We start from the raw sequence: 56783 nt of genomic DNA, 5'->3' as shown, positions 1-56783 counted from the left end.
CCGCCCACGCGGTCAGCAGCCGTCCGTGGATCGCCCCCACCTGGAAGGTCCCGAACAGGTCCCGCAGGTACGCCGGCACGGTGGCGAAGCCGCCCCCGTAGAAGGAGATGATCACCGCGGCGAACAGCACGAACAGCGCCGTCGCGCCGGAGCCCGCGAGCGCGAGCAGCAGGTAGAGACCCATCCCGACGCCCAGGTAGACCATGTAGATCGGCTTGCGCCCGATCGCGTCCGAGGTCGAGGACCACACGAACCGCCCGGCCATGTTCGCGATCGACAGCAGGCCCACGAAGCCGCCGGCGGCCGCGGCCGACACCGACGACGAGCCGCCCTCGCGGAAGAAGTCCTGGATCATGGGCGCCGCCTGCTCGAGGATCCCGATGCCCGCGGTGACGTTGCAGAACAGCACCACCCACAGCAGCCAGAACTGCGGCGTCCGGATGGCGCTGTCGGCCGAGACGCTGGCGGTGGTCACCATCCGCTTCTCCTCGACCTGGTGCGGGTCCCAGCCCTCCGGCGACCAGCCCTCGGCCGGCACCCGAACCGTGAACGCGCCGAACATCATGAACGCGAGGTAGACCAGCCCCAGCGTCACGAACAACATCATCACGGCGTCGCCACCGGCCACCGAGGACGGGTCCGAGGAGTCGTAGGCCGAGTCGTAGAGGCCGAGCAGCTTGCCACTCACCGGGCTCGCCACCAGGGCACCGCCTCCGAAGCCCATGATCGCCATGCCGGTCGCCAGCCCGGGCCGGTCGGGGAACCACTTGATCAGCGTCGACACCGGCGAGATGTAGCCGATGCCGAGTCCGATGCCGCCGATGCCGCCGTACCCGAGGTAGACCAGCCACAGCTGACCGGTGCCGATGCCCAGCGCCGCCACCAGGAAGCCGGCCGACCAGAACAGCGCCGCCACGAACATCGCCGCCCGGGGGCCGTTGGTGTCCACCCAGGTGCCGAACAGCGCCGCGGAGAGGCCGAGCATCACGATCGCGATCGAGAAGATCACGCCGACCGCGGTCAGGCTGGAGTCGAAGTGCTGCACGAGGGCGGTCTTGTAGACGCTGGTCGCGTAGACCTGGCCGATGCAGAGGTGGACGGCGAGCGCCGCGGGCGGGATCAGCCAACGGCTGTATCCCTCCGGGGCGACCGTCCTCTCCCGGGCGAGGAACGAGGGGAGCACTGGGGACCTCCGAAACATGTGGATGCTGGACCGGGTGTGAGGGTGCCCACATGCGCCCCGGATCATGCGCCCGGCGCTCGCTCCGCAACCACCGGGAGGCGTCGGGCGCGACAGCCCCTAGACTCCCGACCAGCCCCCATCGACCGGAGCGAGGAGAGTCACGGTGCCGGAAGTCAAGCCCCTGCAGAAGGTCCTGGTCGCCAACCGCGGCGAGATCGCGGTGCGGGTGATCCGCGCCTGCAAGGACGCCGGCATCGGCAGTGTGGCCGTCTACGCCGAGCCGGACCGGGACGCGGTCTTCGTGCGGATCGCCGACGAGGCGCACTCGCTCGAGGGGGCCACGCCGGCCGACTCCTACCTCGACATCGAGAAGATCCTCGCGGTCGCTGAGAGGTCCGGCGCCGACTCGGTCCACCCCGGCTACGGCTTCCTCGCCGAGAACGCCGACTTCGCCCGCGCCGTCATCGACGCCGGGCTGGTCTGGATCGGCCCGCCGCCCAGCGCCATCGAGAGCCTCGGCGACAAGGTCAAGGCCCGGCACATCGCCGAGAAGGTCGGGGCGCCCCTGGTCTCCGGCACCAAGGACCCGGTGAAGGACGCCGACGAGGTGGTCGCCTTCGCCAAGGAGAACGGCCTCCCGATCGCGATCAAGGCGGCTTTCGGCGGCGGTGGCCGCGGGCTCAAGGTGGCCCGCAAGGAGGAGGAGGTCGCCGAGATGTTCGAGTCGGCGACCCGCGAGGCCATCGGTGCCTTCGGCCGCGGCGAGTGCTTCGTCGAGCGCTACCTCGACCAGCCCCGGCACGTCGAGACCCAGTGCCTGGCCGACCAGCACGGCAACGTGGTCGTGGTCTCCACCCGCGACTGCTCCCTGCAGCGCCGGCACCAGAAGCTGGTCGAGGAGGCCCCCGCGCCGTTCCTCACCGACGACCAGGTCCAGCGGCTCTACGACTCCTCCAAGGCGATCCTCAAGGAGGCCGGCTACGTCGGCGCCGGGACCTGCGAGTTCCTCGTCGGCCAGGACGGCACGATCTCGTTCCTCGAGGTCAACACCCGGCTCCAGGTCGAGCACCCGGTCACCGAGGAGGTCACCGGCATCGACCTGGTCCGCGAGATGTTCCGGGTCGCCGCGGGCGAGGAGCTCGGCTACGACGACCCCGCCATCCGGGGCCACTCGATCGAGTTCCGGATCAACGCCGAGGACGGCGGCCGCAACTTCATGCCCGCCCCCGGCACGCTGTCCGCCTGGAGCCCCCCGTCGGGCCCGGGCGTCCGGGTCGACGGCGGCTACGAGAACGGCCAGACGATCCCCGGGGCGTTCGACTCGCTCATCGCCAAGCTCATCGTCACCGGCCGGGACCGCACCCAGGCGCTGGAGCGCTCCCGCCGGGCGCTGGCCGAGTTCGTCGTCGACGGCATGCCGACCGTGATCCCGTTCCATGCCGCGGTCGTCGAGGACCCGGCGTACGTCGGGGACGGCGAGACGTTCTCGGTCTACACCTCCTGGATCGAGACCGAGTTCGACAACCGGATCGAGCCCTACGCCGGCGACGCCGAGGACGCCGAGGGCGGCGAGCGCGAGCGGGTCACCGTCGAGGTCGGCGGCAAGCGGATCGAGGTGGTCCTCCCGGCCGGGCTCGGTGGCCTCGGGGGCGGCGGTGCCGCCGCGGGCGGCGCGAAGAAGCCCAAGCGGGCCCGCGGCAAGAAGGGCGGCGGCGCCGTCTCCGGCGACGCCGTGGCCAGCCCGATGCAGGGCACGATCGTCAAGGTGGCCGTCGAGGAGGGCTCGACCGTCGCCGAGGGGGACGTGATCGTGGTCCTGGAGGCCATGAAGATGGAGCAGCCCCTCAAGGCACACAAGGCAGGCACCGTCAGCAGCCTGGACGCCGAGGTCGGCGCCACGGTCACCAACGGTGCCGTGATCTGCGAGCTCAAGGACTGATCCGATGTTCTCCAAGGTCCTGGTGGCCAACCGCGGTGAGATCGCGATCCGCGCCCTGCGCGCGGCGTACGAGATCGGCGCGCAGACGGTCGCGGTCTTCGCGCACGAGGACCGGGGGTCCGAGCACCGGCTGAAGGCCGACGAGGCCTACGAGATCGGCGAGCGCGGGCACCCGGTGCGGGCCTACCTCGACCCGGACGGGATCGTCGCGGTCGCCGTCCGGGCCGGCGCCGACGCGATCTACCCCGGCTACGGGTTCCTCTCCGAGAACCCGGCCCTCGCCGAGGCCTGCGCGAACGCCGGCATCACCTTCATCGGCCCGACCGCCGACGTGCTCACGCTCACCGGCAACAAGGCCCGCGCGATCGCCGCCGCGAAGGCCGCCGGGGTGCCGACGCTGGCCTCCGTCGAGCCCTCCACCGACGTCGAGGCGCTGGTCTCCTCGGCGAGCGAGATGCCGTTCCCGCTGTTCGTCAAGGCCGTCGCCGGGGGCGGCGGGCGGGGGATGCGGCGCGTCGACGACCCCGACTCCCTGCGCGAGGCCGTCGAGACCTGCATGCGCGAGGCCGAGGGCGCCTTCGGCGACCCGACCGTGTTCATCGAGCAAGCCGTCGTCGAGCCGCGGCACATCGAGGTGCAGATCCTCAGCGACGGGACCGGGGCCGAGGACGGGGTGATCCACCTCTTCGAGCGCGACTGCTCGGTCCAGCGCCGGCACCAGAAGGTCGTCGAGATCGCCCCGGCGCCGAACCTCGACCCGGACCTGCGGGACCGGATGTGCGCCGACGCGGTCCGCTTCGCCCGGGAGATCGGCTACCGCAACGCCGGGACGGTCGAGTTCCTGCTCTCCCCCGACGGCTCCTACGTGTTCATCGAGATGAACCCGCGGATCCAGGTCGAGCACACGGTGACCGAGGAGGTCACCGACGTCGACCTGGTCCAGTCGCAGATGCGGATCGCGGCCGGAGCCACGCTCGCCGACCTCGGCCTGGCCCAGGACGGCATCTCCGTCCGCGGCGCCGCCCTGCAGTGCCGGATCACCACCGAGGACCCCGCCAACGGGTTCCGCCCGGACACCGGCAAGATCACCACCTACCGCTCCCCCGGCGGCCCCGGCGTCCGCCTCGACGGCGGCACGACCTACACCGGCGCCGAGGTCTCGGCCCACTTCGACTCGATGCTGGCCAAGCTGACCTGCCGGGGCCGGACGTTCGAGCTGGCCGTCGACAAGGCCCGCCGCGCGGTCGCCGAGTTCCGGATCCGCGGCGTGTCCACGAACATCGCCTTCCTCGAGGCCGTCCTCACCGACCCCGACTTCCAGGCCGGCCGGGTCACCACCTCGTTCATCGAGGACCACCCGCAGCTGCTCACCGCCCGCGCCAGCGGGGACCGCGGCACCAAGCTGCTCACCTACCTCGCCGACGTCACCGTCAACCAGCCGCACGGCCCGGCGCCGACCCGGCTGGACCCGGCCCTGAAGCTGCCGACGTTGGACCTCGACGTGCCCGCCCCGGACGGCTCCCGCCAGGAGCTGGTCCGGCTCGGCCCGGACGGCTTCGCCGCCGCCCTGCGCGAGCGTCCGGGCGTGGCGGTCACCGACACCACGTTCCGCGACGCCCACCAGAGCCTGCTCGCCACCCGGGTCCGGACCCGCGACCTGCTCGGCGTAGCCGGCCACGTCGCCCGGCTGACCCCCGAGCTCTGGTCCCTGGAGGCGTGGGGCGGGGCGACGTACGACGTGTCGCTGCGGTTCCTCGCCGAGGACCCGTGGGAGCGGCTCGCCTCGCTGCGCCAGGCGGTTCCGAACATCTGCCTGCAGATGCTGCTCCGCGGGCGGAACACGGTCGGCTACACGCCGTACCCCACCGAGGTCACCGACGCCTTCGTCGAGGAGGCCGCGGCCACCGGGATCGACGTGTTCCGGATCTTCGACGCGCTCAACGACACCGAGCAGATGCGCCCGGCGATCGAGGCGGTGCGCGGCACCGGCACCGCGGTCGCGGAGGTGGCGCTCTGCTACACCGGCGACCTCTCCGACCCCGGCGAGCGGCTGTACACGCTCGACTACTACCTGAAGCTGGCCGAGCGGATCGTCGACGCCGGCGCGCACGTGCTCGCCATCAAGGACATGGCCGGCCTGCTGCGGGCGCCGGCCGCGCGGACGCTGGTCACGGCGCTGCGGCGCGAGTTCGACCTGCCCGTGCACCTGCACACGCACGACACCCCCGGGGGGCAGCTCGGCACGCTGCTGACCGCGATCGACGCCGGGGTGGACGCGGTCGACGCCGCCACCGCCTCGATGGCCGGCACCACCTCGCAGCCGCCGCTCTCGGCCCTGGTCAGCGCCACCGACCACTCCGACCGGGAGACCGGCCTGTCGCTGGAGGCGGTCTGCTCGCTCGAGCCCTACTGGGAGGCCACCCGCCGGGTCTACGCGCCGTTCGAGTCCGGCCTGCCCTCCCCGACCGGCCGGGTCTACACCCACGAGATCCCCGGCGGCCAGCTCTCGAACCTGCGCCAGCAGGCGATCGCGCTCGGGCTCGGCGAGAAGTTCGAGCAGATCGAGGACATGTACGCCGCCGCCAACGACATCCTCGGCAACATCGTGAAGGTGACGCCGTCCTCCAAGGTGGTCGGCGACCTGGCCCTGCACCTGGTCGCGGCCGGGGCCGACCCGCAGGAGTTCGCCGAGGACCCGGGCAGCTACGACATCCCCGACTCGGTGATCGGCTTCCTCTCCGGCGAGCTCGGCGACCCGCCCGGCGGCTGGCCCGAGCCGTTCCGGACCAAGGCGCTCGAGGGCCGCACCGTCCGGCACGCCCAGGAGGAGCTCAGCGACGCGCAGCGCCAGGGCCTGGCGGAGCACCGGCAGTCCACGCTGAACGAGCTGCTGTTCCCCGGGCCCACCCGGGAGTTCGCGGAGTCCCGGGAGCGGTACGGCGACACCTCGGTGCTCCCGACCATCGACTACCTCTACGGTCTCGACGCCGGCGAGGAGCACGAGGTCGACCTCGCCCGAGGCAAGCGGCTGCTGGTCGGCCTGCAGGCGATCGGCGAGCCGGACGAGCGCGGCTACCGCAGCGTGATGTGCACGCTGAACGGGCAGCTCCGCCCGATCAGCATCCGGGACCGGAACGTCGCCGCCGAGGTGCCGGCGACCGAGAAGGCCGACCCGTCGGACCACGGCCAGGTGGCCGCGCCGTTCCAGGGCGTGGTGACGGTCTCGGTCGCCGAGGGCGACCAGGTCGAGGCCGGAGCCGTGCTCGCCACGATCGAGGCCATGAAGATGGAGGCGGCCATCACCGCGCCGGTCTCCGGCACGGTCTCCCGGGTGGCGCTGTCGGGCACCCGGTCCGTCGAGGGCGGCGACCTGATCCTGGTGCTCCAGGCCTAGGGGAACGAGAACCAGGTCGACCGTAGGCCCAGCCGGAGCCGGAAGGTGTCACCGGAGACCCGGATGTCGGCCTTGCCGCCGTCGAGCACCAGGGTCCGGACCCGGCCGCCCCACTGGCCGTTGCCGTCGCGCTCGGTCACCCGGATCTCACGCAGGTTGCCGAGCGCCGGGAACGCCTTCTCGATCCGGGAGACGTCCATCCTCACCCTCCAGTCGTGCACGGGGTTGCCGGACCAGCCGTCGTAGGGGTCCTGCTGCGCCGGCAGGTAGGAGAACCGGTTGGCCGACGTCCAGCCGCCGTTGCTGGAGCCGAACTGGGTGAACGCAGGCTCGCCCGAGGAGTCGACCAGGATCCTCTTCCGGGTGGCCCGGACGGCGTCGTTGGAGCGCGGGTCCTCGGCGCCGTAGCCGCCGTACACCTGGCAGGAGGAGGTGTCGCACAGCTGGTAGTGCCCGGCCCGCGGGTGGCCGCGCTCGTACGCCGCGTAGGTGCGCGCCGCGACCGCCTGGGCTCGCACCGCCGCCGGCTGCCACGACACCGGGATCTCGTGCGGCACGACGCCCTTGACGTAGGCGTTCAGCCGGAGTGCGTTGACCGTGTCCCGGTCGGTCGATCCCGCGCTCGGACGGGCCGAGAACAGCCGCCCGCGGTAGAGCTTGGAGGTGGTGCCCAGGTGCAGCCGGATCGGCTTGCCCTTCGCGGCGAAGAAGCCGTCCCCCTCGAGCAGGGCGAACCGCCGCCAGGTGCCGCCCTTGCGGTAGGCCAGCGCGGTCCGACCGGAGCCGGCCACGTCGAACCGCCAGCGGTCCGCCCCGTTCTCCGGCAGCTGCCAGGTCTCGCCGCTGCCGGTGTCCCTGGCCCGCAGGCCGCTGCGGGGGCTGACCACGACGTCGCGGGACGTGTCGGCGCTGATCAGCACCCGGACCCGCGGGTTCCTGGTCCGGACCGTGGTGCCGGGGTAGTAGAAGCGCACGATCTGCGGCCAGCCCAGCCCCTGCCGGGCGGCACCCTCGGCGCCGTACTGCGACATGCCGTGGCCGTGGCCGTAGCCGTGGCCGGCGATCGTGACGGTCCCGGTGCGCGGCATCGGGTAGGTCTGGGTGCCGGCCGCGGACGCCGGGGTCACGAGGGCCAGAAACAGGGTCAGCGCGAGGCCGAGCAGGGGGACGGCGGTGCCGCGCGACATGGTGGTCTCTCTCGTGGGACTGTTGTGACGGGTGTGGCGAATCGATGGGACCACGGGCGTTTCCGGCCTGTCCATGGAACCCGGTGAATTACAGATCCGTGATTCCGCGCGGGTTGCTACCGTCGAGGACATGCTCTGGTTCATGCTCGCGCTGGCGGTGCTGGCCGTGGCGGCCCTGGCGGTGTCCCAGGGGCGGCAGAACCGGACCCGCGCGCTCGAGCAGGAGCGCGAGCTGGCCGCGGTCTCGGCGGTCGCCGAGGAGGACGTGACCCGGTTCGGCGAGGAGCTCCAGGAGCTGCACATCGACACCCTCACCACCACCCTCGACCAGCCGATGCGCCAGGACTACCAGCGGGCCCTCGACTCCTACGAGCACGCCAAGGCCCTGCTCGCCGACGCCCGCCGGGCCGAGGACGTCTCCGGGGTCACCACCGCCCTCGAGGACGGCCGCTACGCCCACGCCTGCGTGCTGGCCCGGCAGTCCGGCGAGGACCTGCCCCAGCGCCGCCCACCGTGCTTCTTCAACCCCGCGCACGGTCCGGCGCAGACCGACGTCGACTGGGCCCCGACCGGCGGCGTACCGCGCCCGGTGCCGGTGTGCCTGGCCGACGCCGACCGGCTGCGGGTCGGCGCCGAGCCCGACACCCGGCGGGTGCGTGAGGGCAACCGGATGGTGCCCTGGTACGACGGCGGCCCGACGTACGGCGCCTACGCCAACGGCTACTACGGCTCCTACGCGATGAACGGGCTCTTCCCGGGCTTCCTGCTCGGCTCGATGATGGGCGGCTGGTGGGGCCCCGCCGCGGTGGCCGGCGGCGAGGACTGGTCCGGGACCGACGTCGGCGGTGGTGACGGCGGCGACTTCGGGGGCGGCGGCGACTTCGGCGGCGGGGGCGGCGGCGGCGACTTCGGGGGCGACTTCGGCGGCGGCTTCGACTTCGGCGGCTTCTGACCCGACCTACACCCGGTGCAGCCGCCTGGCCGCCTCGGCGATGGACCCGCTCATCGACGGGTAGACGGTGAACGCCTGCGCCAGCTGGTCCGCGGTCAGCGACTCGGCCACCGCGATCGAGAGCGGGTGGATCAGCTCCGAGGCCCGGGGGCCCACGACCACGCCGCCCACGACGATCCCGGTGCCCGGGCGGCAGAACAGCTTGACGAAGCCGTCGTGGACGCCCTGCATCTTCGCCCGCGCGTTGCCGGCCAGCGGCAGCCGGATCACCTCGGCCCGGATCTGGCCCTCGTCGACGGCCTGCTGGGACCAGCCGACGGTGGCGATCTCCGGGGCGGTGAACACGTTGGAGGAGACCTTGCGCAGGTCCAGCGGCATCACGGCGTCGCCGAGGAAGTGCCACATCGCGATCCGGCCCTGCATGGCCGCCACCGACGCCAGCATCAGCACCCCGGTGCAGTCGCCGGCGGCGTACACCCCCCGGGCGGTGGTCCGGGAGACCCGGTCGACGGTCACGAAGCCGGCCTCGTCGACCGCCACCCCGGCCTCCTCGAGGCCGAGGTCGTCGGTCTTCGGGACCGAGCCGAGCGCCAGCACGCAGTGCGAGCCCTCGACGGTGCGCCCGTCGGTCAGGGTGACCGTGACGACGTCGCCGGAGCGGGTGACCGACTCCATCCGGGACTTCGACAGCACGTGCATGCCGCGCCGGGTGAGGACGTCCTCGAGCACCTCGGCGGCGTCGGCGTCCTCACCGGGCAGCACCCGGTCGCGGGAGGAGACCAGCGTGACGTCGATGCCGAGCGCGAGGTAGGCACTGGCGAACTCGGCGCCGGTGACGCCGGAGCCGACCACGATCAGGCGGCTGGGCATCTCGGTGATGCCGTAGACCTGCTCCCAGGTGAGGATCCGCTCACCGTCGGGCTGGGCGGTGGGCAGCGTGCGCGGGGCCGCGCCGGTGGCCAGCAGGATCGCGTCGGCGTCGATCGTCTGCTCCCCGCCGTCCGGGAGGTCCACGACCACCCGCTGCGGCCCGGCCAGGCGGCCGCGACCGCGCACCACCGCGACCCCCTCGCGCTCCAGGCGGCGGGCGATGTCGGCGGACTGGTCCTCGGCCAGCTTCAGCACCCGGGCGTTCACCCGGGCCAGGTCGACGCTGACCCCCGAGGCGACGTCGCCCTCGCGGTTCTCGAAGACGACCCCGAGCTCGGACGACTCGGCCACCTCGGTCATCACCTCGGCGGTGGCGATCAGCGTCTTGCTCGGCACGCAGTCGGTGAGCACCGCGCTGCCGCCGAGCCCGTCGGAGTCGACGACGGTGACCTCGGCGCCGAGCTGGGCGGCCACCAGGGCCGACTCGTAGCCGCCGGGTCCCCCGCCGACGATGACGACGTGTTCAGTCATGGAGCCTCGCGATCAGAGGTTGATCATGTGGCCGGCGATGCCCTCGACGGCTTCCTTCATCGCCTCGGACAGGGTCGGGTGGGCGAACACGTTGCGCGCCACCTCGTCGGCGGTGAGGTCCCACTTCTGGGCCAGGGTCAGCGCCGGCAGCAGCTCGGTGACCTCCGGGCCGATCATGTGCGCGCCGACGATCTCGTTGTGCTCGGCGTCGGCGACGACCTTGACGAAGCCCACCCCCTCTGCCATGCCCCGGGCCTTGCCGTTGGCGGAGAACGGGAAGGTGGCGACCTTGACGTCGTACCCCTTCTCCTTCGCCTGCTCCTCGGAGTAGCCGAACGAGGCGATCTGCGGCTGGCAGAAGGTGGCCCGCGGGATGAAGTCGAACTCGACCGGCATCGTCTCGGCGCCGGCGATCACCTCGGCGGCGACCACGCCCATCGCCTCGGCGGTGTGGGCCAGCATGAGCTTGCCGGTGACGTCGCCGATGGCGTAGACGCCGTCGACGTTCGTCCGGCCGTAGTCGTCGATGTCGATCGCGCCGCGGTCGGTGGTCTCGACGCCCGTGCTCTCGAGGCCGAAGCCCTCGATCCGGGGGGCGAAGCCGATCGCCTGGAGCACCTTGTCGGTCTCGATGACCTGCTCCTCGCCATCCTTGCTGACGGTGACCTTGACCTTGTCGCCGGAGTCGTCGATGGACTCGACCTTGGTGGAGAGCAGGACGTTCACGCCGAGCTTCTTGTAGGCCTTGAGCAGCTCCTTGGAGACGTCGGGGTCCTCGGTGGGCACCATCCGGTCCAGGAACTCCACGATCGTCACGTCGACGCCGAAGTTGACCATGACGTAGGCGAACTCGACGCCGATGGCGCCCGAGCCGGCGATCACGATCGAGCCGGGCAGCTCCTCGGTGAGGATCTGCTCCTCGTAGGTCACCACCCGCTCGGACAGGGACGTGCCCGGCACCAGCCGGGTCTGGGCGCCGGTGGCGACGATCAGGTTGTCGCAGGAGTACGACGTCGTGTTCCCGTCGGCGTCCTTGACGTCGATGCCGTGCTTGCCGTCGTTGCTGCCGGTCAGCGTGCCGAACCCGTCGATCTCGGTGATCTTGTTCTTCTTCATCAGGTAGTGCACGCCCTTGGCGCTGGCCTCGGCCACCTTGCGGCTGCGCTGGTGGGTCGGCGCGTACGCCATCGTGGCGTCGCCCTCGATCCCGAAGGTCTTCTTCTCGTGCGTGATGATGTGCGAGATCTCCGCGTTGCGGAGCAGGGCCTTGGACGGGATGCAGCCGACGTTGAGGCAGACCCCTCCCCAGTACTTCTCCTCGACCACCGCGGCGCGGAGGCCGAGCTGGGCGGCACGGATCGCCGCGACGTAGCCGCCGGGGCCGGCGCCGAGGACCAGGACATCGAAGTGGTTCGCGTTCTCGCTCACGGGGTGCAGCCTATGAGGTGGACCGTCCTCGACGCGAGGCAGGCACTACCCTTCGGCAGGTGACCCTGTACGCCGCCTACGGGACGAACCTCGACCCGGCCCGGATGGGCGAGCGCTGTCCGCACTCCCCGATGCGCACCACGGGGTGGCTCCAGGGGTGGCGGCTGACCTTCGGCGGCGAGGAGCACGGCTGGGACGGAGCGCTCGCCACGATCGTCCAGGACTCCTTCGAGCAGGTCTTCGTCGCGGTCTACGACGTGACCGAGGAGGACGCCGCGGCCCTGGACGGTTGGGAGTCGGCCGACACGGGGCTCTACCGCCGGACCAAGGTGCGGGTCTCCACGCTCACCGGGGAGCTGGTCACGTGGGCCTACGTCCTCGACGCCTTCGAGGGCGGTCTGCCCAGTGCGTCCTACCTGGGCGTGCTGGCCGACGCCGCGGAGGCGGCCGACGCCCCGGCCGACTACGTGGCCGCCCTGCGCGGGCGCGACTGCCGCTCGACCGGGCTGTGACCCCGACTCCGGTCCGAGTGCCTGCTCCGGGGCACTAGGCTGCGCCCCGTGGACGACAACCCGACGACACCCCAGCAGCTGGCCCGCGAGGCCGCCGACGCCCTCGCCGAGCGCACCGGCGTCGCCCAGCACGACATCGCCCTGGTGCTCGGCTCCGGCTGGCTGCCGGCCGTCGACGCCCTCGGCGAGGCGACCGCGGAGATCGAGACCACCGACCTGCCGGGCTTCTCGGCCGCGGCCGTCGCCGGGCACTCCGGGCGGATCCGCTCGATCCGCTCCGGCGACCGGAACCTGCTGGTCTTCCTGAGCCGCACCCACTTCTACGAGGGCCGCGGGGTCGCCGCCGTGGTGCACGGCGTGCGCACCGCGGCCGCCGCCGGCTGCCGCGCGATCGTGCTCACCAACGGCTGCGGAGGGCTGCGGGAGACCTGGACGCCGGGCACCCCGGTCCTGATCAGCGACCACATCAACCTGACGGCGACCAGCCCCATCGCCGGGGCCACGTTCGTGGACCTCACCGACCTCTACTCGCCCCGGCTGCGCGAGCTCTGCCGCTCGGTCGACCCGAGCCTCGACGAGGCGGTGTACGTGCAGTTCCCCGGGCCGCACTACGAGACCCCGGCCGAGATCGGGATGGTCCGCGCGATCGGCGGCGAGCTGGTCGGCATGAGCACCACGCTGGAGGCGATCGCGGCCCGCGAGGCCGGCCTGGAGGTGCTGGGCATCAGCCTGGTCACCAACCTCGCCGCGGGCATCTCGGGCGAGCCGCTGGACCACTCCGAGGTGCTCGAGGCCGGTCGGGCCGCGGCGGCGCGGATGGGTGACCTGCTCGGCACGATCGTCCCCCGGATCTGAGGCGCGACCCGTGCTCAGGATGCTCCCCTCCCTGCTCGGCGGCGCGCTGCTCCTCACCGGGACGGGCTGCACGGGCAGCCCGGACGCCGGCGCCGTGCCCCAGCAGAAGACCACCACCAGCCGCACCCTCAGTGCCGACCCCGGGAAGGACCCGCTGCGCTTCGACGGACCCGGGAGGGCCTGCCTGGAGAACGCCGGCACCTACCTCACGTGGGACGAGGTCGAGGTGGACCGGCCGATCCGGCTGACCGGCGTCGACCTGGTGGCGGCGAAGAACGTCACGGTGACCCGGTCGCTGGTGACCAGGCGGCCGGAGGAGGCGGTGTCGTCGACCGGCTTCACGCTCGGCGCCCGGCCGCCCCGCAGCATCCGGGACCGGCTGGACTGGGACGGGCGACGCACGCTGGCCGGTGCCGAGCTGCGACCGGGGCGGACCTACTACTGGTTCCTGCGGATGCAGGTCGAGAAGCCCGGGGCCTGGGACTCCATCGACGTGACCTGGACCGACGACCGCGGAGCCAGCGGCACCGGCCACGTCGCCGAGCGGCTGCGGACCCGGAAGCGGTGCCGATGAGGGTCCTGGTGACCGGCGCCGCCGGGAGCATCGGCCGGGTCCTGCTGCCCGGCCTCGTCGACCGCGGGCACGAGGTGGTGGGCTTCGACCGGCTGCCGGCCGCCGACGGCTTCGACGGCTCCTGGCACACCGGGGACTGCGCGGACCCCGACGCGGTGCTCGACGTGTTCGCGGCCGAGCCGCTGGACGCGGTCGTCCACCTGGCCGGGCACCCGGGCGAGGCGGCCCTCCCCGACGCGCTGACCAGCCACGTGGTGACCACCGCGGCGCTGCTCGACGCGATGCTGGCCCACCAGGTCGACCGGATCGTCTACGCCTCGTCCAACCACGCCGTCGGCCGGACCCCCCGCACCGACCTCCTCGGCGAGACGCGCCCCCGCCCGGACACGTTCTACGGCGTGGGCAAGGTCGCCGCCGAGGCGCTGCTGAGCCTGTACGCCGATCGCTACGGCATCGACGCCGTGGCCTGCCGGATCGGCTCGTTCCTCCCGGTGCCGGAGACCCGGCGCCACCTGGCCACGTGGCTCTCCCACGACGACTGCGTGCGGATGGTCGACGCCGCGCTGGGCGCGACCGCGCCCGGCTTCGCCGTGCTCTACGGGATCTCGGCGAACACCCGCGCCTGGTGGGACCTGGGCCCGGGGCACGACCTGGGCTACCACCCGAGCGACGACGCCGAGGAGTTCGCCGACCGGCTGCCGGTCGGTCCCGACGACGAGGCCGAGGCGGCGCACGTCGGCGGTCCGTTCACCGGCGAGCCGTTCTACCGCCCGGCGCTGGGCAGCTGACGGCGCAGTCCCTCGATGGCGGAGGCCATCATCCGGTCGTGGTTCCAGACCAGCGCCGGCCGCGCGACGTACGACGCCAGCGCGAGCAGCCGGCCGCGGACCACCACCTCCTGCTCGAAGAGCAGCCGGGAGCCGGTGCCGTCGGCCTCGATGAGCCACCGCACCGACCCCTCGAGGTCGCCCGAGACCGTGGTCTCCAGCCGGCGCGGCTCCCGGTGCACGGCGTGCAGGTGCAGCTCCAGCTCGTAGGGCAGAGCCGAGCGGCACACCACCAGGGCGTCGTCGGGGCCGAGGCTGGCCACCGCCCGCACCTGCGGCCACCAGGAGGGGTAGTGCTCGAGGTCCTCGAGCACCGCGTGCACGGGGTCGGGCGGGGCGTCGAGCCGCCAGTCGCCGCGGAAGGAGTAGGTCCGGCTCATGTCCTCAGTCTCCCCGCACCGTCGGGGCCGACTAGCCTTGGGCCATGACCCACCTCGTCACCTGCACCGTGTCCGACGGCATCGCGCACGTCCGGCTGGACCGGCCCGAGAAGCTCAACGCGCTCACCCTCCAGACCCTCGAGGAGCTGATCGAGGTCGCGCGGGGCCTCCGGGAGGACCGCACGCTCCGAGCCGTGGTGCTCGCCGGCGAGGGGTCGTCGTTCTGCGCCGGGCTCGACTTCGCGACGGTGATGAAGGACCGGCGGGGCCTGGTGACCGCGTTCCTGCCCCGTCCGTGGCGCGGGACCAACACCTTCCAGGAGGCCTGCTGGGCGTGGCGCCGGCTGCCGGTGCCGGTCATCGCCGCGGTCGAGGGCCACTGCTACGGCGGCGGGATCCAGATCGCCCTGGCCGCCGACTTCCGGATCGCCGCCCCGGACTCGCAGTGGTCGGTGCTCGAGGGGCGCTGGGGGATCATCCCCGACATGACCGGCGTGCGCAGCCTGGCCGAGCTGGTCGGCATCGACACCGCCAAGCGGTTGGCGATGACCGCGCAGGTGCTCTCCGGCAAGGAGGCCCACGACCTCGGCCTGGTGACCGAGGTCGCGGCCGACCCGGTCGCCGCCGCCGTCGAGCTGGCCGACCAGCTCGCGCAGCGCTCCCCCGACGCCCTCGCGGCCACCAAGCGGATCTTCAACCAGACCTGGACCGCCAGCCCGCGCCGGACCTTCGCCCGGGAGAGGATCGAGCAGGCCTTCCTGCTGTTCGCCGACAACACCAAGGCCGCGCAGAAGGCGGCGTTCGCGAAGGTGGCCCCGACGTACGGCCCCCGCGGCCGCCGCTGATCTCCCGACGCCGGGTACTACGTTGAGCGCATGAGCGAACTGCTGGCCGCCGCCCGCGCCTGGGCCGCCGAGGACCCCGACGCCGTCACCCGATCCGAGCTGGAGCGGACGATCGCCTCCGTGGAGGCCGGCGGCGACGACGCCGAGCTGGCCGACCGGTTCGCCGGGACCCTCGAGTTCGGCACCGCCGGACTCCGCGGCGCCCTGGGTGCCGGGCCGAACCGGATGAACCGGGTCGTGGTGACCCGGGCCGCGGCCGGCCTCGCGGCGTACCTGCGCGACCAGGGAGCGGCGGACGGCGCGGCGGTGGTGATCGGCTACGACGCCCGACACAACTCCGACGTCTTCGCGCGGGACACCGCCGAGGTCATGACCGGCGCGGGGCTGCGCGCGCTGGTGCTGCCGCGACCGCTGCCGACGCCGGTGCTGGCCTTCGCCATCCGCGAGCTCGACTGCGTGGCCGGTGTGATGGTGACGGCCAGCCACAACCCGCCCCAGGACAACGGCTACAAGGTCTACCTCGGGGACGGCAGCCAGATCGTGCCCCCCGCGGACGAGGAGATCGCCGCCCGGATCGCCGCCGTCGGCGCGCTGGCCGACGTCCCCCGCGGTGCCGGCGGGACGGTGCTCGGCGAGGAGGTGGTCGAGGCCTACCTCGCCGCGGCCGGCCGGGTCGCCGAGCCCGGCCCACGCGACCTGGGGATCGTCTACACGCCCCTGCACGGCGTCGGCAGCACCTCCGTGCTGCGCGCGCTCGAGGCGGCCGGCTTCGCGACCCCGCACGTGGTGCCCCAGCAGGCCGATCCCGACCCGGAGTTCCCGACGGTGGCGTTCCCCAACCCGGAGGAGCCCGGCGCGATGGACCTGGCGATGGCGCTCGCCTCCGAGGTGGACGCGGACCTGGTGGTGGCCAACGACCCGGACGCCGACCGGTGCGCGGCCGCGATCCCCGGGCCGCACGGCTGGCGGATGCTGCGCGGCGACGAGGTGGGCGCGCTGCTCGGGGACCACCTCCTGCGCTCCGGCAAGGAGGGCGTCTACGCCACCTCGATCGTCTCCTCCTCCCTGCTGGGACGGCTCGCCGCCGCCGCGGGGCAGGAGTACGCCGAGACGCTCACGGGCTTCAAGTGGATCGGCCGGGTGGACGAGCTCGCGTTCGGCTACGAGGAGGCCCTCGGCTACTGCGTCGACCCCGGGCACGTCCGGGACAAGGACGGGGTCTCCGCGCTCCTGCTGCTCTGCGACATCGCCGCCCGGGCCAAGGCCGAGGGCCGTGGCCTGAGCGACCTGCTCGACGACATCGCCGCCCGGCACGGCCTGCACGCCACCGACCAGCTCTCGGTCCGGGTCGACGACGTCTCCGTGATCGCCGAGGCGATGGCCCGGCTGCGCGGCACGCCGCCCACACGGCTCGGCGGGCTTGCGGTGGAGCAGGTCGACGACCTGACCGCCGGCAGCGCCGACCTGCCGCCCACCGACGGGCTGCGCTACCGGCTGGCCGAGGGCGCCCGGGTGATCGTCCGCCCGAGCGGGACCGAGCCGAAGATCAAGTGCTACCTCGAGGTGGTCGTGCCGGTCGACCCGCAGGACGGCGTCGACGCCGCCCGGATCGCGGCGGTCGGACGCCTGGACGCCCTCCGCCACGATGTCAAGGCGGCCGCCGGGCTCTGAGTCGGGCTCTGAGCGGCCGGGGTCCTCAGGCGAAGAGCAGTGTCAGCGCCGCGGTGTCCACGAGCAGGGCGACCGCCACCGCCACCAGCGGCCAGGACCACTCGCGGCGCACGGCGGGAGTCGGGTCGACGGCGGCGCCCTCGGCACCTCGGCGCTGACGCTCGTCCGCGGCCAGCCGCCGGATCCTCGACTCCACCAGGTCCGGGAACGACGGGTGCACCGGCCCCGGCTCGTGGCCGGTGCGGCCGGTGCGGGCTGCCGCCCTGGTCCGCCGCACCCGCTTGCGGTTGATCGCCGTCGAGTGCAGGGTCCGGCCCTCGGCCAGCACGGTCAGCACGTGCTTGACCTGGACCTCCTCGACGGCGGCCAGCGCCACCCGGGTGGTGGAGAACATGTTGCGCAGCACCAGGTCGGACCCGTCGATCAGCACGACCGGGCGCAGCACCACGGCCCAGATCAGCAGCGCCGCCAGCGCCAGTCCGGCCAGGATCGCGGCGTCGCCGGCCTGCCAGCCGTCCACCAGGGAGCCCAGCGCCAGCAGCACGACGAGAGCGATCCCGAAGATCCCCGAGTAGCGGCCGTTCGTGGGTCCCAACCGGTCCGGTTGCTGCTGCTCCATCGCTCGCTCCTCGGATTGTCCTGGGGTGCGGCGCACAGCCTATGCTGGGCCGGTGACCCCCACCTCCACCACTGCCTCAGCGTCGAGCGCAGCCGCTGGCGGATTCGACGACGTCACCGCGTCCGAGTCCTCGCTGCGCCGGTTCCTCCACGGTCTCCCCGGTGTCGACCAGGTCGGCGCGGAGGCCCGCGCGGCCTCCCTCGGCACCCGCTCGATCAAGACCACGGCCAAGGCCTACGCCATCGACCTGGCGATCCGCATGGTCGACCTGACCACGCTGGAGGGCCAGGACACCCCGGGCAAGGTGCGGGCGCTGGCCAGCAAGGCGATGCGCCCGGACCCCGCCGACCCGAGCTGCCCGCCCGCCGCGGCCGTCTGCGTCTACCCCGACATGGTCGGCGTGGCGAAGGAGACCCTCGGCAGCAGCGGCGTGAACGTCGCCGCGGTCGCCACCGCCTTCCCCAGCGGTCGGGCCGCACTCGACATCAAGCTGGCCGACACCCGCGACGCGGTTGAGGCAGGGGCCGACGAGATCGACATGGTCATCGACCGTGGCGCGTTCCTGTCCGGCCGCTACCTCCAGGTCTTCGAGGAGATCGTGGCCGTCCGGGAGGCCTGCGGTCCCGCCCACCTCAAGGTGATCTTCGAGACCGGTGAGCTGCAGACCTACGACAACGTCCGCCGCGCCTCGTGGCTGGCGATGATGGCCGGGGGGCACTTCATCAAGACCTCGACCGGCAAGGTCCAGCCCGCCGCCACCCTCCCGGTGACGATGATCATGCTCGAGGCGGTCCGGGACTTCCGGGCGGCGACCGGGCAGATGGTCGGCGTCAAGCCGGCCGGCGGGATCCGCTCGAGCAAGGACGCGATCAAGTACCTCGTCACGGTCAACGAGGTCGCCGGGCCCGACTGGCTGGACCCGGACTGGTTCCGCTTCGGGGCCTCGACGCTGCTCAACGACCTGCTCATGCAGCGCACCAAGATGACCACCGGCCGCTACTCCGGCCCCGACTACTTCACGCTGGACTGATCGCGATGACATTCGACTACGCACCCGCGCCCGAGTCCCGGGCGATCGTGGACATCAAGGGCTCCTACGGGCTGTTCGTCAACGGCGAGTTCGTCGACGGGTCCGGGACGGCGTTCAAGACCGTCAACCCCGCCACCGAGGAGGTCCTGGCCGAGGTCGCCGAGGCCAGTGAGGCCGATGTCGACGCGGCCGTCCGTGCCGCGCGGCGCGCCCACAGCCGGGTCTGGTCGAAGATGACCGGCGCCGAGCGGGCGAAGTACCTCTACCGGATCGCCCGGATCATCCAGGAGCGCGGCCGCGAGATCGCGGTGCTGGAGTCGATCGACAACGGCAAGCCGATCAAGGAGTCCCGCGACGTCGACGTCCCGACCGCGGCGGCGCACTTCTTCTACTACGCGGGCTGGGCCGACAAGCTGGAGTACTCCGGCTACGGCACCACGTCGCTCGGCGTGGCCGGTCAGGTCATCCCCTGGAACTTCCCGCTGCTGATGCTGGCCTGGAAGATCGCCCCGGCCCTGGCCGCGGGGAACACGGTCGTGCTCAAGCCGGCCGAGACCACCCCGCTCACCGCCCTCCTGTTCGCCGAGATCTGCCAGCAGGCCGACCTGCCGCCGGGCGTGGTCAACATCGTGACCGGGGCCGGTGCCACCGGCCAGGCGATCGTGGCCCACCCCGACGTCGACAAGGTCGCGTTCACCGGCTCGACCGGGGTCGGCCGGGCGATCGCGAAGACCGTCGCGGGAACCGACAAGAGGGTGACCCTCGAGCTGGGCGGCAAGGCCGCCAACATCGTCTTCGACGACGCCCCGATCGACCAGGCGGTGGAGGGGATCGTCAACGGGATCTTCTTCAACCAGGGCCACGTGTGCTGCGCCGGCAGCCGCCTGCTGGTCCAGGAGAGCGTCGCCGACGAGGTCCTCGAGCGGCTCAAGCGCCGCATGGGCACGCTGCGGGTCGGCGACCCGCTCGACAAGAACACCGACGTGGGTGCGATCAACTCACCCATGCAGCTGGCCCGGATCAAGGAGCTGGTCGAGGTCGGCGAGGCCGAGGGGGCCGGTCGCTGGTCGGCCGCCTGCGACCTGCCCGGCCAGGGCTTCTGGTTCCCGCCGACGCTGTTCACCGGCGTCTCCCAGGCGCACCGGATCGCCCGCGAGGAGATCTTCGGCCCGGTGCTCTCCGTGCTGACCTTCCGCACCCCGACCGAGGCGGTCGAGAAGGCCAACAACACGCCGTACGGCCTGTCCGCGGGGATCTGGACCGACAAGGGCTCGCGGATCCTCTGGATGGCCGACCAGCTGCGCGCCGGCGTCGTGTGGGCCAACACGTTCAACAAGTTCGACCCGACCAGCCCCTTCGGCGGGTACAAGGAGTCCGGCTACGGCCGGGAAGGCGGCCGGCACGGCCTCGAGGCCTACCTCACGGCAGGAGAGCGCTGATGGCGACGAAGACCACGACCCCGACCGGCTCCGCACGCCTGGACGTGCGGAAGACCTACAAGCTCTACATCGGCGGCGCCTTCCCGCGCTCGGAGTCCGGCCACTCCTACGTCGTCAACGACGCCAAGGGGAAGTTCCTGGCCAACGCCGCGCTGGCCTCGCGCAAGGACGCCCGGGACGCGGTGCAGGCCGCTCGCAAGGCGTTCCCGGGCTGGTCCGGCCGGACGGCGTACAACCGCGCGCAGATCGTCTACCGGATCGCCGAGGTCATGGAGGACCGGCGCCCGCAGTTCGTCGACGCGGTGCGCGTCTCGGAGGGTCTCAACGCCGCCCGGGCCGGGCGGGTCGTGGACGAGGCGATCGACCGGCTGGTCTGGTACGCCGGCTGGGCGGACAAGGTCACCCAGGTCGTCGGCGGCGCCAACCCGGTCGCGGGTCCGTTCTTCAACCTCTCCACGCCCGAGCCGACCGGCGTGGTCGCCGTGCTCGCGCCGCAGGAGTCCAGCCTCCTCGGACTGGTCAGCGTCGTGGCCCCGGTCATCGTCACCGGCAACACGGCCGTGGTCTGCTCGTCGGCCGACCGGCCGCTGCCGGCGGTGACCTTCGCCGAGGTGCTGGCCACCTCCGACGTCCCCGGCGGGGTCGTCAACATCCTCACCGGCACCGTCGGCAACACCGCCCCGTGGCTGGCCTCGCACATGGACGTCAACGCGATCGACCTCACCGGCGCCGCGGGTGACCCCGAGCACGCCGCCCGGCTCGAGGAGGCGGCCGCGGAGAACCTCAAGCGGGTCCGGCGGGCCCCGGCCGCCGAGCCGGACTGGTCGCTCGACCCGGGCACCGGGCGGTTGACGAACTTCCTCGAGGTCAAGACCGTCTGGCACCCGGTCGGTCTCTGAGAGGCCGGCGGGTCAGCGGGCCAGCAGGGCCTGCCCGACGACCTCGAGGACGTCGCGCGGGTCCCGGGCGAGGTACGCCGACCCGTTGGTCGTCTCGGCGATCGCGGTCAGGGACGCCATGTCGGTGTCCTCGCCGATGCCGATCGCGATGATCCGCACCGGCCGGTTCGGGTCCATCTCGGCCCGGAGCGCCTCGAGCAGCTGCTCGTGGCCGAGCGGGTCGGGGTCGTCGGCACCGTCGGTGATGACGACGACCGCGTTGAAGTAGGCGGGGTCGTACTTCTCGGTGGCCTCGCGGAAGGCCGCAAGCGTCGTGTCGTGCAGCCCGGTCCCCGCGCCCCGGGCCAGGCCGACCGCCCGCTGGACGGCGGTGGCGAGCACCTCGCGCTGGGTCCTCCCCGCCGACCGGGCGGCGAGCCGCTTCAGCGGGGCCAGCTCGCGGTGGTCGGCCTGCGGACCGCCCAGGCTGCCGGAGAACAGCCACAGGCCGACCCGGGCGTTGCCTGGGAAGCGCTCCAGGGCGGACCCGGCCGCGGCCGCGGCCAGCTCGATGCGGCTCCGGCCACCGGCGTCGAGACCCATGGACCGGGACGCGTCGAGGACGGCCAGGATGCTCGAGGGGACGGTGAGCACCTCCCACGTGCGCAGGTCCGCCTGGGCCTCGGCGGCCGAGGGCAGCGCGAGCCGGTCGACCCGGCCCAGTCCGATCCCGCCGGCGAGGGGGGCGCCGTCGGCGCCCCGGAAGTGGTGCTCGGCGAGCAGCTCGCGCCCGGCCGACTTCTCGAGGTGGCCGGCCAGCGCCCGACCGGCCTCCAGCGCCTCCGGTGAGGCCGACGACGCGGCGACCAGCGGGTAGGCGGCCATCGGCGCGCCGGTCCGCGGCAGCACCGCGGTGAGCGCGCGGTTGGTGCGCCGACCGTTCAGGAACTCCTGCTCGGTGACCGGCACCAGCATCTGGGAGGTGGCGGTCATGTCGGCCATCGGGTCGGCGTCGGGCGCGGCGGCCCGGTGCTCGCCGTACTTCTGCGCGACCGGCACCAGGCGTGCCTGGACCTGCTCGGGGGTGACCCCGGACTCGGCGCTCTCGGCGCGGGGCGCGACGAGCGCGAGGGCGGCCGAGCCGTGCGCCAGCGGGTCCCGCATCGAGACCCGGCCCGAGGCGAGGGCGGCGAACCAGGAGTCGGGGGCGTCGGCGGACGGGCCACCGGCGAGCAGCACCGGGCTCGTCGCGAGGCTCGCGGCGAGCCGCTTCGCACTGCCGCCGGACGCGGTGAGCTGGTCGACCCACATCGTCGAGTCCGGCACCCACAGCTCCGGGGCGCCCTCGCCGCCGGCGAGGAGGTCGGCCAGGGCGTCCGCGGGGCCGGTCGCGGTGACCACGACCCGGGTGCAGCCGTGCGTCTCACGAGCGGCCGCGGCCTCGAGCACCGGGGCGATCGCCGGCGCGGCGGCCAGCTCGATGCGGGTGCCGTCGGCGCACTCGTCCTGCGAGGCGACCGGCGACGACAGCCAGCCGACACCGGCGCCCGCGGACACCGACATCAGCACGAGTCCGGCCAGTGCCTTCGACGTATGAGCGCGCTTGCGCGCGTGACTTCCTGTCCCCATGACTGCTCCCCCAGCTATCCGCCCCCGCGGATCCCCCGTGCCTCACGGGATGTCCTGACGATAGTGCACCCGCGGCTCCCGCGTCCGCGGAATCGTCGGGCACAATGTCGCGGTGCCCTCCCGCGTGATCGTCCTGGCCGGCCCCTCGGGCGCCGGCAAGTCGCGGCTCGCCGAGCGGCTCGGGCTGCCGGTGCTCCGGCTCGACGACTTCTACAAGGACGGCTCGGACCCCACGCTGCCCCGGATCCTCGAGGGCGCGAACCTCGGCCTGGTCGACTGGGACCACCCCGACTCCTGGCTGCAGGACGACGCCGTCGCCTGTCTGGAGCGACTGTGCCGCACCGGCCGGGTCCAGGTCCCGGTCTACGACATCGCCCACGACGGTCGCCGGGGCTGGCAGCTCCTCGACCTGGCCGGGGCGGAGCACGTCGTGGCCGAGGGGATCTTCGCCCAGGACGTGGTCGGCCCGTGCGCCGAGCGCGGCCTGCTCGCGGCGGCGTACTGCGTGCGCCAGCACCCGGTCGTCACCTTCTGGCGACGGCTCACCCGGGACCTCCGCGAGCACCGGAAGCCACCGCTGGTGCTGGTCCGCCGTGGGTTGGCGCTCCTGCGCGACCAGCGCCGGGTGGTCGCCGACGCCGAGGCGAAGGGCTGCCGGCCGGCCACCCCCGAGCAGGCCCGGCGCGAGCTGGCCTCCATGCTGGCGCCGGTCCCGTGAGCCTGTTCGAGCCTCCCCTTGTGCAGCCGGACCGGCGCAGCTGCGGGGCCGCGGTCGCCGAGGTCGCGCGCATGGTCGACGACCCGGCGTACGCCGAGCGGGTCAGCGGCGCGGGGATGTTCGCCGCGGCGGTGCTGGCCCGGCACCGGGCGCTGACCGGGCCGACCGACCCGCTCGGCCGCGCCCAGCTGCCGTGGCCGCCGGCCCTGGGCACGCCACCGTGGGCGATCGCGCGGGACCGGTCCGCGGGCGGCACCCGGCACGTCGCCCGCCCGGTCAACCCGTTCGCGCGGGCCGCGATGCTCGCGCGGATCCGCCGCGCCGCCGCGCTCGGACCGGTCCCGGTGTACGTCGGCAGCCGGCTCCTGCCGCGGCACGTCGTGCTGGTCCTCGACCCCGACCTGTCCACCTACGACCCGGCCGTCGGCCGCCCGGTCGAGGTGGCCGACGCCGACTTCGTGGCGGCCACGATGGGCCTGGCCGGCTGGAGCACGCCGTGGTTCGCCGTCCTGCCCCTCGGGACCTGAGCCGGCCCGCTTGACCTGGTCGCCGGCACCGCCAAGGCTGTGCCCATGACGGTCTGGGTGGGGGCTGAGGTCCCCGGCTACCTGGCGCCCACCACGGCCCTGGTGCTGGCCGCCGCGGTGGTGGGCTACCTCAGCGTCCGGTCCAGGGTGGTGCCGATCGTCGGCTTCCTGGTGGCCGGCGTGATCATCGGACCGGCCCAGCTCGGCCTGGTCTCCTCGACGGAGGCGGTCGACGCCGCCGCCGAGGTCGGGGTCCTGCTGCTGCTGTTCACCATCGGCATCGAGTTCTCCCTCCAACGGCTGGCCCGGGTCTGGCGCTGGATCGCGTTCGGCGGCGGCGCGCAGGTCGCCCTCGCCACGGCGGCCGGGGTCGGGCTGACCGTGGTCGCCGGCGGCGACCTGCGCACGGGGGTCTTCACGGGGTTCCTGGTGGCGCTGTCGTCCACGGCCATCGTCCTCAAGCTGCTCGGCGACGCCGGAGGCATGAACACCGACCGCGGTCGGCTGGCGCTGGCGGTGCTGATCTTCCAGGACCTGGCGGTGGTCGCGATGGTGCTGGTCGTGCCGGTGCTCGGCACCGGGTCGACCGGCGGCCTGCTGGCGCTGGCCCGGGCCCTCGGCGTCGCGGTGCTCGTCGTCGCGGGGGTGCTGCTGGTGGCCCGGCGGGCGATGCCGCCCCTGCTGGAGCGGATCGCGGCGCTCTGCTCGCCCGAGGTGTTCCTGCTGGCGGTGGTGGCGCTGTGCCTGGGCACCGCCTACCTCACCGCCCTGGCCGGCGTCAGCGTGTCCCTCGGGGCGTTCCTCGCCGGGCTCATGGTGAGCGAGAGCCGGCACAGCACCCACGCCTTCTCCGAGGTGCTGCCCCTGCAGATCATCTTCTCGGCCGTCTTCTTCGTCTCCGTCGGCATGCTGCTCGACCTCGGCTTCCTGGTGACCAACCTCCCCCTCGTGCTGGGTGCGGCGCTGGTGGTGCTGGTCGTGAAGACCCTCACCACCACCGTGGCGCTGCTGCCCCTCAAGGTGGGCTGGCGGTCCGCGCTCTCGGCGGGCCTGCTGCTGGGCCAGGTGGGCGAGTTCTCGTTCGTGCTGGTGACCGCCGGCGCCGCGGTCGGGCTCAGCCCGGCCGGGCTGGGCGAGGACGGCGCGCAGGCCTTCGTGGCCACCACGGTGCTGCTCATGGTCGCCACCCCCGCCCTGGCGGCGCTCGGCACCCGGCTGGCGGCGACCGGCCGGACCCGGCGCTCCGAGGCCGTGGACGCCCCGGAGGACCTGCCCGGCGGGGACCACGTCCTGGTCCTGGGCTGGGGCGCCGACTCGGTCGACCTGGCCCGCGAGCTCCAGGGCCTCGGCGTGACCGTGGTGATGACCACGCTCAACCCCGGTGGCGCCCGCGAGGCGGACGCGGCCGGCATCCCGGTGGTGCGCGGCGACGCGATGCGGGCGCACGTGCTCACCGAGGCCGGGATCGAGCGGGCCCGGGCGGTCGTGATCGCGGAGGACGACCACGAGCAGGCGGCCCGGCTCGCCGTCCTGGTGCGCCGGCTGACCGCCGCCCCGGTGCTGGTGCGCCCCCAGGGAACGGCCGACCTCGCGGACCTCGCCGGGGCCGGCGTCGACCACGTCATCGATGCCGCCCAGGCCAGCCGGTGGCGGCTGTTCCAGGCGGTGCTGGACCGGCTGGAGATCCCCCGGCCGGCGATCCCGGCACCCGGCACCGGCGACCGCAGCTGGGTCGACACCACCCGGCTGGTCTCCTACGCGTGGCCCGGCGACGCCTGTCCGCACGGTGCCGGGTCGGCACCCGTGCTGCCCCGGTCAGGTGGCTGCCTGGAGTGCCTCCGGGAGGGCGACACCTGGGTGCACCTGCGGATCTGCCTCGGCTGCGGCAACGTCGGCTGCTGCGACTCCTCGCCGGGCCGGCACGCCCGCGCCCACCACGAGGCCACGGAGCACCCGCTGATGACGTCCGGGGAGCCGGGCGAGACCTGGGCGCACTGCTTCCTCGACGACGTCACGGTGCCCGGCCCGGTCGCGTGAGCCCGGCCCCTGGCCAGGCTCAGGATCGGCGCAGCGCGGCGTACCCGGGCTTGATCACCTCGTCGATGAGCGCCAGCCGCTCGTCGAAGGGCAGGAACGCCGACTTCATCGCGTTGATCGTGAACCACTGCAGGTCGTCGTACCCGTAGCCGAACGCCTCGACCAGCGCGTGCATCTCGCCGGTCATCGACGTGCCGCTCATCAGCCGGTTGTCGGTGTTGACGGTGACCCGGAACCGGAGCCGGGTCAGCAGCCCGATCGGGTGCTCGGCCACCGACTCGGCGGCGCCGGTCTGCACGTTGGAGGCCGGGCACATCTCGAGCGGGATCCGCTGGTCCCGGACGTACGCGGCCAGCCGCCCCAGCTCGACCGAGCCGTCGTCGTGGACGGTGATGTCGTCCACGATCCGCACCCCGTGGCCGAGCCGGTCGGCGCCGCACCACTGGATCGCCTGCCAGATCGACGGCAGGCCGAACGCCTCCCCGGCGTGGATGGTGAAGTGCGAGTTCTCCCGCTGGAGGTACTCGAAGGCGTCCAGGTGCCGGGTCGGCGGGTGGCCGGCCTCGGCGCCGGCGATGTCGAAGCCGGCCACGCCACGGTCCCGCCAGGCCACGGCCAGCTCGGCGATCTCCATCGAGCGGGCCTGGTGCCGCATCGCCGTGAGCAGCTGGCGGACCACGATCCGCCCGCCGGCCGCGGCCATCCCGGCCTCGAAGCCGTCCTGGACGGCGGCGACCACCTCATCGAGGGTCATCCCGCCCTCGACGTGCTGCTCCGGGGCATACCGGATCTCCGCGTAGACCACCCCGTCCGCGGCCAGGTCCTCGACGCACTCCCGGGCCACCCTGGCCAGGGCCGGGCCGTTCTGCATCACCGCCACGGTGTGGTCGAAGGTCTCCAGGTAGCGCACCAGCGAGCCGGAGTCGGCGGCCTCGGCGAACCAGCGGCCCAGCTCCTCGGGGTCCGTGGCGGGCAGCTCGTGGCCGACCTCCGCCGCCAGCTCGGCGACGGTGGCGGGCCGCAGGCCGCCGTCGAGGTGGTCGTGCAGCAGGACCTTGGGCGCACGGCGTACGTCGTCTCTCGTGATCACCCGGCCATCCTCGCACCGTGCCCGCCTAGTAGGTTCACGAGGAGCTCGACAACCCAGACGAGAGGATCCGGACATGCGCGTGTTCACCACCCTGGAAGAGGTCGCCGAGGCCGCCGGCGCCGAGCTCGGCACCTCCGAGTGGCTCACGATCGACCAGGAGCGCGTCGACACCTTCGCCGACGCGACCGGGGACCACCAGTGGATCCACGTGGACGCCGAGCGCGCCGCGGAGGGCCCGTTCGGCGGCACCATCGCGCACGGCTACCTCACGCTCTCGCTGGTGCCGCTGCTCGGCAGCCAGGTGGTCACGTTCGAGACCCCGGGGGCCAAGCTGAACTACGGCGTGAACAAGGTCCGCTTCCCGCACCCGGTGCGGGTCGGCCGGCGGGTCCGCGCCCACGTCGCGGTCGGCGAGGTCACCGAGCTCCCGGCGGGCAAGCAGCTGACGATGCGCTACACGATCGAGATCGAGGACGAGGCGAAGCCGGCCTGCGTCGCGGAGACCGTCGTCCTGCTGCTGCCGTAGGGCTCAGCCGATCCGGTCGAGCACCAGCGGCCCGGGGGCGTACGACGAGCCCTCGGGCCCGATGTCGAAGCCCCCGTCGAGGGAGGCCAGCGCGCGCTCGAAGCGGGCCGGCTCGTCGGTGTGCAGGGTGAACAGCGGCTGACCCTCGGTGACCGGCTCCCCGGGTCGCGCGTGCCAGACCACCCCGGCCCCGTCCTGCACGGGGTCCTCCTTGCGGGCCCGGCCGGCGCCGAGCCGCCACGACGCCATCCCGACCGCCATCGCGTCCAGACGGGTGAGCACCCCGGTGCTGGGGGCGGTCACGACGTGCGACTCCCGCGAGGTCGGCAGCGCCGCCTCCGGGTCTCCGCCCTGGGCCCGGATCATGGCCTTCCAGGCGTCCATGGCGGAGCCGTCGGCCAGGCGGTCTGCGGGGTCGACGTCGCCCATGCCGGCACCGGCGAGCATCTCGCGGGCCAGGGCCACGGTCAGCTCGACCACGTCCGCGGGCCCGCCGCCGGCCAGCACCTCCACCGACTCGGCGACCTCGACGGCGTTGCCCGCCGTGCGCCCCAGCGGGGTGGACATGTCGGTGAGCAGCGCCACGGTGTGCACGCCGGCGCCGGTGCCGAGCTCGACCATCGTGGAGGCCAGCTCACGGGCCCGGTCGAGGTCCTTCATGAAGGCGCCGGTGCCGACCTTGACGTCCAGCACCAGCGAGCCGGTCCCCTCGGCGATCTTCTTGCTCATGATCGACGACGCGATCAGCGGGATCGCCTCGACGGTGCCGGTGACGTCGCGCAGGGAGTAGAGCTTCTTGTCGGCGGGGGCGAGCCCGTCCCCTGCCGCGCAGATGACCGCGCCGACCGACTCCAGCTGGTCGAGCATCTCGGCGTTGGACAGCGCGGCCCGCCAGCCGGGGATCGACTCCAGCTTGTCCAGCGTGCCGCCGGTGTGGCCGAGACCGCGGCCGGAGAGCTGCGGCACCGCCACGCCGCACGCCGCGACCAGTGGCGCCAGCGGCAGCGTGATCTTGTCGCCGACGCCGCCGGTGGAGTGCTTGTCGGCCGTGGGCCGCGACAGCGAGGAGAAGTCCATCCGCTCCCCCGACGCGATCATCGCGGCGGTCCAGCGGGCGATCTCGTCCCGGGTCATCCCGTTGAGGAGGATCGCCATCGCCAGCGCCGACATCTGCTCGTCGGCGACCTCGCCACGGGTGTAGGCGTCGATCACCCACTCGATCTGCGAGCCGGACAGCTCGCCGTGGTCCCGCTTGGTGGTGATGACCTCGACCGCATCGTGGTCCGACATCTGGTCTCCTTCTCGCGCGCTCGGGGTGGGTGGCCGGCTCAGGCCAGGTCGTCCGGCCCGAACGCGTCGGGCAGGACCTCGTCCATCCGGCGGACGCCGGAGACCGTCATCAGCAGCAGGTCCGCGCCCCCGTGCTCGTGCAGGAGCTGGCGGCAGCGGCCGCACGGCATGATCACGGTGCCGTCGCCGTTCACGCACAGGAAGTGGGTCAGCCGGCCGCCGCCGGTGGCGTGCAGCTGCGAGACCAGGCCGCACTCGGCGCACAGCGTCACGCCGTACGCCGCGTTCTCGACGTTGCAGCCGACCACCAGCCGGCCGTCGTCCACCAGCGCGGCCGCGCCCACGTGGAAGCGCGAGTACGGCGCGTACGCGTGCGCCGCCGCCTCGGTGGCGGCCGTCCGCAGGCGCGACCAGTCGAAGCCCCGCTCGTCGTGCTCGGCCACGTCAGCTCTTCACGTACGGTTCGCCGTCGGCCGCGGGCGGGCGGACCCTCCCGACGAAGCCGGCCACGGCGATGATCGTGGCGAGGTACGGCGCCGCGCCGAGCAGCTCGCCCGGCAGCTTGTCGACGAAGCTGAGCTGGTTCTGCAGGTTCCACATGAACCCGAAGAACACGGCCGCGAAGGTGGCCCCGATCGGGTGCCAGCGGCCCATGATCACCGCGGCCAGCGCGATGAACCCGGTGCCGGCCGAGACCTCCCGGTCGAAGGCCCCGGTCGAGCCGACCGTGTAGTAGGCCCCGCCGAGCCCGGCGAACACACCGCCGAGCAGCACCGCCTGCCAGCGGACCCGGTTCACCTTGATGCCGACGGTGTCCGCGGCCTTCGGGTGCTCGCCCACGGAGCGGACCCGCAGGCCCCACCGGGTCTCGAACAGCAGGAAGGTCACGAACGCGACCGAGGCGAACATCAGGTAGACCAGGATCGTCTGCTCGAACAGGGCCTGGCCGAGGAGCGGGATGTCGGCGAGCACCGGGATCCGGATCTCGTCCAGGATCATCGGGTTGTTGAAGGTGGCCTTGCGGTCCCCCGGGATCTGGCCCAGCAGGAAGCTGGTCAGGCCGGAGGCGAACGCGACCAGCACCACGCCCAGCACCACCTGGTTGACCTGGTAGCGCAGCGCGAACAGGCCGAGCATGGCCGCCACGCCGACGCCGGCGAGGACGCCGCCGAGCAGACCGAACGGCGCCACCAGCGCGAGCGGGATGAAGGCCAGCGACGTGAACGCGATCGAGCTGAACACCGAGGCGAAGAACGCGCCGGCGAGGAACTGGCCCTCGATGGCGATGTTGATCACGCCGGCCCGCTCGCACAGGCAGCCGGCCAGGGCACCGAGCACCAGCGGGGTCGCGATCCGCATCGTGCCCGGGATCGGGTTCGCGATCGCCGCCTGGAAGGCCCCCGCCTGGTCGGTGTAGGCCCACATCAGGAACCCGAGGTAGAACATCACGCCGACCAGCAGCGCGAGGGCGAGCCCGGCCCCCCGGCGCGGGTAGCGGTCGAGCGCCGCCAGCACCAGCGCGACCAGCGAGGTCGCGATCGCCAGCCAGGACACCCACGTCGTGGTCAGGTCCTTGGGCCGGAACTCCTGGGTGACCCGCTCGCCGAGGATGTAGGTCACCTGCGGGTCCTCGATGGCGAGCGCGAAGTAGACCAGGATCGCGGTGCTCAGCCCGAACGTGACCACCAGGCGCACCTGACGGGCGACGTCGGCGCGGTCGCGCACCGTGGCCTCCTGCGGAGTCGTCGCCTCCGGAGCCTCGATCACACTCATCCTCCCCATCCCTTCGCCTCGACGCCGACCGCCTGGCCGTCACCGCGCAGCCGGAACAGGCCACGGACGAGGGCGGGGGCGGCCACGAACAGCACGATCAGTGCCTGCAGGACCTGTGCCAGCTCGGGCGGCACGCCGGCGGCGGCCTGCATCGTCAGGCCACCGGCGGACAGGGCGCCGAACAGCAGCCCGGCGAGCACCGTGCCGAGCGGCGTGGCGCGGCCCAGCAGGGCCACCGTGATCGCGTCGAAGCCGACGCTGCCGGCGATCTGGTCGGTGAGCGGGTCCTGGCGGCCGAGCACCATCATCGACACCGCGAGGCCGGACAGCATCCCGGCCACGACCATGGCCGTGATGTACACCCTCGAGACGCTCATGCCGGCGGTGCGGGCCGCCTGGGGGTTGGCACCGACGGCCCGGATCTCGAAGCCCCAGGTGCTGCGCTCGAGCAGCCACCAGATGCCGAGGGCGGCGACGATCGCCAGCAGCACACCGAGGTGCAGCCCGAACACGGCCGGGAAGGTGGCGGAGTCGTTCACCGGGGGCGAGAGCAGGTTGTCGGAGTTGGGCCGCTGGAAGGTCTCCTTGCCCAGGAAGAACAGGATGACGAAGCGTCCCACGTAGTTGAGCATGATCGTGGTGATCACCTCGTGGGCCCCGGTCCGCGCCTTGAGGAAGCCGGCGATCCCGCCCCAGAGCCCGCCGAGCACGATCGCCCCGGCCAGGGCGAGCAGCAGGTGCAGGCCGACCGGCAGGTCGTAGTGGAAGCCGATGTAGCCGGCGGCGACGGCACCGAGGATCATCTGCCCCTGCGCCCCGATGTTGAACATTCCGGCGCGGAAGGCCAGCGTCACGCCGAGGCCCGCGCAGATCAGCGGCGCGGCCCGCTCGATCGTGCGCACCAGCGAGGACCCGGACCCCACCGAGCCGCGGACCAGCGCCGAGTAGCCGTCGAAGACCGCGATCCCGGAGAACTTGAAGAAGTCCCACGGGTAGGAGAAGAAGTACGACAGGGACTCGATCACCCGTGGCGTCGAGAACATGATCAGCACCGCGCCGACCAGCAGCGCGAGCACGATCGCGGCGACCGAGTCCTTCACCGTCGGCAGCCAGGACTGCATGGAGGAGGCCGCGCGGGAGCGGGCCGGGCGCTCGGGCTCGGGCGCGACCGGCTTCTCGGTGGTCGTGGGGTCGCTCATGCGGCTCCTCCCTCGGCGGGCTCGTGGGCTCCGGCCATCATCAGGCCGATGTCCTCGCGGGCGATGTCGGGCGTGACGGTGCCGACGATGCGGCCGTCGTACATCACCGCGATCCGGTCGGAGAGACCGAAGATCTCGTCCAGCTCGGTCGAGACGATGATCACCGCGGTCCCGCGGTCGCGCTCCTCGATGATCCGCTTGTGGATGAACTCGATGGAGCCGACGTCGACGCCGCGGGTCGGCTGCGAGGCGATCAGCACCTTCAGCGGCCGCGAGAACTCGCGGGCGACGACGACCTTCTGCTGGTTGCCCCCCGAGAGGGAGCTCACCGGGGAGTCGGCCGTCTCGGTGCGGATGTCGAACTCCTCGATCCGGCTGCGCGCGTTGGCGGCGATCGCCTCGCGGTTCAGCGCCGGTCCCCGGGAGAAGTCGTCACTGCGGTACAGGTCGAGCACGAGGTTCTCCCGGACGCTGAACGAGCCGACGTACCCGTCGTGGGCGCGGTCCTCCGGGATGTAGCCGATGCCGTCCTCCAGGGACTCCCGCGGGCCGTGCGTGCTGATGTTGCGCCCGTCCAGCCAGATCTCGCCGGCGGCCGGCCTGACCAGGCCCAGCAGCGACTTGATGAGCTCGGTCTGGCCGTTGCCCTGGACGCCGGCGATGCCCAGCACCTCCCCGGCGCGGGCCTCGAACGAGACGTCCTTGACGACCTGGTGCCCGCGGGGGTCGACCACGGTCACGCCGCGCGCGTCGAGGACGACCTCGCCGGTCGTCGCGGCGTCCTTGTCGACGGTGAGCTTGACCGACCGGCCGACCATCATCTCGGCGAGCTCGGCCTCCGAGGTGTCCGGCGAGGCGGTCCCGACGACCTTGCCGCGCCGGATCACGCTGATCCGGTCGCCGACCGCCTTGACCTCCCTGAGCTTGTGGGTGATGAAGATGATCGAGGTGCCCTTGGCCTTGAGCTCGCGCATGATCTGCATGAGCTCGTCGATCTCCTGCGGCGTGAGCACCGCGGTCGGCTCGTCGAGGATCAGCACCTGGGCGTCGTTGGCGAGGGCCTTGATGATCTCGACCCGCTGCTGGACGCCCACCGGGAGGTCCTCGACGAGCCGGTCCGGGTCGACCCTCAGGCCGTACCGCTCGGAGAGCTCGCGCACCCGGGCCGCGGCCTCGGCGCGGTTGAGCACCCCCAGGCCCCGGGTCTGCTCGCGACCGAGCATGACGTTCTCCGCCACGGTGAACACCGGGACGAGCATGAAGTGCTGGTGGACCATGCCGATGCCGGCGGCGATCGAGTCGGCCGGCGTGACGAACGTGACCGGCCGGTCGTCGACCAGGATCTCGCCCTCCGAGGGGTCCAGCAGGCCGTAGAGCATGTTCATCAAGGTCGACTTGCCGGCGCCGTTCTCGCCGAGCAGGCAGTGGATCTCGCCCGGCTCGATGGTCAGGTCGATCGCGTCGTTCGCCGTGAACGAGCCGAATCGCTTGGTCAGCCCCCGGATCTCGAGCTTCATCGCACTCCTTTGTGCACGGGTCGCCGCGCACCCCTTCGGGTGGGCGTCAGGCTAGAGACTAGAACGCGCAAGTCGGGGCGGGATAGCCCCGCCCCGACCTGGTGTCGCGTGTCCTGCGTGCCGGCTGTCAGCCGACGGTGATCTCGCCGTCGATGATCTGCTGACGCAGGTCCTGGATGGTGGCGTCCAGCTCGTCGTCGATGTCGGCGTTCGGGCCGTACGGCGCCAGCGCGACGCCGCCGTTGTCGAGCGTGCCGACGTAGACCTCGTTGTCGAACTCGTCGTTGGCCCCGGCGCGGATGGCCTCCTCGACCGCCACGTCCATGCCCTTCATGACCGAGGTCAGCAGCACGTCGCAGTACTCCTCGGCCGAGACGCAGCCGTCGGTGTCGACCCAGATGCCCCAGACGTCGTTGTCCTGGGCGGCCTGCAGGCCGCCGAGGCCGGCCGGACCGGCGACCGGGAAGATGATGTCCGCACCCTGCGTGATCATCTCCTCAGCGCTGCTCTGGCCCTTGGTCTTGGACTCGAAGTCGTTCGTGAACGAGCCCTTCTGCGACTCGGGGTCCCAGCCGATGACCTTCACGTCGGCGCCCTCGTCCTCGTTGAACTTCTCCACACCCTGCACGAAGCCGGTCATGAAGATCGTCACGGTCGGGATGTTGAGGCCACCGAAGGTGCCCACGACGCCGGTCTCGGACTTCGCCGCCGCCAGGTAGCCGGCGAGGAACGCGGGCTCGGCGGTGTTGAAGGTCAGGCCCTTGAGGTTCGCGGGGGCCTTGTCGTAGGCGAAGTCGACGATCGAGAAGTTGACCTTCTTGTTCTTCTTCGCCGCCGCCAGCGTGGCGTCGCCGAGCAGGAAGCCGACGGTCGTGATGCTGTTGCAGTTCTGCTTGACCAGCGCGTTGATGTTGTCCGCGAACTCGGTCGGCGCGTTGGACTCGACCTCGGCGGTCTTCACACCGAGGTTCTCCTCGGCGTTCTGCAGGCCGGCGTAGGACGTCTGGTTGAAGGACTTGTCGTCGAAGCCGCCGGAGTCGGAGACCATGCACGCCTTGTAGTCGGGGTGGTCCTCCTTCGGCGCCTCGCTGGTGGACTCGCTCGCCGTCGGCGTCTCGCTGCCGCTCGCGTTGCTGTCGTCCGATCGCTCACCGCAACCGGCCAAGATGAGTGCAGAACTGCACACCAGCGCTGCCACACGTGCCGTCGTCTTCACGGCGCCTCCTGATCTGGGGTCAACCCGCCCGCCATGGGCGCGTACTCGCGCACACCCTAGACCGGGTTCCGCCGTTCCCGTCGCCTGACACGGAACTGTTATCAGTCGGTGACCCGGCCCCCGGGGACCGCCTGGTCAGAGGGGTGCCCCAGGGTCTCGACGGCCACCTGGGCGAGCACCCTGGCACCGATGGCGGTGGCCCGCTCGTCGACCAGCAGGTCCCCCTGGTGCAGGTCGTAGGTCGGCCCGCCCGGGGTGCGGGTGCCCAGCCGGCCCATGGCCCCCGGGACCCGGTCGAGGTACCAGCCGAAGTCCTCGCCGCCAAGGCTCTGCTGGGTGGGCACGTGGCCCTCCTCCCCGAGCACCGCCTCGATCGAGCGGCCGAGCAGGGCGGTGGCCAGGTGCTCGTTGACCACCGGCGGCACCCCCTGCTGGTAGGTGATCTCCGCGGCGACGCCGTACGGGCCGACGATCTGGTCGACCAGCTCCCGGATGATCCGCTCGGCGTCCGCCCAGGCCACGGCGTCGAGCATCCGCACGGTCCCGGCCACCCGTCCGGTCGCCGGGATGACGTTGTGGGTGGCCCCGGCCCGGACCATGCCCCAGACCACGCTCACCCCGGCGCGGGGGTCCAGCCTGCGCGAGAGGATCGCGGGGAGCTCGGTCACCAGCTTGCCGAGGGCGAACGTCAGGTCCTCGGTGAGGTGCGGGCGCGAGGTGTGGCCGCCCTTGCCCTTGAGGTCGACCTGGAGGGCGTCCGCGGCGCCGGTGAGCGGGCCCTCCCGAAGGCCGACCTCGCCCACGTCGATGGTCGGGTCGCAGTGCAGCCCGAAGACCCGGCTGACGCCGTCCAGCGCACCCTGTGCCATGAGGTCCAGCGCGCCGCCGGGCATGACCTCCTCGGCGGGCTGGAAGAGCAGCCGCACCCGGCCCGGCAGCAGCCCGGCCCGGTGCACCTCCGCCAGGGCCAGCCCGGCCCCGGTGAGGGCCGAGGCGTGCACGTCGTGACCGCACGCGTGGGCCACGCCGGACACGGTGCTCGCCCAGGGCTCCGTGGTCCGGTCCTCGACCGGCAGGGCGTCCAGGTCGGCCCGCAGCGCGACCAGGGGGCCGCTGTCACCGACCTCGGCGAGCAGGCCGCTGCGCGGGAGACGTCGCACCCGCAGGCCCACCGCCTCCAGCCGGACCGCGATCCGCTCGGTCGTGCGGACCTCGTTCCAGGACAGCTCGGGGTGCGCGTGCAGGTCGCGGCGCATCTCGATCAGCTCGGGCTCGCAGGCGTCGACGGTGGCCGCGACCACGCGGCGGGCGTCGGACCGGAGATCGGAGTGCTCGTCGGAGGGGGCTTCGGGGGAGACAGACATGTTCCGACGAGGATACCGACGTCGCGGGTCCGGCGCCCGGGGGACGCCTCAGTCGTCGTAGGCCGCGAGCAGCCGGTCGGCGGCCGCGGGGGCGGCCAGCTCGCCCGCGAGCACCGCCGCGCGCACCTCGTCCCGGACCCGGGCCACCCCAGCGGACCGGCGCAGTCGCTGCTCGAGCTCGTCGCGCACGAGCGCCCAGGTGAAGTCCAGCTGCTGCGCGGCGCGCTTCGCGGCCAGCCCCTCGGCGCCGAGGTGGTCGCGGTGCGCGAGCACCCGGGCCCAGACCTCGTCGACGCCCACGTCGGTGAGACCGGAGCAGGTCACCACGGGTGGGGCCCACTCCCCCCGCCCGTGCACCAACCGGAGCGCACCGGCGAGGTCCCGGGCGGCCACCCTGGCCTCGGCCCGGTGGTCCCCCGGGCCGCCGTCGTCGTCGGCCTTGTTGACCGCGATCACGTCCGCGATCTCGAGGATTCCCTTCTTGATGCCCTGGAGCTGGTCACCGGTGCGGGCCAGGGTCAGGAACAGGAAGGTGTCGACCATCCCGGCGACGGTCACCTCGGACTGCCCGACGCCGACCGTCTCGACCAGCACCACGTCGTACCCCGCCGCCTCGAGCACCAGCATCGCCTGAGAGGTGGCCCGGGCTACCCCGCCCAGGGTGCCGGCCGCCGGCGACGGGCGGATGTAGGCGGCCGGGTTGACCGACAGCCGCGCCATCCTGGTCTTGTCACCGAGGACCGAGCCGCCGGTGCGCACCGAGGACGGGTCCACGGCGAGCACACCCACGCGGTGGCCGGCCTCGGTCAGGTCCTCACCGAGGGTCTCGATGAACGTCGACTTGCCCACGCCGGGGACGCCGGAGATGCCGACCCGGACCGACGGCCGTGCCGCCGGGTCCGGGGCCAGCTCGGCCAGCAGCTCGCGCGCCGCGGCCCGGTGGTCGGTGCGAGACGACTCCACGAGCGTGATCGCCCGGGACACCGCCCCGCGCCGGCCGGCACGGACCCCGGCGACCAGCTCGGCGACGTCGACCGGGCGTCGCGCCGGCCCACCCGCGGCCGCCATCAGCCGTCGGCCGACAGCTTCGCGAGCAGGTCCAGCGCCGAGTCCGCGATGACGGTGCCCGGCAGGAAGACCGCGGCCGCCCCCATCTCGAGGAGCGTCGGCACGTCGTCGGGCGGGATCACGCCGCCGATGACGACCATGATGTCGGGACGGTCGAGCTCGGCCAGCGCCGAGCGCAGCGCCGGCAGCAGCGCGAGGTGGCCGGCGGCGAGCGAGGAGACCCCGATGATGTGGACGTCGGCGTCGACGGCCTGCTGGGCGACCTCCTCCGGCGTGGAGAACAACGGCCCCACGTCGACGTCGAAGCCCATGTCAGCGAAGGCGGTCACCACCACCTTCTGGCCGCGGTCGTGCCCGTCCTGGCCCATCTTGGCGACGAGGATCCGCGGGCGCCGACCCTCCTCCTCCTCGAACCGCTCGGTGGCATCGAGGACCGCCTGCAGCTTGCCGTCGGCCGCCTGGGCCGACTCGTCGCGGTACACACCGGAGATCGTACGGATCACCGCCTGGTGCCGCCCGTAGACCTTCTCCAGGGCCTCGGAGATCTCGCCGACGGTGGCCTTGGCCCGGGCCGCGTCGACGGCCAGCTTCAGCAGGTTGCCGTCCAGCGAGCCGCCCTCGCGGTGCCCCTCCCCGGCCGAGGCGGTCAGGGCCTCGAGCGTGCGGCGTACGTCGTCGTCGTCGCGCTCGGCGCGCAGCCGCTCCAGCTTGGCCAGCTGGCGCTTGAGGACGTCGTCGTTGTCGACCCGGAGCACGTCGAGGGGGTCCTCGTCGGCGAGCCGGTAGGTGTTGACCCCGATCACCGCCTGCGAGCCGCCGTCGATCCGGGCCTGGGTGCGGGCCGCGGCCTCCTCGATGCGCATCTTCGGGATGCCCTGCTCGATGGCCTTCGCCATCCCGCCGGCCCGCTCGGCCTCCTGGATGTGCGCCCACGCCCGCTCGGCGAGGTCGTGGGTGAGCCGCTCGACGTAGTAGGAGCCGGCCCACGGGTCGATGACGCCGGTGGTGCCGGACTCCTGCTGCAGCATCAGCTGGGTGTTCCGGGCGATCCGCGCCGAGAAGTCCGTCGGCAGCGCGATCGCCTCGTCGAGGGCGTTGGTGTGCAGGGACTGGGTGTGGCCCTGGGTCGCGGCCATCGCCTCGATGCAGGTGCGCTGGACGTTGTTGAAGACGTCCTGGGCGGTCAGCGACCAGCCGCTGGTCTGGCTGTGGGTGCGCAGGGACAGCGACTTCGGGTTCCGGGGGTCGAAGTCGCGGACCAGCCGCGCCCACAGCGCCCGGGCCGCGCGCATCTTCGCGACCTCCATGAAGAAGTTCATGCCGACCGCCCAGAAGAAGCTCAGGCGCGGCGCGAACCGGTCGATGTCGAGCCCGGCGCCGAGGCCGGCCCGGAGGTACTCCACCCCGTCCGCGAGGGTGTAGGCCAGCTCCAGGTCGGCGGTCGCCCCCGCCTCCTGGATGTGGTAGCCGGAGATCGAGATCGAGTTGAACCGCGGCATCCGCTCGGCGGTGTAGGCGAAGATGTCGGAGATGATCCGCATGCTCGGCGCCGGCGGGTAGATGTAGGTGTTGCGGACCATGAACTCCTTGAGGATGTCGTTCTGGATGGTCCCCGCGAGCTGCTCCGGCGCCACCCCCTGCTCCTCGGCCGCGACGATGTAGAGCGCCATCACCGGCAGCACGGCGCCGTTCATCGTCATCGAGACCGACATCTCGTCGAGCGGGATCCCGTCGAAGAGCGTGCGCGCGTCGTAGATCGAGTCGATCGCCACCCCGGCCATGCCGACGTCGCCGCGCACCCGGGGGTGGTCGGAGTCGTAGCCGCGGTGGGTGGCGAGGTCGAAGGCCACGCTGAGGCCCTTCTGCCCGGCCGCCAGGTTGCGGCGGTAGAACGCGTTGGACTCCTCGGCGGTCGAGAATCCGGCGTACTGCCGGATCGTCCACGGCTGGGTGGTGTACATCGTCGGGTAGGGCCCGCGCAGGAACGGGCTCAGCCCGGGGAGGGTGTCGAGCGCGTCGAGCCCCTCGAGGTGCTCGGGACCGTAGACCGGGAGGATCCCGATCCCCTCCGGGCTCTGCCACGGCTCGCCGCCGGTGGAGGGGCGGGCGTCGGCGGGCGTGTCGGACCCACCGTCGAGCGGCAGCCCCGCGAAGCTCTCCGGGATGCTCATGCCAGCTTCTCCCTCGTCGTGTGCAGGAACCTGAGCGCGTCCACACCCACCGCGCACGAGTCGTCGACCTCCAGGTCGCGCGGTCGGCCGGCCAGGACCACGTGCCGCGCCCCGGCGGCCCGCAGCGCGGCGACCAGCTCGGCCCCCCACTCGGCGTACGTCGCGTCGGTGCCGGCCAGGCAGACCACCGGCTGGCCGTCGTACGCCGCCAGCACGGCGTCGGCGCCGTCGGTCGGCCCGGCCGCCTCGACCGCAACCCCGCCGGCGGCGAGGAGGTTCGTGGCGTACGTCGCGCGGGCCGTGTGCGCCGCGACCGGGCCCATGGTCGCGAGGAAGACGGCCCGGTCCGCGGGATCGTCGCGCAGCGCCTCGAACGACGCGCCGTAGCGGCGGACCCGGTCCTCGACCGGCCACGGGGCACGCTCGGGCAGCGTCTCGCCGAGGTGGGGGAACTCCGAGATCCCGGTCAGCGGCCGAGTCCGGTGGGCGATCTCCGACTCCCGCCGGGCCGAGACCTCCTCGACCCGGGTCCGCACGGACCCGTCGGCCAGGGCCGCGCGGATCCCACCGGCGGCCTCGATCCGGTCCAGCTCCTCCCAGCTAGCGCGGGCCAGGTCGTCGGTGAGCCTCTCGACGGCGAACGAGCCGCCGGCCGGGTCGGCCACCCGGGCGACGTGGGACTCCGAGACCAGCAGCGAGGAGGTGTTGCGGGCGATCCGGCGGGCGAAGGCGTCCGGCGCGCCGAGGGCGGTGTCGAACGGCAGCACGGTCACCGCGTCCGCGCCGCCGACACCGGCGGCGAAGGCCGCCACCGTGGTCCGCAGCATGTTCACCCAGGCGTCGTACTTGGCCATCATCGGCCGCGAGGTGACCGCGTGCTGGCGCTGCGCACGGTGCTCCGGGGCGGCGCCGCCGAGCTCGGCGACCCGCGCCCAGGCACGGCGGGCGGCCCGCAGCTTGGCGATCGTGGGGAACTGCTCGGCGGTCGCGGCGTAGCGGAACTCGATGAGCCCGAGCGCCTCCTCCATCCCGAGCCCGGCGGCGGTCAGCGTCCGCAGGTACGCCGCGCCGACGGCCAGGGTGTAGCCGAGCTCCTGGGCGTCGGAGGCGCCGAGGTCGTGCAGTGCCGTGCCGTCGACGACGACACCGAGGGTGCCCGCGTCCCGGGCCAGGCGGGCCACCTCGACCAGCGCCTCGTCCGCCTCGGTGGTCGACGCCCGGGTGCCGGCGAGCGACTCGAGACCGCCCCGCACCTGCGCCCCGATCGGGTCGGCGCCCAGGTTCGTGCCCTCCGCCGGCTCGACCCCGCGCTCCTCGAGCACCGCCAGCAGCGCCCGGGCGGCACCTGCCGGGTCCGCGGGCGCGGTGAGGACCACCGGCGCCAGGTCCACGAAGACGCTCTCCAGCACCGCGCCCAGCTGCTCCGGGGGCAGCCCCTGACCCAGGTCCAGCCAGACCGAGGTCGCGCCGTTCTCGAGGTCGACGAGGACCGCCTCGGCGGTGCCGCGGGGGTCCGGGCCCGAGAAGACCGGGCGGATGTCCCAGCCGGTCTCGGGTCGCTCCGGCAGCCGACCGCGGGTGTACGGCGCCGCGCCGGGCGCACCGGTCGCGGCCAGGCCCTCGACCGACTCGGGGGTGCCGAGCGGCGCGACCTCGATGTCGTCGAGGGTGCGCAGGGTCAGCTCCCGCCAGACGTCGCTGTCGGGGTCGTCCTCGGACATCCGGCGGGCCTTGCGCAGCACCGCCGCCGCCGCCCGCTCCCAGTCCGGCCGGGTCCACCGGTCGTGCTCGGTGGCCAGGGCCAGCGAGCCCTGCTCGGGCTCCAGCTCGGTGGGCTCGTCCAGGCCGCCCTCGACGGCGTCGTCAGCACTCCCCGGGGACGTCATGGTGCGAACGATAGGAGCCCGCGCGGGGCGGGGCCACCCTGTGTGACTTTTCCGACGCCGGGCGCCGCGGGCTCAGACCTCGGTGCGGCCCTCGTCGTCCTTGCTGCGGATCCCGATCCGGTTGCCCAGCCAGACGAGCGGGTCGAACTTGCGGTCGACCACCCGCTCCTTCATCGGGATGATCGCGTTGTCGGTGATCCGGATCCCCTCGGGGCACACCTCGGTGCAGCACTTGGTGATGTTGCACATGCCGAGCCCGGCCGCCCCCTGGGCGAGCTCGCGCCGGTCGTGGGTGTCGAGCGGGTGCATGTCGAGCTCGGCGTACCGCAGGAAGAACCGCGGCCCGGCGAAGGCCGGCTTGTTCTCCTCGTGGTCGCGGACGACGTGGCAGGTGTTCTGGCACAGGAAGCACTCGATGCACTTGCGGAACTCCTGGCCGCGCTCCACGTCGACCTGCATCATCCGGCGCTTGCCGTCGTCGTCGCGGGGGCCGGGCGCGAACGACGGGAGCTCGCGCGCCTTCTCGTAGTTGAAGGAGACGTCGGTGACCAGGTCGCGGATCACCGGGAACGAGCGCATCGGGGTGACCGTGATCGTCTCCGAGGGGTCGAAGTCGGAGAGCCGGGTCATGCAGAGCAGGCGGGGCCGGCCGTTGATCTCGGCGCTGCACGATCCGCACTTGCCGGCCTTGCAGTTCCACCGCACCGCGAGGTCGCCTGCCTGGGTCGCCTGGAGCCGGTGGATCGCGTCGAGCACCACCTCGCCGTCGGAGACCTCCACGGTGTAGTCGCCGAGCTCGCCGCCGTCGGCGTCACCGCGCCAGACCCGCAGCGTCAGGTCGTAGGACATGTCAGCTCCCCTCGAAGTAGGTCTTGAGGTCGTCGGGCATCGCCGGCAGCGGCTGGTGCGCCAGCTCCACGCCCTCGCCTCCCGCGTCGAGACGGAGCACGAGGTTCCGGCTCCCCCACTCGGGGTCCGGCCCCGGGAAGTCGTCGCGGGTGTGCCCGCCGCGGGACTCCTGCCGCTCGAGGGCGGCCTTGGCGATGCACTCCGAGACCAGCAGCATGCTGCGCAGGTCGAGCGCGAGGTGCCAGCCGGGGTTGTACTGCCGGTGCCCCTCCACGAGCAGGTGCCGGGCCCGCTCCTTGAGCCGGTCGATCTCGGCGAGCGAGGCCTCCAGCTCGGGACCGGTGCGGATGATCCCGACCAGGTCGTTCATCGTCTGCTGCAGGTCCTGCTGGATCGTGTACGGGTTCTCGGTGCCGCTCGCGGAGCCCTCGAACGGCGCCAGCGCGCTGGTCGCGGCCGCCGTCACGTCGGCGTCCGCCACCTGCGGGCGGGCGCCCAGCCCGGCGGCGTACGACGCGGCGCTCTCGCCGGCCCGACGCCCGAAGACCAGCAGGTCGGAGAGGGAGTTGCCGCCGAGCCGGTTCGACCCGTGCATGCCGCCCGAGCACTCACCGACCGCGTAGAGCCCCTCGACCCCGCTGAGCTCGGTGTCGGCGTCGACCTCGACGCCGCCCATCACGTAGTGGCAGGTGGGCCCGATCTCCATCGGCTCCGCGGTGATGTCGACGTCGGCCAGCTCCTTGAACTGGTGGTACATCGACGGCAGCCGCTTGCGGATGAACTCCGGGGTCCGGCGCGAGGCGATGTCGAGGAAGATGCCGCCGTGCGGTGAGCCGCGGCCGGCCTTGATCTCGGAGTTGATCGCCCGGGCCACCTCGTCGCGCGGCAGCAGCTCCGGCGGACGGCGGTTGTTGGCCTTGTCGTCGTACCAGCGGTCCGCCTCCTCCTCGGTGTCGGCGGTCTCGGCCCGGAAGAACTCCGGGATGTAGTCGAACATGAACCGCTTGCCCTCGGAGTTCCGGAGGATGCCGCCGTCGCCGCGCACGGACTCGGTGACCAGGAGCCCCTTGACCGAGGGCGGCCAGACCATCCCGGTCGGGTGGAACTGGACGAACTCCATGTTGATCAGGCTGGCGCCGGCGCGCAGTGCCAGCGCGTGGCCGTCGCCGGTGTACTCCCACGAGTTGCTGGTGACCTTGAAGGACTTGCCGATCCCGCCCGTCGCGAGGATGACGCTGGGTGCCTCGAAGACCACGAACCGGCCGGTCTCGCGCCAGTAGCCGAACGCCCCCGAGATCCGCGACCCGTCGCTCGTGTCGAGCATCAGGTCGGTGACGGTGCACTCCATGAACACGTCGATCCCGAGCGCGACCGCGCGCTGCTGCAGGGTGCGGATCATCTCCAGCCCGGTACGGTCGCCGACGTGGGCCAGCCGGGCGTACCGGTGCCCCCCGAAGTCCCGCTGCGAGATGAGGCCGTCGTCGGTGCGGTCGAACAGCGCCCCCCAGTCCTCGAGCTCCTGCACCCGCTCGGGCGCCTCCTGGGCGTGCAGCTGGGCCATCCGCCAGTTGTTCAGCATCTTCCCGCCACGCATGGTGTCGCGGAAGTGCACCTCCCAGTTGTCCTCCGGCCACCTGTTGCCCATGGCGGCCGCGATGCCGCCCTCGGCCATCACGGTGTGCGCCTTGCCCAGCAGCGACTTGCACACGATCGCCGTCCGGGAGCCGGCCTCGTGGGCGGCGATCGCGGCCCGCAGCCCGGCCCCGCCGGCACCGACCACGACCACGTCGTAGGTGTGCCGCTCCATGCCACCGGTCTCGCTCCCCGACATCTCGTTGCCGGTCATCGGGTGCCGCCCCGCGGCGGGTCCGGTCGAAGCCACTAGAAGAACCTCACGTCGTCGATGGCACCGATCGCGAGCAGGTAGATGTAGAGGTCCACCAGCGCGACCGAGAACAGGGAGTACCAGGCGTACCGGCCGTGGTGGACGTTGAGCCGGGAGACCCAGGTCCACAGCCGGTACCGGACCGGGTGCTTCGAGAAGTGCCGCAGCCGGCCGCCGACCGCGTGCCGGCACGAGTGGCAGGACAGCGTGTAGAGCCAGATCAGGATCACGTTGACCAGCATCAGGAGCGTGCCGAGGCCCATGTGGCCCCACTCCTTGTCCTCGTTGCGGAAGGCGAGCACCACGTCGAAGGACAGGATCAGGCCGACCACGACCGCGGCGTACCAGAACCAGCGGTGCGCGTTCTGGAGGATCAGGGGGAACCGGGTCTCACCGGAGTACGCCGAGTGCGGCTCGGCGACGCCGCACGCCGGCGGGGACAGCCAGAACGCCCGGTAGTAGGCCTTGCGGTAGTAGTAGCAGGTCATCCGGAAGCCGAGCGGGAAGACCAGGATGATCAGCGCCGCCGAGAGCGGGAACGCCTGGAACGGCTGGCCGAAGTCACTCGCGCCCTCGACGCAGTCGCCGAGGCAGGGGGAGTAGAACGGCGAGAGGTACGGCGAGGCGTAGTAGTCGCGGCCCATGAACGCGCGCACCGTCGCGTAGACGACGAAGGCCGTGAAGACCACGAACGTCGCCAGCGGCGAGAGCCACCAGCGGTCCTGGCGCAGGGTCCGTTCCTCGATCCGGGCCCGGGTCGGTCCGGTCACTCCCGCGTCGGTCGACGCCATCGCCACCTCCGTGGGGCACGTGTGATGGGGAACACTCTTGTCACAGATCGCGGCGGCCGACAAGAGGCGCGCCCGAGAACGCCCGCGCAGAACCGCCCACCCGAGTGACATCCGCGCAGCACGATCCGGGCCGCCGTCAAGGCGGCACATGTCACATCCCCCGAGGCCCTCGGGCTTCCGGTCGGGCGATACGGTGGCCTGTGTGGCAACCCCGACCCTCATCAAAGGAAGCCGGTCCACGCGATCCACGATCGCGCTGAAGCTCCTGATGGCCGTCACCGGCCTCGTCTTCATCGGCTACGTCCTGCTGCACATGTACGGCAACCTCAAGGTCTTCGCGGGCCAGGAGGCGTTCGACGAGTACGCCCACCACCTGCGCACCTTCGGTGAGCCGATGCTGCCGTACGGCGGCCTGCTCTGGACCGTGCGCGTGGTGCTGCTGCTCTCGATCGTGGGCCACGCCTACGCGGCGTTCGCGCTGTGGGCGCGCGCCGGCCGGGCCCGGACCCAGAAGTACGTCGTCCGCAAGGCCGTGGCCAGCACGCTCTCGTCGAAGATGATGCGCTGGGGCGGGGTCGCCCTGCTGCTCTTCGTGATCTTCCACCTGCTGCACTTCACCACCCAGACGGTGCACCCGGGCGGCGTCACGGAGTCGCCGTACGAGCGGGTGGTGAACTCGTTCGCGCCGGAGTACTGGTACCTCACGGTGATCTACCTGCTGGCGATGGTCGCCCTCGCGATGCACCTGCGGCACGGCGTGTGGAGCGCGTCGCAGACCCTGGGCCTGACGAACTCGGCCGCCAGCCGCACCCGGGCCAACCTCGCGGGCGTGTTCCTCGCCGTCGTCATCGCCGGCGGCTTCGCGCTCGTCCCGCTGTCCATCCTCCTCGGCCTGGTCGACTAAGGACTGATCGCCATGACTGAATTCACCTCGGACGTCGACTCCCACCCCGACTCCCCCGGCCAGGACTCCGACGACGCCGTCGGCTACTACGTCCCCGGCGAGCCGATCGCCGACACCAAGGCGCCCGGCGGCCCGATCTCCGAGCGGTGGAACACCCGCAAGTTCGAGGCCCGGCTGGTCAACCCGGCCAACCGCCGCAAGCTCTCGGTGATCATGGTCGGCACCGGACTGGCCGGGGCCTCCGCCGCCGCGACCCTCGGCGAGGCCGGGTACGTCGTGAAGTCGTTCTGCTACCAGGACTCCCCGCGCCGGGCGCACTCGATCGCCGCGCAGGGCGGCATCAACGCCGCCAAGAACTACAAGGAGGACGGGGACTCGGTCCACCGGCTCTTCTACGACACGGTCAAGGGCGGCGACTACCGCTCGCGGGAGTCCAACGTCTACCGCCTGGCCGAGGTCAGCACGAACATCATCGACCAGTGCGTCGCGCAGGGCGTCCCGTTCGCGCGCGAGTACGGCGGCCTGCTCGACAACCGCTCGTTCGGCGGCGTCCAGGTCTCCCGCACCTTCTACGCTCGCGGCCAGACCGGCCAGCAGCTGCTGATCGGCGCCTACCAGGCCCTGGAGCGCCAGGTGAACGCCGGCACCGTCACCACCTACACCCGGCACGAGATGCTCGAGCTGATCGTGGTCGACGGGAAGGCCCGCGGGATCATCGCCCGCGACATGGTCACCGGGGAGATCGAGACCCACCTCGCCGACGTCGTGGTGCTGGCCAGCGGCGGCTACGGCAACGTCTTCTACCTCTCGACGAACGCCATGGGCTGCAACGTCACCGCCACCTGGCGGGCGCACCGCAAGGGCGCCTACATGGCCAACCCCTGCTACACCCAGATCCACCCGACCTGCATCCCGGTCTCCGGCACCCACCAGTCCAAGCTCACCCTGATGAGCGAGTCGCTGCGCAACGACGGCCGGATCTGGGTGCCGAAGAACAAGGCCGACTGCACCAAGGACCCGCGGGACATCCCGGAGGAGGACCGCGACTACTACCTGGAGCGGATCTACCCCTCCTTCGGCAACCTGGTCCCCCGCGACATCGCCTCCCGGCAGGCGAAGAACATGTGCGACGAGGGCCGCGGCGTCGGCCCCGAGGTGGAGGGCGTGCGCCGCGGCGTCTACCTCGACTTCGCCGACGCCATCGGCCGGCTCGGCCGCGACGCCGTCGAGGACAAGTACGGCAACCTCTTCGACATGTACGCCCGGATCACCGGCGAGGACCCCTACCAGGTCCCGATGCGCATCTACCCGGCCGTGCACTACGTGATGGGCGGGCTGTGGGTGGACTACGACCTGCAGTCGACGATCCCGGGACTGTTCGTGACCGGCGAGGCGAACTTCTCCGACCACGGCGCGAACCGGCTCGGCGCCTCGGCGCTCATGCAGGGGCTCGCGGACGGCTACTTCGTGCTGCCGCACACGATCCGCGACTACCTCGCCGACGGTCCGTTCGAGGCCGTCGACCCCTCGCACCCCGCGGTCGTCGAGGCGCGCAGGTCCGTGGAGGACCGGATCGAGCACTTCATGACGGTGCAGGGCACCCGCAGCGTCGACTCCTACCACCGGGAGCTCGGCAACATCATGTGGGAGTACTGTGGCATGGAGCGCACCGAGGACGGTCTGAAGAAGGCCATCGACCTGATCCGCGGCCTCCGGGACGACTTCTGGCGCAACGTCAAGGTGCTCGGCTCGGCCGCGACGCTCAACCAGTCTCTGGAGAAGGCCGGCCGGGTGGCCGACTTCTTCGAGCTGGGCGAGCTCATGTGCATCGACGCGCTCAACCGCCGCGAGTCCTGCGGCGGACACTTCCGCGGCGAGTCGCAGACCGAGGACGGCGAGGCGCTGCGCCACGACGACCAGTTCGCCTACGTGGCGGCCTGGGAGTTCGCGATGGACGAGGGCCTCGGTGCCCAGAAGCCCGTCCTGCACAAGGAAGACCTGACCTACACGGCCATCGAGATGAAGCAGCGGAGCTACAAGTGACGGCAACTGCAGGCACCGAGTCCGACACCACCTCGGACGGGATGAAGCTGACCCTGAAGATCTGGCGTCAGGCGAACCCGGAGACCCCCGGCGCGATGCACACCTTCCACCTCGAGGGCGTCTCCCCCGACATGTCCTTCCTGGAGATGCTCGACGTCCTCAACGAGCAGCTGAACGCCGAGGGTGAGGAGCCCATCGCGTTCGACTCCGACTGCCGCGAGGGCATCTGCGGGATGTGCGGGCTGATGATCAACGGTCAGGCGCACGGCCCCGAGGTCACCACGACCTGCCAGCTGCACATGCGGACCTTCTCCGACGGCGACGAGATCACGATCGAGCCGTGGCGCGCCGACGCCTTCCCGGTCCTCAAGGACCTGTGCGTCGACCGGAGCTCGTTCGACCGGATCATCCAGCAGGGCGGGTACGTGTCGGTCAACACCGGCTCGGCGCCCGAGGCGCACTCGATCCAGGTGCCGAAGGACGCGGCGGACCGGGCGTTCGACGTCGCCACGTGCATCGGCTGCGGTGCCTGCGTGGCGGCCTGCCCGAACGGCTCGGCGTCCCTGTTCATGGGGGCGAAGATCACCCACCTCGGCGAGCTCCCCCAGGGGCAGGCCGAGCGGGACGCCCGGGTGGTGAACATGGTCGGCCAGCACGACCACGAGGGCTTCGGCGGGTGCACGAACATCGGCGAGTGCACCGCCGCCTGCCCCAAGGAGATCCCCCTCGACGTCATCTCCCAGCTCAACAAGGACCTCCGCACGGCCATGCGTCACGGCCACTGATCGCCGACCCGTCGCTTGTGTCGGCCCCGGGCACGCCGACCCGTCGCTTGTGTCAGGCGGACACGGGCGACGGGTGGCGGAGGATGCGCCAGGCCAGACGGGCCAGGACGATCGCGATCAGCGTGTTGACCACGATCAGCACGGTGTGCGCCACCCAGTAGCCGACCGCCCGGTCCTCGCCGCCCTGCCAGGCGGAGACCAGGTTCGAGGCGAAGTTGGCGTAGGTGACGACGTTCCAGAGCGCGATCGCGAGGAACAGCCAGGCGTGCCGGCGCTCGAAGCGCAGCGGATCCGGTCCGGCCGGCGTCATCGGCGACCGTCGCGGCGGCGACGGGCATAGGCGACCGCGGCCAGCGCGGCGGCACTCCCCGCCGCGAACGGCACGCCGCCGCTCCGGGCCCGGGCCAGGACGGGTTGCTGCTCGGACGCCTCGGCGCCGTTGACCACGGCCGGGCCGGTGGCGGGGCCCTCCGGCACCGAGGCGCTGTGCGCCCGCTCCCACTCGGCCCGCTCGCGCGCCGCACGGGACGCCGGGTCGGTGAAGGCCCACGCGGCGGCGAACATCACCACCCGCGAGAAGTAGTTGATCCACACCACGAGGATCAGGGCGATCCCGAAGGCCTGGAAGGCGGGCCGCTCGGCCGTGCCGGCCAGCAGGAACCGCGAGAGCTGCTTGAGCGCCTCGAAGCCGACGGCGCCGAGCAGGGCGCCGGCCCAGAGCGCCCGGGTCGGCTCGTCGGGGTCGGCCAGCAGCCGGAACAGGGCGAAGAACAGCACCGAGCTGGCCGCCAGGCCGAGCGCCATCGCCAGCGCCCACAGCAGCGGCTCCGCGCCGATGCCGAGGCCGAGGAACTCCAGGATCGGCTCGGCGAGGGTGGTGACCACGCTGGACACGGCGACGCTCAGCATCAGCACCAGGCCCAGGGTGACCATCGTGAGCAGGTCACGGCCCTTGCCGACGAAGAAGTTCGGCTGCTCGGTGAGCGGCTCCTCGAACACCACCCGGAGCGCGTCCCGCATGGCCGACAGCCAGCCGAGACCGGCGTAGAGCACGGTGAGCAGACCGACGCTGAAGATGCCCGGCGCGGCGTCCTCGATCGCGGTCAGCGAGATCTGCCCGTCGCCCTCGCCCACCATGTCCGGCAACAGGGCCTCGATGGCCTTGAGCAGGTCCTCCTGGGCGTCGGGGTACACCCGCGACACGTAGCCGACGGTGGCGAAGGCGAGCGCCAGGATCGGGAAGAACGAGAGGAACGCGAAGTAGGTCACCGCCCCCGCCTGGAGGTTGCCCTTGACCTCGCCGTAGTGCTGCACCATCCGGATCACGTGGTCCAGGGCCGGCCGGCGCTGTCGCAGCTCCTCGAGCTTGGCGGAGAGTCGTTCCTTGAGCGAGGCCATGTCAGGACACCGTGGAGGGCTGGAGGGCGAAGGTGGCGTCCGGTTTCCAGCCGGCCACCTCGTCGTGGACGTAGAGCGCGAACTCGTCGACCTCGAAGGTGCACTCGAAGTCGGCCAGCTCCTCGAACGCGCGGTCCAGCTGCGCGTCGGGCAGGTGGTGGGCGATCGTGACGTGCGGGTGGTACGGGAACGCGAGCTCGACGTCGAGCGGCCCCCGGCGTACGTCGAGGGCCAGCTGCTCGCACCGGGAGATCCCGACGACCACGCTCACGAAGACCACCGGCGAGACCGGCCGGAAGGTCGCGGTGCCGCGCAGGTGGATGGGGAAGGCGTGGTGCCGGGAGGCGACCGCGGCCAGGTGCTCCTCGACCTCCCCGCGCTCCGTGAGCTCGGTCGGGGGGACCAGCGTGATGTGGGTGGGGATCTGGCTGGCGGTCTGGTCGCCGATCGACGTCCGGTAGTCCTGCAGCGCGGTGGCCCAGGGCTCGGGGATGGCGATCGCTACTCCAATCGTCGGCACGGACCCGAGCCTACCGACCGACGCGCGGCACGAAACCGACTCGGTCGTACACGTCGGCCAAGGTCCGCTCGGCCACCGCCGAGGCCCGCTCGGCGCCGTCGGCGAGGATCCCGGCCAGGGCGGTCTCGTCCTCGAGCAGCTCGAGCGTGCGGTCCCGGAACGGCGTCACGAAGTCGACCACGACCTCGGCCAGGTCGCCCTTGTAGTCGCCGTAGCCGCGGCCGGCGTACTCCGCCACGAGGTCCTCGACGCTCCGGCCGGTCAGCGCCGAGTGGATCGTGAGCAGGTTGGAGATGCCCGGCTTGCCCTCGGGGTCGTGCCGGATCTCCGAGCCGGAGTCCGTGACCGCGCTGCGGACCTTCTTGGCGCTCTTCGCCGGCGGGTCGAGCAGCTCGATGATCCCGCCCGGAGAGGATGCCGACTTCGACATCTTGGACGTCGGGTCCTGCAGGTCGAGGATCTTCGCGGTGGCCTTGAGGATGTAGGGGTCGGGCAGCCGGAAGGTCTTCTTGTAGCGGTGGTTGAACCGCTGGGCGAGGTCCCGGGTGAGCTCCAGGTGCTGGCGCTGGTCCTCCCCGACGGGGACGAAGTGCGGCCGGTAGAGCAGGATGTCGGCCGCCTGCAGCACCGGGTAGGTGAACAGGCCGACGCTGGCGGCACCCTCCCCACCGTTGGCGGACTTGTCCTTGAACTGGGTCATCCGCCGCGCCTCGCCGAAGCCGGTCAGGCACTGCAGCACCCAGGCGAGCTGGGAGTGGGCCGGCACCTGGCTCTGCACGAAGATCGTCGAGCGCCGCGGGTCCACCCCCATCGCGACCAGCTGGGCGGCGGCCACCAGCACTCGGCTCCGGAGCAGCTTCGGGTCGTGCTCGACCGTGATCGCGTGCTGGTCGGCGATGAAGAAGTACGGCTCGTAGCTCTCCTGCAGGTCCACCCACTGACGCAGGGCCCCGAGGTAGTTGCCGAAGTGGAAGGAGTCCGCGGTCGGCTGGATGCCGGAGAGCACGCGTGGCCGCGACCCGCCGCCGCTGGCGGTCACCGCGGCGACGTCGGGGGCGGTGGCCTCGGCGCCAAGAGTGGTGGGCATGGGCGGCATTCTGTCAGGCCGCGCCGGACCCGCCGGAGGGTGTCTGGCGGGCGGCTCAGGCGGCAGCGCCCTCGGCGGGCTCCGCCGGCGGACGGACCATGCGCCACACAGCGGCGCCGGCGAGGACGCCGCCACCGAACACGAGGACCAGCCCGGGCCCGGGCAGCCAGCCGGCCGTCCCGACCAGGTTGAGCACGTGGAGCGCCTGCCAGGTGGGGAGGGCGACCGCGACCACGGCCAGCACGGAGCCCTGCAGGATGGCGGCCCGACGCAGCGGCACGAGGGCACCAGCCAGGCCGAGCATCGCCGCGTAGAACGTCCAGAGCCCGGGACCCCGAGCCCCGGAGATGGCGCCCAGCCCGGTGTCGATCCACGGCAGGAACGAACCGATCACCACCATGAGGACCGAGCCCAGCAGCATCCGCCGCCCCGGATCGGCGCCGCGTCGGGGGCGGGCCCCCCGGGCGGGGGCTCCGGAGGCTCCGGCGGTGGGACGGGGGGTGACTGCGTCGGCCATGGGTCGACTGTACGGATCCCGGGCCGGGTGCGGGAGCCCCTCGGGCCGCTTCGCCACCACTCGTCAGCGGTTCAACGGTCCCCGGGTACGACGAGCGGCGGGCCGGGTGCGACGAGCGGTCCACCACGTCCCTCCCGCGCGGCGGAGCTGCCGTTGACCGAGCGATCCGTGCCGCCCGGCGAACAGCGTGACCGCTGTCACAGCCGGACCTCGTAGGCGACGCCGGCGTGACTGGCGGCGCCCAGGGCCCGCAACTCGGCTCGAGCCGCTGGGAGCTCGGACAGCGGGCCTGTGAACAGCAGGTAGATGGGGCGCGGATCGACCGAGGCCGACTCGCGGATCCGGTCGAGCACGACCTGCAGGACGGCATCGTCGAACGGGTTGAAGAAGTAGAGGACGAGCGGCGCGCTCGGGAGCTCGAACTCGGTGGCGTCCATGGTCAGCAGACGGATGCGTCCGTTCCGCCTCAGCTCGGGCGGCAGCCGCGCCACGTTGCGGCGGGCGACCGCGTCGAGGTCGGGCGAGAACTCCACACCGATCACCCTCGCGAAGCTCTCGCGGGCTGCCAGGACCACGACCCGCCCCTTGCCCGAGCCGACGTCGACGAAGACGAAGTCACGCGGATCGACGTCCAACCCGTCCACGAGCGCGTGGAAGTGGTTCGGGTCCGTGGCCTGGTAGCGCACACCGTGGTCACGGTTGGCGCTCTCGATGTCGAGCGAGGTGAGTCGCACGATCCCCGCCGTGTCGATCCCCCACTCGGAGTCGAACCTGCGCTCCCAGCGCGCCGTCCGTCGACGGGACCGGGTCGAGGCCACCATCCGGCCGGCCTCGCGCAGGGTGCCGACGATGCCCCGTTGCCGACGCGCACGGGCGAGGCGCCGTCCGACCGCTGCCAGGTGGGCGACCGGCCTGCTCAGCGTCATGGCACTCCTCCAGCGCTCGTCGGGCTCGCCCGAGAACGACAGTGGGTGACAGCCACACACCCTGCCACATCGAGCCGATCGACCACTCGTCAGCGGCCCAGCGGGGCCTCGGGTACGACGAGCGGCGGGCCGGGCGCGACGAGCGGTCCACCCCGCCCTTCGTGGACGGCCAAAGTGCCGTTGACCGAGCAATCCGTGCCGCCCGGCGAACAGGGTGACTGGAATCACAGATCGGTATTGACCCCCCTGTTCCGGAATTGCTTGTCTCGTGCCCACGTGCAGTTCCGGACCAGGAGGACATCCATGGACGCAACCCAACGCCAGGCGTACTGGCGTCGCAATCTCAGGCTCATGGCGGTGCTGCTCAGCATCTGGGCCCTGGTCTCCTTCGGGGCCGGGATCCTGTTCGTCGAGCCGCTCAACGACATCGTGGTGGGCGGCTTCCCGCTCGGCTTCTGGTTCTCCCAGCAGGGCTCGATCCTCGTCTTCGTGGCGCTGATCGCGATCTACGTGTGGCGCATGGACAAGCTCGACGCCGAGTTCGGCATCGACGAGTACGAGCAGGAGGTGCACCACTCGTGAGCGACATCCAGCTCTGGACCCTGATCTTCGCGATCATCACCTTCAGCGTCTACATCTACATCGCCTACGCGAGCCGGGTGAGCAGCACCTCCGGCTTCTACGTCGCCGGCGGCGGCATCCCGGCCCCGGCCAACGGCGCCGCGATCGCCGCGGACTGGATGAGCGCCGCGTCGTTCATCTCGCTCGCCGGGATCGTCGCGTTCGCCGGGAACGGGTACGGCGGCTCGGTCTACCTCATGGGGTGGACCGGCGGCTACGTCCTCCTCGCGCTGCTGCTGGCGCCGTACCTGCGCAAGTTCGGCAAGTACACGATCCCGGACTTCGTGGGTGACCGGTACTCGGAGACCGCTCGTCTGGTCGCCGTGGTGGCCGCGATCGTGGTCTCGTTCGTCTACGTGGCCGGCCAGATGGCCGGTGTCGGACTGGTCTTCACCCGGTTCCTCGGCGTGAACACCACGACCGGCGTCGTGATCGGCATGGCGATCGTGTTCTTCTACGCCGTGCTCGGCGGCATGAAGGGCATCACCTGGACCCAGGTGGCGCAGTACAGCGTGCTGATCGTGGCCTACCTGATCCCGGCCTTCGCGGTGTCGACCAAGGTGACCGGCGTGCCGGTCCCCCAGATCGGCTTCGGGCAGATCCTCACCGAGCTCAACGAGCTGCAGGCCGAGCTCGGGCTGGCCGAGTACACCGAGGCGTTCGCCAGCACGAACATGCTGAACATGTTCCTCATCACCGCGGCGCTGATGTTTGGCACCGCGGGACTCCCGCACGTGATCGTCCGGTTCTACACCGCGAAGAGCGTGCGGGCGGCCCGGTTCTCGGCACTGTGGGCGCTGTTCTTCATCGCCCTGCTCTACACCACGGCCCCCTCGGTCGCGGCGTTCAGCAAGCTGCAGATCATCGAGGACCTGCAGGGGCAGGCCATCGCCGACACCCCGGGCTGGTTCAACACCTGGTCGGAGGTCGGCCTGGTCAGCGTCGCCGACGGCAACGGGAACGGGACGATCGACTTCGTCGACGAGGTCGTGATCAACAACGACATCATCGTGCTCGCCTCGCCCGAGATCGGCGGCCTCCCGGCGCCGATCGTCGGCCTCGTGGCGGCCGGCGCCCTGGCCGCGGCCCTCTCCACGGCCTCCGGCCTGCTGCTGGTGATCTCCTCGTCGGTGGCCAACGACGTCTACTACAAGAAGATCAACCCCCGGGCGACCGAGGCGCGCCAGCTGCTGGTGGGCCGGATCGCGATGGCCGGGGCGATCCTCGTGGCCGGCTACCTCGGCATCAACCCGCCAGGGTTCGTGGCCCAGGTGGTGGCGCTCGCGTTCGGCCTGGCCGCCGCCAGCTTCTTCCCAGTGCTGGTGCTCGGCATCTTCTGGAAGAACTGCACGGCCGCCGGGGCGACGGCGGGCATGCTGGCCGGACTGGGCACGACGATGGCCTACATGCTGTGGACGATCGACATCTACGGCAACGGTGACGGGATCTTCGGGATCCTCGAGACCGGGTTCGGCACGATCGGCATGCTCATCAACTTCACGGTGACGATCATCGTCTCGCAATTCACCACGAAGCCCTCGCCGATCATGCAGGAGCTGGTCGAGGAGGTCCGCTACCCGGGTCGGACCACGCTGGTCGCCAAGCACGCGGAGGGAGAGCTGCCGCCGCAGTGACCTGAGGACCGATCACCCGACGAGCCCTGGGGCCCCGACCGTCCGGTCGGGGCCCCAGGCCGTCCGAGGCTCAGGCCCTCCGGGCGCGCCGGTCCAGCACCGCGGAGACCGACAGGACCGCGAGCCCCAGCAGGGAGAGGGCGGCACCGACCAGCGCCGGCGACCGGTAGCCCCAGCCGGCGGCGATGACCAGGCCGCCGAGCCAGGCGCCGAGGGCGTTGGCGACGTTGAGCGAGGCGTGGTTCATGGCGGCGCCGAGAGTCTGGGCGTCGCCCGCGACCTCCATCAGCCGCAGCTGCAGGTTCACCACCAGCACCGAGCCGAGCACGGTGATCAGGGTGACCACGGGGAGCGCGATCCAGCCCAGTGGCGCCACGGCGGCGAACAGCAGCAGCACCACCGCCATGCCCAGGGCCGAGCCGAGCAGCGAGCCGAACACCGACCGGTCGGCGAGCTCACCGGCCACCCAGGTCCCGAGCACCATGCCCACGCCCAGTGCGAACAGGAAGACGGGCACCGCGCTCTCCGGCAGACCCCCCACCTCGGTGACCGTCGGCGCGATGTAGGTGTAGACCGCGAACATGCCGCCGAAGCCCACGGCCCCGGCGCCGAGGGTGAGCCAGACCTGCGGCACGGCCAGCGCCCCGAGCTCGCGCCGACCGCGGGCCTCCGGGTCGCCGGGCACCGCCGGCACGTAGCGGGCCACCAGCGCCATGGTCAGGGCGCCGAGCACGGTGACCGCCCAGTACGCCGACCGCCAGCCCAGGTGCTGGCCCAGCCAGGTCGCGGCCGGCACGCCCACGACGTTGGCCACCGAGAGGCCCAGCATCACCAGCGCCACCGCGCGGCCCTTCCGTCCGGGCGCGGCCAGCCCGGCGGCCACCAGCGACGCGACGCCGAAGTAGGCGCCGTGCGGCAGCCCGGCCAGGAATCGGGCCAGCACCAGCTCGCCGTACCCGCCGGCGAGCGCGCTGGCCGCGTTGCCCAGCGCGAACGCGGACATGAGGGCGAGCAGCAGCGCCCGCCGGGGCAGCCGGGCGCCCAGGAACGCCAGCACCGGCGCCCCGACGACGACCCCCAGGGCGTACGCCGAGATCACGTGCCCGGCCGAGGAGATCGAGACCCCGACGCCGTCCGCGAGCTGCGGCAGCAGGCCCATGCTCACGAACTCCGTCGTGCCGATGGCGAAGCCACCCGTGGCGAGCGCGAGCACGGCAGGACCCATGCGGGTCGCGCGCTGCTCCTCCGCGCCGTGGCTGGGCGCGGGCGTGGTGAGGCTCATGCGGGCTGCTCTCTGGGTGGGCGATCAGCGGCCGGCGGACCAGCGCTCACCTGCCGCAACCGGCGCCCGCGCCGGGCTATTCCGCTCTCACACGCTGAGGGCGGCGAGCGCCTCGTTGAACGTCGCCGACGGCCGCATGACCTGCTCGGCCTTCTCCGGGTCCGGGCGGTAGTAGCCGCCGATGTCGACCGGGGAGCCCTGCACCTCGAGCAGCTCGGCGCTGATCTGCTCCTCCTTGCCCTCCAGCGTCTGGGCCAGCTCGGCGAAGGCGGCCGCCAGCTCGGCGTCCTCGGACTGCCGGGCCAGCTCCTGGGCCCAGTAGAGCCCGAGGTAGAAGTGGCTCCCGCGGTTGTCGATCTCGCCGACCTTGCGGCGCGGGGACTTGTTCTCCTCCAGGAAGGTGCCGGTGGCGCGGT

50 protein-coding genes (2 of these 50 running past the window's edge) are annotated in these 56783 nt (G+C 72.4%); 21 read left to right on the top strand and 29 right to left on the bottom strand.

Going from position 1 to position 56783, the window contains the following annotated elements:
• A protein-coding gene (locus IE331_RS03540) for an OFA family MFS transporter (protein ID WP_318646757.1) crosses the window boundary here: on the bottom strand, window positions 1–1183 show its 5' portion. 209 nt of this gene lie to the left of the window's left edge; 1183 of the gene's 1392 nt are visible here — the first part of the coding sequence; the start codon lies at window positions 1181–1183; the stop codon falls past the left edge of the window.
• Window positions 1184–1346: 163 nt separating this feature from the next.
• Between IE331_RS03540 and IE331_RS03535 the strand changes: the two genes are divergently transcribed.
• Window positions 1347–3122 carry an acetyl/propionyl/methylcrotonyl-CoA carboxylase subunit alpha gene (locus IE331_RS03535; RefSeq protein WP_192140527.1) on the top strand — a complete coding sequence of 592 codons (1776 nt, stop codon included), beginning with the start codon at window positions 1347–1349 and terminating at the stop codon, window positions 3120–3122.
• 4 nt (window positions 3123–3126) lie between these two features.
• The gene (locus IE331_RS03530) at window positions 3127–6516 is read left to right on the top strand and encodes a pyruvate carboxylase (protein ID WP_192140525.1); all 3390 of its coding nucleotides are present in this window, start codon (window positions 3127–3129) and stop codon (window positions 6514–6516) included.
• Here the strand turns inward: IE331_RS03530 and IE331_RS03525 are convergent.
• Complete coding sequence (locus IE331_RS03525) at window positions 6513–7703, bottom strand: SpoIID/LytB domain-containing protein (protein WP_192140524.1); 1191 nt, start codon at window positions 7701–7703, stop codon at window positions 6513–6515. The genes IE331_RS03530 and IE331_RS03525 overlap by 4 nt on opposite strands.
• 130 nt (window positions 7704–7833) lie before the next feature.
• Between IE331_RS03525 and IE331_RS03520 the strand changes: the two genes are divergently transcribed.
• A complete protein-coding gene (locus tag IE331_RS03520; protein WP_192140523.1) occupies window positions 7834–8655 on the top strand; it encodes a hypothetical protein in 822 nt (273 codons plus the stop codon).
• 6 nt (window positions 8656–8661) lie between these two features.
• Here IE331_RS03520 and IE331_RS03515 read toward each other — a convergent pair whose 3' ends face one another.
• Complete coding sequence (locus tag IE331_RS03515) at window positions 8662–10056, bottom strand: NAD(P)H-quinone dehydrogenase (RefSeq protein WP_192140522.1); 1395 nt, start codon at window positions 10054–10056, stop codon at window positions 8662–8664.
• Between the two features lie 12 nt (window positions 10057–10068).
• Window positions 10069–11484 (bottom strand): dihydrolipoyl dehydrogenase, encoded by a 1416-nt coding sequence (gene lpdA, locus IE331_RS03510; protein WP_192140521.1) that lies wholly within the window; start codon window positions 11482–11484, stop codon window positions 10069–10071.
• Window positions 11485–11543: 59 nt separating this feature from the next.
• Here lpdA and IE331_RS03505 point away from each other — a divergent pair, with 59 nt between their 5' ends.
• The 4 genes from IE331_RS03505 to IE331_RS03490 are packed head-to-tail and all read left to right on the top strand — an operon-like array spanning window position 11544 to window position 14213.
• Window positions 11544–11996 (top strand): gamma-glutamylcyclotransferase, encoded by a 453-nt coding sequence (locus IE331_RS03505; RefSeq protein ID WP_192140519.1) that lies wholly within the window; start codon window positions 11544–11546, stop codon window positions 11994–11996.
• 48 nt (window positions 11997–12044) lie between these two features.
• Window positions 12045–12851, top strand: a complete 807-nt coding sequence (locus tag IE331_RS03500) for a purine-nucleoside phosphorylase (protein WP_201930991.1) — start codon at window positions 12045–12047, stop codon at window positions 12849–12851.
• A 10-nt stretch (window positions 12852–12861) separates the two neighbouring features.
• The gene (locus tag IE331_RS03495; RefSeq protein WP_192140517.1) at window positions 12862–13425 is read left to right on the top strand and encodes a hypothetical protein; all 564 of its coding nucleotides are present in this window, start codon (window positions 12862–12864) and stop codon (window positions 13423–13425) included.
• Window positions 13422–14213 carry an NAD-dependent epimerase/dehydratase family protein gene (locus tag IE331_RS03490; protein WP_192140515.1) on the top strand — a complete coding sequence of 264 codons (792 nt, stop codon included), beginning with the start codon at window positions 13422–13424 and terminating at the stop codon, window positions 14211–14213. Before IE331_RS03495 ends, IE331_RS03490 begins: the two co-directional genes overlap by 4 nt.
• Here IE331_RS03490 and IE331_RS03485 read toward each other — a convergent pair.
• On the bottom strand, window positions 14189–14632 hold the full coding sequence (locus tag IE331_RS03485) for an SRPBCC family protein (protein WP_192140513.1): 444 nt from the start codon (window positions 14630–14632) through the stop codon (window positions 14189–14191). The two genes, IE331_RS03490 and IE331_RS03485, sit on opposite strands and share 25 nt — an antisense overlap.
• Window positions 14633–14676: 44 nt before the next feature.
• Between IE331_RS03485 and IE331_RS03480 the strand changes: the two genes are divergently transcribed.
• The gene (locus IE331_RS03480) at window positions 14677–15477 is read left to right on the top strand and encodes a crotonase/enoyl-CoA hydratase family protein (RefSeq protein ID WP_192140511.1); all 801 of its coding nucleotides are present in this window, start codon (window positions 14677–14679) and stop codon (window positions 15475–15477) included.
• A gap of 30 nt (window positions 15478–15507) precedes the next feature.
• Window positions 15508–17148 (top strand): phospho-sugar mutase, encoded by a 1641-nt coding sequence (locus IE331_RS03475; protein WP_192140509.1) that lies wholly within the window; start codon window positions 15508–15510, stop codon window positions 17146–17148.
• A 25-nt stretch (window positions 17149–17173) separates the two neighbouring features.
• Here IE331_RS03475 and IE331_RS03470 read toward each other — a convergent pair whose 3' ends face one another.
• On the bottom strand, window positions 17174–17767 hold the full coding sequence (locus IE331_RS03470) for a hypothetical protein (RefSeq protein WP_192140507.1): 594 nt from the start codon (window positions 17765–17767) through the stop codon (window positions 17174–17176).
• A gap of 52 nt (window positions 17768–17819) precedes the next feature.
• On the opposite strand from IE331_RS03470, the gene deoC reads away from it, so the two are divergent.
• Genes deoC through IE331_RS03455 form a run of 3 tightly spaced genes read left to right on the top strand, consistent with a single transcriptional unit; the run spans window position 17820 to window position 21135 of the window.
• On the top strand, window positions 17820–18797 hold the full coding sequence (deoC, locus tag IE331_RS03465) for a deoxyribose-phosphate aldolase (protein WP_192140505.1): 978 nt from the start codon (window positions 17820–17822) through the stop codon (window positions 18795–18797).
• A 5-nt stretch (window positions 18798–18802) separates the two neighbouring features.
• On the top strand, window positions 18803–20236 hold the full coding sequence (locus IE331_RS03460) for an aldehyde dehydrogenase family protein (RefSeq protein ID WP_192140504.1): 1434 nt from the start codon (window positions 18803–18805) through the stop codon (window positions 20234–20236).
• Window positions 20236–21135, top strand: a complete 900-nt coding sequence (locus tag IE331_RS03455; protein ID WP_192140501.1) for an aldehyde dehydrogenase family protein — start codon at window positions 20236–20238, stop codon at window positions 21133–21135. Before IE331_RS03460 ends, IE331_RS03455 begins: the two co-directional genes overlap by 1 nt.
• Before the next feature lie 12 nt (window positions 21136–21147).
• Here the strand turns inward: IE331_RS03455 and IE331_RS03450 are convergent, their stop codons facing one another.
• Entirely contained in the window at window positions 21148–22743 is a 1596-nt protein-coding gene (locus tag IE331_RS03450; RefSeq protein WP_192140499.1) for a substrate-binding domain-containing protein, read from the bottom strand.
• A gap of 112 nt (window positions 22744–22855) precedes the next feature.
• On the opposite strand from IE331_RS03450, the gene IE331_RS03445 reads away from it, so the two are divergent.
• From IE331_RS03445 to IE331_RS03435, 3 genes are read left to right on the top strand one after another with little or no spacing between them, the layout of a single operon-like run.
• Window positions 22856–23461: a uridine kinase family protein gene (locus IE331_RS03445; RefSeq protein WP_192140497.1), complete on the top strand. Its 606-nt coding sequence runs from the start codon at window positions 22856–22858 to the stop codon at window positions 23459–23461.
• A 20-nt stretch (window positions 23462–23481) separates the two neighbouring features.
• Window positions 23482–23988 (top strand): hypothetical protein, encoded by a 507-nt coding sequence (locus tag IE331_RS03440; protein WP_192140495.1) that lies wholly within the window; start codon window positions 23482–23484, stop codon window positions 23986–23988.
• Between the two features lie 45 nt (window positions 23989–24033).
• The gene (locus IE331_RS03435) at window positions 24034–26025 is read left to right on the top strand and encodes a cation:proton antiporter (protein WP_192140493.1); all 1992 of its coding nucleotides are present in this window, start codon (window positions 24034–24036) and stop codon (window positions 26023–26025) included.
• A gap of 19 nt (window positions 26026–26044) precedes the next feature.
• Here IE331_RS03435 and IE331_RS03430 read toward each other — a convergent pair whose 3' ends face one another.
• The gene (locus IE331_RS03430; RefSeq protein ID WP_318646756.1) at window positions 26045–27115 is read right to left on the bottom strand and encodes an adenosine deaminase; all 1071 of its coding nucleotides are present in this window, start codon (window positions 27113–27115) and stop codon (window positions 26045–26047) included.
• 73 nt (window positions 27116–27188) lie between these two features.
• Between IE331_RS03430 and IE331_RS03425 the strand changes: the two genes are divergently transcribed.
• On the top strand, window positions 27189–27641 hold the full coding sequence (locus tag IE331_RS03425; RefSeq protein ID WP_192140489.1) for a MaoC family dehydratase: 453 nt from the start codon (window positions 27189–27191) through the stop codon (window positions 27639–27641).
• Between the two features lie 3 nt (window positions 27642–27644).
• Here IE331_RS03425 and IE331_RS03420 read toward each other — a convergent pair whose 3' ends face one another.
• From IE331_RS03420 to IE331_RS03360, 13 genes are all read right to left on the bottom strand, one after another.
• Window positions 27645–28931, bottom strand: a complete 1287-nt coding sequence (locus IE331_RS03420; protein ID WP_192140487.1) for a thymidine phosphorylase — start codon at window positions 28929–28931, stop codon at window positions 27645–27647.
• A 38-nt stretch (window positions 28932–28969) separates the two neighbouring features.
• Window positions 28970–29374 carry a cytidine deaminase gene (locus tag IE331_RS03415; RefSeq protein ID WP_192140485.1) on the bottom strand — a complete coding sequence of 135 codons (405 nt, stop codon included), beginning with the start codon at window positions 29372–29374 and terminating at the stop codon, window positions 28970–28972.
• A gap of 1 nt (window position 29375) precedes the next feature.
• Window positions 29376–30704, bottom strand: a complete 1329-nt coding sequence (locus IE331_RS03410; RefSeq protein ID WP_192140483.1) for an ABC transporter permease — start codon at window positions 30702–30704, stop codon at window positions 29376–29378.
• Window positions 30701–31903, bottom strand: coding sequence for an ABC transporter permease (locus IE331_RS03405; RefSeq protein ID WP_201930989.1), 1203 nt, complete (start codon window positions 31901–31903; stop codon window positions 30701–30703). The genes IE331_RS03410 and IE331_RS03405 overlap by 4 nt, the downstream gene beginning before the upstream one ends.
• Window positions 31900–33420 (bottom strand): ABC transporter ATP-binding protein, encoded by a 1521-nt coding sequence (locus IE331_RS03400; RefSeq protein WP_192140481.1) that lies wholly within the window; start codon window positions 33418–33420, stop codon window positions 31900–31902. Before IE331_RS03400 ends, IE331_RS03405 begins: the two co-directional genes overlap by 4 nt.
• A 127-nt stretch (window positions 33421–33547) precedes the next feature.
• The gene (locus IE331_RS03395; RefSeq protein WP_201930987.1) at window positions 33548–34468 is read right to left on the bottom strand and encodes a BMP family lipoprotein; all 921 of its coding nucleotides are present in this window, start codon (window positions 34466–34468) and stop codon (window positions 33548–33550) included.
• Between the two features lie 269 nt (window positions 34469–34737).
• The gene (locus IE331_RS03390) at window positions 34738–36000 is read right to left on the bottom strand and encodes an amidohydrolase (protein ID WP_192140477.1); all 1263 of its coding nucleotides are present in this window, start codon (window positions 35998–36000) and stop codon (window positions 34738–34740) included.
• A 48-nt stretch (window positions 36001–36048) separates the two neighbouring features.
• The gene (gene meaB, locus IE331_RS03385) at window positions 36049–37068 is read right to left on the bottom strand and encodes a methylmalonyl Co-A mutase-associated GTPase MeaB (RefSeq protein ID WP_192140475.1); all 1020 of its coding nucleotides are present in this window, start codon (window positions 37066–37068) and stop codon (window positions 36049–36051) included.
• On the bottom strand, window positions 37068–39239 hold the full coding sequence (gene scpA / locus IE331_RS03380) for a methylmalonyl-CoA mutase (protein ID WP_192140473.1): 2172 nt from the start codon (window positions 39237–39239) through the stop codon (window positions 37068–37070). Before scpA ends, meaB begins: the two co-directional genes overlap by 1 nt.
• Window positions 39236–41125 (bottom strand): methylmalonyl-CoA mutase family protein, encoded by a 1890-nt coding sequence (locus IE331_RS03375; RefSeq protein ID WP_192140471.1) that lies wholly within the window; start codon window positions 41123–41125, stop codon window positions 39236–39238. Before IE331_RS03375 ends, scpA begins: the two co-directional genes overlap by 4 nt.
• Before the next feature lie 72 nt (window positions 41126–41197).
• Window positions 41198–41974 (bottom strand): succinate dehydrogenase/fumarate reductase iron-sulfur subunit, encoded by a 777-nt coding sequence (locus IE331_RS03370; RefSeq protein ID WP_192140469.1) that lies wholly within the window; start codon window positions 41972–41974, stop codon window positions 41198–41200.
• A gap of 1 nt (window position 41975) precedes the next feature.
• Entirely contained in the window at window positions 41976–43856 is a 1881-nt protein-coding gene (locus IE331_RS03365) for a fumarate reductase/succinate dehydrogenase flavoprotein subunit (RefSeq protein WP_201930985.1), read from the bottom strand.
• Window positions 43856–44650: a hypothetical protein gene (locus IE331_RS03360; protein WP_192140468.1), complete on the bottom strand. Its 795-nt coding sequence runs from the start codon at window positions 44648–44650 to the stop codon at window positions 43856–43858. The genes IE331_RS03365 and IE331_RS03360 overlap by 1 nt, the downstream gene beginning before the upstream one ends.
• 202 nt (window positions 44651–44852) lie before the next feature.
• Between IE331_RS03360 and IE331_RS03355 the strand changes: the two genes are divergently transcribed.
• From IE331_RS03355 to IE331_RS03345, 3 genes are read left to right on the top strand one after another with little or no spacing between them, the layout of a single operon-like run.
• Window positions 44853–45554 carry a succinate dehydrogenase cytochrome b subunit gene (locus IE331_RS03355; protein WP_192140466.1) on the top strand — a complete coding sequence of 234 codons (702 nt, stop codon included), beginning with the start codon at window positions 44853–44855 and terminating at the stop codon, window positions 45552–45554.
• 12 nt (window positions 45555–45566) lie between these two features.
• Complete coding sequence (locus IE331_RS03350; RefSeq protein WP_192140464.1) at window positions 45567–47597, top strand: fumarate reductase/succinate dehydrogenase flavoprotein subunit; 2031 nt, start codon at window positions 45567–45569, stop codon at window positions 47595–47597.
• A gap of 41 nt (window positions 47598–47638) precedes the next feature.
• The gene (locus IE331_RS03345; protein WP_192141674.1) at window positions 47639–48382 is read left to right on the top strand and encodes a succinate dehydrogenase/fumarate reductase iron-sulfur subunit; all 744 of its coding nucleotides are present in this window, start codon (window positions 47639–47641) and stop codon (window positions 48380–48382) included.
• 52 nt (window positions 48383–48434) lie between these two features.
• On the opposite strand, the gene IE331_RS03340 is transcribed toward IE331_RS03345, so the two are convergent.
• The 6 genes from IE331_RS03340 to IE331_RS03315 all read right to left on the bottom strand — a co-directional run bounded on the left by IE331_RS03340 (window position 48435) and on the right by IE331_RS03315 (window position 52830).
• Window positions 48435–48692 (bottom strand): SCO4848 family membrane protein, encoded by a 258-nt coding sequence (locus IE331_RS03340; protein WP_201930978.1) that lies wholly within the window; start codon window positions 48690–48692, stop codon window positions 48435–48437.
• Complete coding sequence (locus IE331_RS03335) at window positions 48689–49780, bottom strand: YihY/virulence factor BrkB family protein (protein ID WP_192140462.1); 1092 nt, start codon at window positions 49778–49780, stop codon at window positions 48689–48691. Before IE331_RS03335 ends, IE331_RS03340 begins: the two co-directional genes overlap by 4 nt.
• Window position 49781: 1 nt before the next feature.
• Window positions 49782–50300: a 2'-5' RNA ligase family protein gene (locus IE331_RS03330; RefSeq protein WP_192140460.1), complete on the bottom strand. Its 519-nt coding sequence runs from the start codon at window positions 50298–50300 to the stop codon at window positions 49782–49784.
• Window positions 50301–50310: 10 nt separating this feature from the next.
• A complete protein-coding gene (gene trpS / locus IE331_RS03325; RefSeq protein WP_192140458.1) occupies window positions 50311–51387 on the bottom strand; it encodes a tryptophan--tRNA ligase in 1077 nt (358 codons plus the stop codon).
• A gap of 55 nt (window positions 51388–51442) precedes the next feature.
• Window positions 51443–51904 carry a hypothetical protein gene (locus tag IE331_RS03320; protein ID WP_201930976.1) on the bottom strand — a complete coding sequence of 154 codons (462 nt, stop codon included), beginning with the start codon at window positions 51902–51904 and terminating at the stop codon, window positions 51443–51445.
• 197 nt (window positions 51905–52101) lie between these two features.
• A complete protein-coding gene (locus IE331_RS03315) occupies window positions 52102–52830 on the bottom strand; it encodes a class I SAM-dependent methyltransferase (RefSeq protein ID WP_192140456.1) in 729 nt (242 codons plus the stop codon).
• Between the two features lie 303 nt (window positions 52831–53133).
• Here IE331_RS03315 and IE331_RS03310 point away from each other — a divergent pair, with 303 nt between their 5' ends.
• Together IE331_RS03310 and IE331_RS03305 are read left to right on the top strand one after the other, a co-directional pair.
• Window positions 53134–53412: a DUF4212 domain-containing protein gene (locus IE331_RS03310; RefSeq protein WP_192140454.1), complete on the top strand. Its 279-nt coding sequence runs from the start codon at window positions 53134–53136 to the stop codon at window positions 53410–53412.
• A complete protein-coding gene (locus IE331_RS03305) occupies window positions 53409–55085 on the top strand; it encodes a sodium:solute symporter family protein (RefSeq protein WP_192140452.1) in 1677 nt (558 codons plus the stop codon). The genes IE331_RS03310 and IE331_RS03305 overlap by 4 nt, the downstream gene beginning before the upstream one ends.
• 70 nt (window positions 55086–55155) lie before the next feature.
• Here the strand turns inward: IE331_RS03305 and IE331_RS03300 are convergent, their stop codons facing one another.
• Complete coding sequence (locus tag IE331_RS03300; protein WP_192140450.1) at window positions 55156–56367, bottom strand: MFS transporter; 1212 nt, start codon at window positions 56365–56367, stop codon at window positions 55156–55158.
• Between the two features lie 87 nt (window positions 56368–56454).
• Window positions 56455–56783: the end of an NADP-dependent isocitrate dehydrogenase gene (locus tag IE331_RS03295; protein WP_192140448.1), read on the bottom strand. 1888 nt of this gene lie beyond the right edge of the window; the window shows 329 of its 2217 coding nt (coding positions 1889–2217); the start codon falls outside the window, past its right edge; it ends in the stop codon at window positions 56455–56457.

The organism is Nocardioides donggukensis, from assembly GCF_014842875.1.
Taxonomy (GTDB): Bacteria; Actinomycetota; Actinomycetes; order Propionibacteriales; family Nocardioidaceae; genus Nocardioides; species Nocardioides donggukensis.
Note: the sequence above shows the minus strand (reverse complement) of the source record. Positions and strands in the feature narration are given on the sequence as shown.

Excerpts from the sequence above, each read along its gene's own strand:
- IE331_RS03530 (WP_192140525.1), top strand. The coding sequence starts at position 3,127 with ATGTTCTCCAAGGTCCTGGTGGCCAACCGCGGTGAGATCGCGATCCGC.
- IE331_RS03525 (WP_192140524.1), bottom strand. The coding sequence starts at position 7,703 with ATGTCGCGCGGCACCGCCGTCCCCCTGCTCGGCCTCGCGCTGACCCTG.
- IE331_RS03520 (WP_192140523.1), top strand. The coding sequence starts at position 7,834 with ATGCTCTGGTTCATGCTCGCGCTGGCGGTGCTGGCCGTGGCGGCCCTG.
- IE331_RS03515 (WP_192140522.1), bottom strand. The coding sequence starts at position 10,056 with ATGACTGAACACGTCGTCATCGTCGGCGGGGGACCCGGCGGCTACGAG.
- IE331_RS03490 (WP_192140515.1), top strand. The coding sequence starts at position 13,422 with ATGAGGGTCCTGGTGACCGGCGCCGCCGGGAGCATCGGCCGGGTCCTG.
- IE331_RS03485 (WP_192140513.1), bottom strand. The coding sequence starts at position 14,632 with ATGAGCCGGACCTACTCCTTCCGCGGCGACTGGCGGCTCGACGCCCCG.
- IE331_RS03480 (WP_192140511.1), top strand. The coding sequence starts at position 14,677 with ATGACCCACCTCGTCACCTGCACCGTGTCCGACGGCATCGCGCACGTC.
- IE331_RS03475 (WP_192140509.1), top strand. The coding sequence starts at position 15,508 with ATGAGCGAACTGCTGGCCGCCGCCCGCGCCTGGGCCGCCGAGGACCCC.
- IE331_RS03470 (WP_192140507.1), bottom strand. The coding sequence starts at position 17,767 with ATGGAGCAGCAGCAACCGGACCGGTTGGGACCCACGAACGGCCGCTAC.
- IE331_RS03460 (WP_192140504.1), top strand. The coding sequence starts at position 18,803 with ATGACATTCGACTACGCACCCGCGCCCGAGTCCCGGGCGATCGTGGAC.
- IE331_RS03455 (WP_192140501.1), top strand. The coding sequence starts at position 20,236 with ATGGCGACGAAGACCACGACCCCGACCGGCTCCGCACGCCTGGACGTG.
- IE331_RS03450 (WP_192140499.1), bottom strand. The coding sequence starts at position 22,743 with ATGGGGACAGGAAGTCACGCGCGCAAGCGCGCTCATACGTCGAAGGCA.
- IE331_RS03435 (WP_192140493.1), top strand. The coding sequence starts at position 24,034 with ATGACGGTCTGGGTGGGGGCTGAGGTCCCCGGCTACCTGGCGCCCACC.
- IE331_RS03425 (WP_192140489.1), top strand. The coding sequence starts at position 27,189 with ATGCGCGTGTTCACCACCCTGGAAGAGGTCGCCGAGGCCGCCGGCGCC.
- IE331_RS03420 (WP_192140487.1), bottom strand. The coding sequence starts at position 28,931 with ATGTCGGACCACGATGCGGTCGAGGTCATCACCACCAAGCGGGACCAC.
- IE331_RS03410 (WP_192140483.1), bottom strand. The coding sequence starts at position 30,704 with ATGAGTGTGATCGAGGCTCCGGAGGCGACGACTCCGCAGGAGGCCACG.
- IE331_RS03405 (WP_201930989.1), bottom strand. The coding sequence starts at position 31,903 with ATGAGCGACCCCACGACCACCGAGAAGCCGGTCGCGCCCGAGCCCGAG.
- IE331_RS03400 (WP_192140481.1), bottom strand. The coding sequence starts at position 33,420 with ATGAAGCTCGAGATCCGGGGGCTGACCAAGCGATTCGGCTCGTTCACG.
- IE331_RS03395 (WP_201930987.1), bottom strand. The coding sequence starts at position 34,468 with ATGGTCTCCGACTCCGGCGGCTTCGACGACAAGTCCTTCAACCAGACG.
- IE331_RS03390 (WP_192140477.1), bottom strand. The coding sequence starts at position 36,000 with ATGTCTGTCTCCCCCGAAGCCCCCTCCGACGAGCACTCCGATCTCCGG.
- meaB (WP_192140475.1), bottom strand. The coding sequence starts at position 37,068 with ATGGCGGCCGCGGGTGGGCCGGCGCGACGCCCGGTCGACGTCGCCGAG.
- scpA (WP_192140473.1), bottom strand. The coding sequence starts at position 39,239 with ATGAGCATCCCGGAGAGCTTCGCGGGGCTGCCGCTCGACGGTGGGTCC.
- IE331_RS03375 (WP_192140471.1), bottom strand. The coding sequence starts at position 41,125 with ATGACGTCCCCGGGGAGTGCTGACGACGCCGTCGAGGGCGGCCTGGAC.
- IE331_RS03370 (WP_192140469.1), bottom strand. The coding sequence starts at position 41,974 with ATGTCCTACGACCTGACGCTGCGGGTCTGGCGCGGTGACGCCGACGGC.
- IE331_RS03360 (WP_192140468.1), bottom strand. The coding sequence starts at position 44,650 with ATGGCGTCGACCGACGCGGGAGTGACCGGACCGACCCGGGCCCGGATC.
- IE331_RS03350 (WP_192140464.1), top strand. The coding sequence starts at position 45,567 with ATGACTGAATTCACCTCGGACGTCGACTCCCACCCCGACTCCCCCGGC.
- IE331_RS03345 (WP_192141674.1), top strand. The coding sequence starts at position 47,639 with ATGAAGCTGACCCTGAAGATCTGGCGTCAGGCGAACCCGGAGACCCCC.
- IE331_RS03340 (WP_201930978.1), bottom strand. The coding sequence starts at position 48,692 with ATGACGCCGGCCGGACCGGATCCGCTGCGCTTCGAGCGCCGGCACGCC.
- IE331_RS03335 (WP_192140462.1), bottom strand. The coding sequence starts at position 49,780 with ATGGCCTCGCTCAAGGAACGACTCTCCGCCAAGCTCGAGGAGCTGCGA.
- trpS (WP_192140458.1), bottom strand. The coding sequence starts at position 51,387 with ATGCCCACCACTCTTGGCGCCGAGGCCACCGCCCCCGACGTCGCCGCG.
- IE331_RS03320 (WP_201930976.1), bottom strand. The coding sequence starts at position 51,904 with ATGGCCGACGCAGTCACCCCCCGTCCCACCGCCGGAGCCTCCGGAGCC.
- IE331_RS03315 (WP_192140456.1), bottom strand. The coding sequence starts at position 52,830 with ATGACGCTGAGCAGGCCGGTCGCCCACCTGGCAGCGGTCGGACGGCGC.
- IE331_RS03310 (WP_192140454.1), top strand. The coding sequence starts at position 53,134 with ATGGACGCAACCCAACGCCAGGCGTACTGGCGTCGCAATCTCAGGCTC.
- IE331_RS03300 (WP_192140450.1), bottom strand. The coding sequence starts at position 56,367 with ATGAGCCTCACCACGCCCGCGCCCAGCCACGGCGCGGAGGAGCAGCGC.